46 protein-coding genes (1 of these 46 running past the window's edge) are annotated in these 48,545 nt (G+C 64.8%); 20 read left to right on the top strand and 26 right to left on the bottom strand.

Going from position 1 to position 48,545, the window contains the following annotated elements; all coding sequences use genetic code 11:
* A partial coding sequence (locus ACFSUD_RS15090) for a hypothetical protein (protein ID WP_386375328.1) occupies positions 1–198 on the bottom strand: 198 nt, incomplete at its 3' end.
* A 64-nt stretch (positions 199–262) separates the two neighbouring features.
* On the opposite strand from ACFSUD_RS15090, the gene ACFSUD_RS15085 reads away from it, so the two are divergent.
* On the top strand, positions 263–1,018 hold the full coding sequence (locus tag ACFSUD_RS15085) for an NAD kinase (RefSeq protein WP_386375327.1): 756 nt from the start codon (positions 263–265) through the stop codon (positions 1,016–1,018).
* A gap of 143 nt (positions 1,019–1,161) precedes the next feature.
* Positions 1,162–1,359, top strand: a complete 198-nt coding sequence (locus tag ACFSUD_RS15080; protein WP_386375326.1) for a CsbD family protein — start codon at positions 1,162–1,164, stop codon at positions 1,357–1,359.
* A gap of 60 nt (positions 1,360–1,419) precedes the next feature.
* On the opposite strand, the gene ACFSUD_RS15075 is transcribed toward ACFSUD_RS15080, so the two are convergent.
* Together ACFSUD_RS15075 and ACFSUD_RS15070 are read right to left on the bottom strand one after the other, a co-directional pair.
* A complete protein-coding gene (locus ACFSUD_RS15075) occupies positions 1,420–3,312 on the bottom strand; it encodes a propionyl-CoA synthetase (protein ID WP_386375325.1) in 1,893 nt (630 codons plus the stop codon).
* Between the two features lie 378 nt (positions 3,313–3,690).
* Positions 3,691–5,964 (bottom strand): NADP-dependent malic enzyme, encoded by a 2,274-nt coding sequence (locus tag ACFSUD_RS15070; RefSeq protein ID WP_386375324.1) that lies wholly within the window; start codon positions 5,962–5,964, stop codon positions 3,691–3,693.
* 195 nt (positions 5,965–6,159) lie between these two features.
* On the opposite strand from ACFSUD_RS15070, the gene ACFSUD_RS15065 reads away from it, so the two are divergent.
* The 5 genes from ACFSUD_RS15065 to ACFSUD_RS15045 all read left to right on the top strand — a co-directional run bounded on the left by ACFSUD_RS15065 (position 6,160) and on the right by ACFSUD_RS15045 (position 11,045).
* Positions 6,160–6,552, top strand: a complete 393-nt coding sequence (locus ACFSUD_RS15065; RefSeq protein ID WP_386375323.1) for a cytidine deaminase — start codon at positions 6,160–6,162, stop codon at positions 6,550–6,552.
* A 3-nt stretch (positions 6,553–6,555) separates the two neighbouring features.
* The gene (locus tag ACFSUD_RS15060; protein ID WP_386375322.1) at positions 6,556–7,860 is read left to right on the top strand and encodes a thymidine phosphorylase; all 1,305 of its coding nucleotides are present in this window, start codon (positions 6,556–6,558) and stop codon (positions 7,858–7,860) included.
* Positions 7,860–9,053, top strand: a complete 1,194-nt coding sequence (locus ACFSUD_RS15055; protein ID WP_386375321.1) for a phosphopentomutase — start codon at positions 7,860–7,862, stop codon at positions 9,051–9,053. The genes ACFSUD_RS15060 and ACFSUD_RS15055 overlap by 1 nt, the downstream gene beginning before the upstream one ends.
* Positions 9,054–9,133: 80 nt before the next feature.
* Complete coding sequence (gene upp / locus ACFSUD_RS15050) at positions 9,134–9,775, top strand: uracil phosphoribosyltransferase (protein WP_386375320.1); 642 nt, start codon at positions 9,134–9,136, stop codon at positions 9,773–9,775.
* A gap of 100 nt (positions 9,776–9,875) precedes the next feature.
* Positions 9,876–11,045: an SPOR domain-containing protein gene (locus tag ACFSUD_RS15045; RefSeq protein WP_386375319.1), complete on the top strand. Its 1,170-nt coding sequence runs from the start codon at positions 9,876–9,878 to the stop codon at positions 11,043–11,045.
* Between the two features lie 17 nt (positions 11,046–11,062).
* Here ACFSUD_RS15045 and ACFSUD_RS15040 read toward each other — a convergent pair whose 3' ends face one another.
* Positions 11,063–12,076, bottom strand: coding sequence for a hypothetical protein (locus ACFSUD_RS15040; RefSeq protein ID WP_386375318.1), 1,014 nt, complete (start codon positions 12,074–12,076; stop codon positions 11,063–11,065).
* A gap of 135 nt (positions 12,077–12,211) precedes the next feature.
* Positions 12,212–13,840 (bottom strand): AMP-binding protein, encoded by a 1,629-nt coding sequence (locus ACFSUD_RS15035; protein ID WP_386375317.1) that lies wholly within the window; start codon positions 13,838–13,840, stop codon positions 12,212–12,214.
* A 91-nt stretch (positions 13,841–13,931) separates the two neighbouring features.
* Between ACFSUD_RS15035 and ACFSUD_RS15030 the strand changes: the two genes are divergently transcribed.
* Positions 13,932–14,864, top strand: a complete 933-nt coding sequence (locus ACFSUD_RS15030) for a DMT family transporter (RefSeq protein WP_386375316.1) — start codon at positions 13,932–13,934, stop codon at positions 14,862–14,864.
* A 93-nt stretch (positions 14,865–14,957) separates the two neighbouring features.
* On the opposite strand, the gene ACFSUD_RS15025 is transcribed toward ACFSUD_RS15030, so the two are convergent.
* The 7 genes from ACFSUD_RS15025 to ACFSUD_RS14995 all read right to left on the bottom strand — a co-directional run bounded on the left by ACFSUD_RS15025 (position 14,958) and on the right by ACFSUD_RS14995 (position 22,542).
* Positions 14,958–17,159 (bottom strand): 3-hydroxyacyl-CoA dehydrogenase NAD-binding domain-containing protein, encoded by a 2,202-nt coding sequence (locus ACFSUD_RS15025; protein ID WP_386375315.1) that lies wholly within the window; start codon positions 17,157–17,159, stop codon positions 14,958–14,960.
* A gap of 20 nt (positions 17,160–17,179) precedes the next feature.
* On the bottom strand, positions 17,180–18,391 hold the full coding sequence (locus ACFSUD_RS15020) for an acetyl-CoA C-acetyltransferase (protein ID WP_386375314.1): 1,212 nt from the start codon (positions 18,389–18,391) through the stop codon (positions 17,180–17,182).
* Between the two features lie 13 nt (positions 18,392–18,404).
* The gene (locus tag ACFSUD_RS15015) at positions 18,405–19,049 is read right to left on the bottom strand and encodes a glutathione S-transferase family protein (protein WP_386375313.1); all 645 of its coding nucleotides are present in this window, start codon (positions 19,047–19,049) and stop codon (positions 18,405–18,407) included.
* 322 nt (positions 19,050–19,371) lie between these two features.
* Complete coding sequence (locus ACFSUD_RS15010) at positions 19,372–19,584, bottom strand: hypothetical protein (RefSeq protein WP_386375312.1); 213 nt, start codon at positions 19,582–19,584, stop codon at positions 19,372–19,374.
* A 49-nt stretch (positions 19,585–19,633) separates the two neighbouring features.
* Positions 19,634–21,415, bottom strand: a complete 1,782-nt coding sequence (locus ACFSUD_RS15005) for an acyl-CoA dehydrogenase C-terminal domain-containing protein (RefSeq protein ID WP_386375311.1) — start codon at positions 21,413–21,415, stop codon at positions 19,634–19,636.
* A gap of 64 nt (positions 21,416–21,479) precedes the next feature.
* On the bottom strand, positions 21,480–21,881 hold the full coding sequence (locus tag ACFSUD_RS15000) for a MerR family transcriptional regulator (protein WP_386375310.1): 402 nt from the start codon (positions 21,879–21,881) through the stop codon (positions 21,480–21,482).
* A gap of 280 nt (positions 21,882–22,161) precedes the next feature.
* A complete protein-coding gene (locus tag ACFSUD_RS14995; protein ID WP_386375309.1) occupies positions 22,162–22,542 on the bottom strand; it encodes a MerR family transcriptional regulator in 381 nt (126 codons plus the stop codon).
* Between the two features lie 119 nt (positions 22,543–22,661).
* Between ACFSUD_RS14995 and ACFSUD_RS14990 the strand changes: the two genes are divergently transcribed.
* Genes ACFSUD_RS14990 through ACFSUD_RS14980 form a run of 3 tightly spaced genes read left to right on the top strand, consistent with a single transcriptional unit; the run spans position 22,662 to position 24,963 of the window.
* Positions 22,662–23,084 carry a PaaI family thioesterase gene (locus ACFSUD_RS14990; protein WP_386375308.1) on the top strand — a complete coding sequence of 141 codons (423 nt, stop codon included), beginning with the start codon at positions 22,662–22,664 and terminating at the stop codon, positions 23,082–23,084.
* The gene (locus ACFSUD_RS14985) at positions 23,081–23,593 is read left to right on the top strand and encodes a PaaI family thioesterase (RefSeq protein ID WP_386375307.1); all 513 of its coding nucleotides are present in this window, start codon (positions 23,081–23,083) and stop codon (positions 23,591–23,593) included. The genes ACFSUD_RS14990 and ACFSUD_RS14985 overlap by 4 nt, the downstream gene beginning before the upstream one ends.
* 5 nt (positions 23,594–23,598) lie before the next feature.
* Positions 23,599–24,963: an MATE family efflux transporter gene (locus ACFSUD_RS14980; RefSeq protein ID WP_386375306.1), complete on the top strand. Its 1,365-nt coding sequence runs from the start codon at positions 23,599–23,601 to the stop codon at positions 24,961–24,963.
* Positions 24,964–24,972: 9 nt separating this feature from the next.
* On the opposite strand, the gene arsC is transcribed toward ACFSUD_RS14980, so the two are convergent.
* Genes arsC through ACFSUD_RS14965 form a run of 3 tightly spaced genes read right to left on the bottom strand, consistent with a single transcriptional unit; the run spans position 24,973 to position 26,701 of the window.
* A complete protein-coding gene (arsC, locus tag ACFSUD_RS14975) occupies positions 24,973–25,314 on the bottom strand; it encodes an arsenate reductase (glutaredoxin) (RefSeq protein WP_386375305.1) in 342 nt (113 codons plus the stop codon).
* On the bottom strand, positions 25,311–26,354 hold the full coding sequence (locus tag ACFSUD_RS14970) for a quinone-dependent dihydroorotate dehydrogenase (RefSeq protein ID WP_386375304.1): 1,044 nt from the start codon (positions 26,352–26,354) through the stop codon (positions 25,311–25,313). The genes arsC and ACFSUD_RS14970 overlap by 4 nt, the downstream gene beginning before the upstream one ends.
* Entirely contained in the window at positions 26,351–26,701 is a 351-nt protein-coding gene (locus tag ACFSUD_RS14965; protein WP_386375303.1) for a DUF952 domain-containing protein, read from the bottom strand. The genes ACFSUD_RS14970 and ACFSUD_RS14965 overlap by 4 nt, the downstream gene beginning before the upstream one ends.
* A 134-nt stretch (positions 26,702–26,835) precedes the next feature.
* On the opposite strand from ACFSUD_RS14965, the gene ACFSUD_RS14960 reads away from it, so the two are divergent.
* The 3 genes from ACFSUD_RS14960 (at position 26,836) to ACFSUD_RS14950 (ending at position 30,393) form a co-directional block, all read left to right on the top strand.
* The gene (locus tag ACFSUD_RS14960; protein WP_386375302.1) at positions 26,836–28,392 is read left to right on the top strand and encodes a bifunctional metallophosphatase/5'-nucleotidase; all 1,557 of its coding nucleotides are present in this window, start codon (positions 26,836–26,838) and stop codon (positions 28,390–28,392) included.
* A 132-nt stretch (positions 28,393–28,524) separates the two neighbouring features.
* Complete coding sequence (locus tag ACFSUD_RS14955) at positions 28,525–29,004, top strand: hypothetical protein (protein WP_386375301.1); 480 nt, start codon at positions 28,525–28,527, stop codon at positions 29,002–29,004.
* A gap of 186 nt (positions 29,005–29,190) precedes the next feature.
* Positions 29,191–30,393, top strand: a complete 1,203-nt coding sequence (locus ACFSUD_RS14950; RefSeq protein WP_386375300.1) for a GAF domain-containing sensor histidine kinase — start codon at positions 29,191–29,193, stop codon at positions 30,391–30,393.
* Positions 30,394–30,442: 49 nt separating this feature from the next.
* Here ACFSUD_RS14950 and ACFSUD_RS14945 read toward each other — a convergent pair whose 3' ends face one another.
* On the bottom strand, positions 30,443–31,702 hold the full coding sequence (locus ACFSUD_RS14945) for an MFS transporter (protein ID WP_386375299.1): 1,260 nt from the start codon (positions 31,700–31,702) through the stop codon (positions 30,443–30,445).
* Between the two features lie 216 nt (positions 31,703–31,918).
* Here ACFSUD_RS14945 and ACFSUD_RS14940 point away from each other — a divergent pair, with 216 nt between their 5' ends.
* Positions 31,919–32,590, top strand: coding sequence for an SOS response-associated peptidase (locus tag ACFSUD_RS14940; protein ID WP_386375298.1), 672 nt, complete (start codon positions 31,919–31,921; stop codon positions 32,588–32,590).
* 15 nt (positions 32,591–32,605) lie between these two features.
* Here the strand turns inward: ACFSUD_RS14940 and ACFSUD_RS14935 are convergent, their stop codons facing one another.
* The gene (locus ACFSUD_RS14935) at positions 32,606–32,962 is read right to left on the bottom strand and encodes a hypothetical protein (RefSeq protein WP_386375297.1); all 357 of its coding nucleotides are present in this window, start codon (positions 32,960–32,962) and stop codon (positions 32,606–32,608) included.
* A gap of 83 nt (positions 32,963–33,045) precedes the next feature.
* A complete protein-coding gene (locus tag ACFSUD_RS14930; RefSeq protein WP_386375296.1) occupies positions 33,046–33,954 on the bottom strand; it encodes a LysR substrate-binding domain-containing protein in 909 nt (302 codons plus the stop codon).
* Positions 33,955–34,052: 98 nt separating this feature from the next.
* On the opposite strand from ACFSUD_RS14930, the gene ACFSUD_RS14925 reads away from it, so the two are divergent.
* The 3 genes from ACFSUD_RS14925 (at position 34,053) to ACFSUD_RS14915 (ending at position 38,536) form a co-directional block, all read left to right on the top strand.
* Positions 34,053–35,276: an acyl-CoA dehydrogenase gene (locus ACFSUD_RS14925; RefSeq protein ID WP_386375295.1), complete on the top strand. Its 1,224-nt coding sequence runs from the start codon at positions 34,053–34,055 to the stop codon at positions 35,274–35,276.
* Positions 35,277–35,408: 132 nt separating this feature from the next.
* Entirely contained in the window at positions 35,409–37,610 is a 2,202-nt protein-coding gene (locus ACFSUD_RS14920) for a thiamine pyrophosphate-dependent enzyme (RefSeq protein ID WP_386375334.1), read from the top strand.
* An 80-nt stretch (positions 37,611–37,690) separates the two neighbouring features.
* Positions 37,691–38,536 carry a fumarylacetoacetate hydrolase family protein gene (locus tag ACFSUD_RS14915; protein ID WP_386375294.1) on the top strand — a complete coding sequence of 282 codons (846 nt, stop codon included), beginning with the start codon at positions 37,691–37,693 and terminating at the stop codon, positions 38,534–38,536.
* Positions 38,537–38,607: 71 nt separating this feature from the next.
* On the opposite strand, the gene ACFSUD_RS14910 is transcribed toward ACFSUD_RS14915, so the two are convergent.
* The 7 genes from ACFSUD_RS14910 to ACFSUD_RS14880 all read right to left on the bottom strand — a co-directional run bounded on the left by ACFSUD_RS14910 (position 38,608) and on the right by ACFSUD_RS14880 (position 45,929).
* A complete protein-coding gene (locus ACFSUD_RS14910) occupies positions 38,608–39,840 on the bottom strand; it encodes a mandelate racemase/muconate lactonizing enzyme family protein (RefSeq protein ID WP_386375293.1) in 1,233 nt (410 codons plus the stop codon).
* A 69-nt stretch (positions 39,841–39,909) separates the two neighbouring features.
* Positions 39,910–41,001 carry a zinc-binding dehydrogenase gene (locus ACFSUD_RS14905; RefSeq protein ID WP_386375292.1) on the bottom strand — a complete coding sequence of 364 codons (1,092 nt, stop codon included), beginning with the start codon at positions 40,999–41,001 and terminating at the stop codon, positions 39,910–39,912.
* A 92-nt stretch (positions 41,002–41,093) separates the two neighbouring features.
* Positions 41,094–42,419, bottom strand: coding sequence for a lyase family protein (locus tag ACFSUD_RS14900; protein WP_386375291.1), 1,326 nt, complete (start codon positions 42,417–42,419; stop codon positions 41,094–41,096).
* Positions 42,420–42,484: 65 nt separating this feature from the next.
* The gene (gene pcaD / locus ACFSUD_RS14895) at positions 42,485–43,273 is read right to left on the bottom strand and encodes a 3-oxoadipate enol-lactonase (RefSeq protein ID WP_386375290.1); all 789 of its coding nucleotides are present in this window, start codon (positions 43,271–43,273) and stop codon (positions 42,485–42,487) included.
* A 174-nt stretch (positions 43,274–43,447) separates the two neighbouring features.
* On the bottom strand, positions 43,448–44,407 hold the full coding sequence (locus tag ACFSUD_RS14890; RefSeq protein ID WP_386375333.1) for a threonine ammonia-lyase: 960 nt from the start codon (positions 44,405–44,407) through the stop codon (positions 43,448–43,450).
* Positions 44,408–44,415: 8 nt separating this feature from the next.
* On the bottom strand, positions 44,416–45,243 hold the full coding sequence (locus tag ACFSUD_RS14885) for an alpha/beta fold hydrolase (protein ID WP_386375289.1): 828 nt from the start codon (positions 45,241–45,243) through the stop codon (positions 44,416–44,418).
* Positions 45,243–45,929 (bottom strand): haloacid dehalogenase type II, encoded by a 687-nt coding sequence (locus ACFSUD_RS14880; RefSeq protein WP_386375288.1) that lies wholly within the window; start codon positions 45,927–45,929, stop codon positions 45,243–45,245. The genes ACFSUD_RS14885 and ACFSUD_RS14880 overlap by 1 nt, the downstream gene beginning before the upstream one ends.
* A gap of 183 nt (positions 45,930–46,112) precedes the next feature.
* Between ACFSUD_RS14880 and ACFSUD_RS14875 the strand changes: the two genes are divergently transcribed.
* Together ACFSUD_RS14875 and ACFSUD_RS14870 are read left to right on the top strand one after the other, a co-directional pair.
* Positions 46,113–46,541 carry an FKBP-type peptidyl-prolyl cis-trans isomerase gene (locus ACFSUD_RS14875; RefSeq protein ID WP_386375287.1) on the top strand — a complete coding sequence of 143 codons (429 nt, stop codon included), beginning with the start codon at positions 46,113–46,115 and terminating at the stop codon, positions 46,539–46,541.
* A gap of 171 nt (positions 46,542–46,712) precedes the next feature.
* Positions 46,713–47,831, top strand: a complete 1,119-nt coding sequence (locus ACFSUD_RS14870) for a THUMP domain-containing class I SAM-dependent RNA methyltransferase (protein WP_386375286.1) — start codon at positions 46,713–46,715, stop codon at positions 47,829–47,831.
* Between the two features lie 36 nt (positions 47,832–47,867).
* Here ACFSUD_RS14870 and ACFSUD_RS14865 read toward each other — a convergent pair whose 3' ends face one another.
* Positions 47,868–48,545 carry the 3' portion of an enoyl-ACP reductase FabI gene (locus ACFSUD_RS14865; RefSeq protein ID WP_386375285.1) on the bottom strand. The gene runs 114 nt beyond the window's last position, so the window shows 678 of its 792 coding nt (coding positions 115–792); its start codon lies beyond the right edge, outside the window — the gene reads right to left on this strand; it ends in the stop codon at positions 47,868–47,870.

Raw genomic sequence — 48,545 nt, 5'->3', positions numbered from 1 at the left:
CTGGCGGCCGAGCTCGTTGGTGACGGCGGCGGCGATATCCGGGTCGGTGGCGGCCAAGGTGGCGGTGAAGAAGTCGGACATGGAACATTCCTTGTTGAGGTCGTTTGGCCGGTTTCCTATCGGAAACGGCACGATGCGGAAAGGCTGGAATCCGACGCTGCGCATTAAAACTGCGGCAATACTGGTGGCGCGGGACATAATGTGATTGTTTCGAGGTCAAATGAGGTTCATCGGAAACCTCGACCACATTCAGGAATCCGAAATGAAGATCGCCTTTGCCGCCAGCCGCGCCACCGTGGCCCAAACTGCCCGCGCCGCTCTCGTGGGGCGCTATGGCGACGTGGCCCAAGAGGAGGCCGAGGTGATCGTCGCGCTCGGCGGTGACGGATTCATGCTCCAGACCCTGCATGAGACGCAAAGGCTGAATGCGCCAGTCTACGGGATGAACCGCGGCACCATCGGCTTCCTGATGAATGAATATTCCGAAAGCGATCTGCGTGACCGTCTGGCGGCAGCGGAGGAAGAGGTGATCAACCCGCTGGCGATGCGTGCCTCTCATTCCGACGGCAGCGTCTCGCGATTGCTGGCGATCAACGAAGTCTCGCTGCTGCGTGCCGGGCCGCAGGCGGCGAAGCTGCGTATCACGGTCGATGGCCGGTTGCGCATGGAGGAGCTGGTCTGCGATGGCGCGCTTGTGGCGACGCCTGCGGGCTCGACCGCCTATAATTATTCCGCCCATGGTCCTATTCTGCCGATCGGTGCCGATGTGCTGGCCCTGACCGCGATGTCCGCCTTCCGCCCGCGGCGCTGGCGCGGGGCACTGTTGCCGAAACGTGCCGAGGTGCAGATCGACGTGCTCGAACCGCAGAAACGTCCGGTCATGGCCGATGCCGACGGCAAGTCCAGCCGTGATGTGATCCGCGTGCTGATCCGGTCGGAGCCGGAGATCTCCCATCGCATCCTCTTCGATCCCGGGCACGGGCTTGAGGAACGGCTGATCCGCGAACAATTCAACTGAGGCGGGTTTCTGCCGAGCCGGACGTGGTTAAGCCGAAGGCAAGCTGGCGGGCGGAACATCTCGCTCATCCTGCACGTTGGGACACTGAGAGGCAGGGCGCGATACGCTGCCCGGCCTCACCACCTGCGATAGGAGGATAGACGATGAATTGGGATCGTATCGAAGGAAACTGGAAGCAATTCACCGGCAAGGTGAAAGAGCAATGGGGCGATCTGACCGATGACGAAGTCGCTCAGCTAAACGGCAACCGCGAACAGTTGGCCGGTAAGATTCAGGAACGTTACGGCTGCGAGAAAGACGAAGCCGAACGCCAGATTGACGAGTTTGCCGCACGCCAGTGAGCGTTGCGAAGGTTATGAGTGATGGGGCGGTCCTGCGGGGCCGCCCCGTTCATTTGGGCATCACCCCCGCGCAAAGCCGATCTTTTGCAATGCTGCCTTGATCTCGTCGAGGATCGCCGGGTCGTCGATGGTGGCGGGCGGTTTGAAGCTCTCGCTGTCGGCGATCTTCACCATGGTGGCGCGCAGGATCTTGCCGGAACGGGTCTTCGGCAGACGGTCCACCACCAGCGCCTGTTTGAAGGCCGCGACCGGCCCGATCTGCGCCCGCATCCGCGCCACGCATTCGTCGATGATCTCCTGATGCGGGCGATCGACCCCCTTGCTGAGACAGATGAACCCGACTGGGGCCTGACCCTTCAGCGCATCGCTGACCCCGACAACCGCACATTCGGCGACATCCGGATGGCCTGCCAGCACTTCTTCCATTGCGCCGGTGGAGAGCCGATGCCCGGCCACGTTGATCACGTCATCGGTGCGCGCCATGATATAGAGGTAACCGTCCTCGTCCATCATCCCGGCATCACCGGTCTCGTAGTACCCCGGGAAGGTTGTGAGGTAGGATTTGCGGAACCTGTCGGTCGCGTTCCAGAGGTCGGGCAGGGTGCCGGGCGGCAGCGGCAGCTTGATCGCGATGGCGCCGAGCTCGCCCGGTTTCTGCGGTTGGCCCGTCTCGTCGAGGATCTGCACGTCATAGCCCGGCATGGCCACGGTAGGAGAGCCGATCTTGACCGGCAACGGCTCGAGTCCTGCCGGGTTGCCCACGATCGTATAGCCGGTTTCGGTCTGCCACCAATGGTCATAGACCGGCTTGCCGAGCAGTTCCTGCGCCCATTCGATCGTGTCGGGGTCGGCGCGTTCACCGGCCAGGTAGAGCGCACGCAGGCAGGACAGGTCGTATTTCCGGCGATATTCGCCAGTCGGGTCCTCGCGTTTCACCGCGCGGATCGCCGTCGGGGCGGTGAAGAAGCTGCGCACGTTGTGCTCTTCGATCACCCGCCAGAACGTGCCCGCATCCGGCGCGCCGACCGGCTTGCCCTCGAAGACCACGGTCGTGTTGCCATGTACCAGCGGGCCGTAGCAGATGTAGGAATGGCCGACGACCCAGCCGACATCGGACGCCGCCCAGAACACATCGCCGGGATCGACGTCATAGATGTTCTTCATCGTCCAGTGCAGCGCCACCAGATGTCCCGCCGTGTGACGGATCACCCCTTTCGGAGCGCCTGTGGTGCCGGAGGTATAGAGGATATAAGCCGGGTGATTGCCCTCGACCGGAACACATTCCGCTGGCGTCACATCGGTCTTGGCTTCCTGCCAGTCGACATCACGGCCCGCGGTCAGCTCGCAGGGCTGCTGTTCGCGTTGCAGGATGATGCAAGTCTCGGGCTTGTGCGTCGCCTGTTCGATGGCCGCATCGAGCAGGGGCTTGTAGGGGACGACCCGGCCCGGCTCCAATCCGCAGGAAGCGGCGAGGATCGCCTTCGGTGTGCAATCATCGATCCGCACCGCGAGCTCATTGGCGGCAAACCCGCCGAAGACCACCGAGTGTACCGCGCCGATCCGCGCGCAGGCCAGCATCGCCTCCAGCGCCTCGGGAACCATCGGCATGTAGATCACCACCCGGTCGCCCTTGGCCACGCCACGCGCCTGCAGCGCTCCGGCGAGAGCGGCCACGCGGGTCTGCAGCTCAGCATAGGTAATCTTCTGCTGGCTGCCGGTGATCGGGCTGTCATGGATGATCGCCAGCTGCGCGCCCCGACCATTCTCCACATGACGGTCTACCGCGTTGTAGCACCCGTTGAGCCGCGCGTCGGCAAACCATTCATATAGATCGTCGCCGCGGTCGAAGAGCGCCTGTCGGGGCGGCTCGATCCAGTCGATCGCCTGGGCTGCGTCAAGCCAGAATGCTTCCGGATCGTCTTGCCATTGCTGATAGGTCTCGCGGTATCCCATGGTATTCCTCCCTCTTGCCCGACGTTGTTAAGACCGCCGGAGAGCAAGGGCAAGGTTGCTGCCACCGGGGCGGTCGGCCTCATGCGGGGCGGAAATCGGCAAGCTTTGGCGCGTGACGCGCAAACGCGACATTCATGGCGGAAACCGACCTTGGCGTATCGCGATTCCCGGCGCATTGTCAGTGTCAGGTGACGCATCCCGCGGCACCGTTTTGCATATGCGAGCATCGACATGGCTACTTCGCCGAAACCTCAGACCAAGAAGTCTCCGTCCAAACCCGGCGGCAAGCCGCCGCAGAAGTAACCCGTTCAGTAGCCCGCAAGGGGCCGCCCCGGATCGCCCGGGGCGGCATTGCCCGTCAGAAACCGTCGGCCGGTGTCAGCCGTATTCGGCCACCGGCGTGCCCGCGATGGCCGCCATGTTGAGCAGCCCGCGCGCCGTGATGGCCGGGGTCACCACATGGGCCCGGTTGCCCATGCCCATCAGGATCGGTCCGACCTCGAGCCCGCCGCCCTTCATCTTGAGGATGTTGCGCACACCGGAAGCGGCATCCGCATGGGCGAAGACCAGCACGTTGGCTGGACCCTCCATGCGGTTGCCGGGCAGCAGCCGGGCGCGCAGCTCGGGGTCGAGCGCCGTGTCGATGTTCATCTCGCCCTCATAGCTGAAATCCGGTTTCATTTCATCGAGAAGCGCGATGGCCGCACGCAGCCGGTTGCCGGAGCCTTCGCCCTGGTTGCCGAACTGGCTCTGCGAGCAGAGCGCCACCCTTGGCTCGATCCCGAAACGCCGCACATGCCGCGCCGCGCCGATGGCGATTTCGGCGATCTGCTGCGGATCGGGCCGCAGATGCACCTGGGTATCGGCGATGAACAGGGGGCCGTCCTCGAGGATCATCATCGAAAGGGCGCCATGCGCGCGGAAGCCGTCGCGTCCCAGCACCTGCTCGATGTAATTGAGATGCCAGCGGGTCTCGCCGAATGTCCCGCAGATCAGGCAATCCGCCTCGCCGCGATGCACCATCACCGCGCCGATCGCGGTGGTATTGGTGCGCATCACCGCGCGGGCGATGTCGGGCGACACGCCGCGCCGACACATGAGCTGGTGATAGCTCTCCCAGTAATCGCGGTAGCGCGGATCGTTTTCCGGGTTCACCAGATCGACATCCTGGCCGAGCCTGATGGTCAGCCCGGCGCGCTCGATGCGCCGCTCGATCACCTCGGGGCGGCCGATCACGATAGGCCGCTCGGTGGTCTCCTCCAGCATCGCCTGGGTGGCGCGCAGCACGCGCTCATCCTCGCCTTCGGCAAAGACGATGCGCCGCGACGCGGAACGGGCGGCCTCGAACACCGGTCGCATCAGCAGCGCGGATTTGAACACCGAACTGTCGAGCTTGCGTTTATAGGCGTCGAGATCCCCGATCGGCCGCGTCGCGACGCCGGTTTCCATCGCCGCCTTGGCCACTGCGGTCGAGACCACCCCGACGAGCCGCGGGTCGAACGGTTTGGGGATGAGATATTCCGCACCGAAAGTGAGCTGCTCGCCCTGATAGGCCGCCGCAGCCTCGGCCGAGGTCGTGGCGCGGGCCAGTGCCGCGATCCCGTTAATACAGGCGAGCTGCATCTCGTCGTTGATCTGCGTCGCACCGACATCGAGTGCGCCGCGGAAAATGAAGGGGAAGCAGAGCACGTTGTTGACCTGGTTCGGAAAATCCGACCGGCCCGTGGCGATGATCGCATCGGGGGCGACCGCGCGGGCGAGATCGGGCAGGATCTCCGGCGTCGGATTGGCGAGGGCGAAGATGATGGGACGGGGCGCCATCTGCTTGACCATGTCGGGACTCAAGACATCGGGGCCGGACAGGCCAAGGAACAGATCCGCCCCGGCGATCACCTCGCGGAGGTCGCGCAACTCGCTTTCCTGCGCGAATTCCGCCTTGCTCGGGTTCATGTCGATCTCGCGGCCCTCGTAGACCAGCCCGTGAATGTCGCAGAGCCAGATGTTCTCGCGCCGCACCCCGAGTTTCAGTAGCATGTTGAGACAGGCGATCCCGGCTGCGCCGCCGCCGGTGGATACGATCTTGATATCCTCGAACCGCTTGCCTGCCACATGCAACGCATTGGTCGCGGCCGCGCCGACCACGATCGCGGTGCCGTGCTGATCGTCGTGAAACACCGGGATGTTCATGCGCTCGCGACAGATCCGCTCGACGATGAAACAATCGGGCGCCTTGATGTCCTCGAGGTTGATGGCGCCGAAGGAGGGTTCGAGCGCACAGACGATCTCGGCGAGCTTTTCCGGATCGGACTGATCGACTTCGATGTCGAAGCAATCGATCCCGGCGAAATTCTTGAACAGGACGGCCTTGCCCTCCATCACCGGCTTGGAAGCCAGCGCGCCGATATTCCCGAGCCCCAGAACCGCTGTCCCATTGCTGATCACCGCCACCAGATTGCCCCGTGCCGTATAGCGTGCGGCGCTGGCAGGGTCGTCCCTGATCTCGATACAGGCCTCGGCAACGCCGGGTGAATAGGCCCGGCTCAGATCGCGGCCATTGGCCAGCGGTTTCGTGGCGCGGATCTCGAGTTTTCCGGGTTTCGGAAACTCGTGGTAATCAAGGGCAGCCTGCCGCGCATTGGGCGTGTCGGTCATCGTCAAGAACTCCTTCGCAGAGAATGGTTTAGTGTTAAACTATTCGCATCGCCGCGCCAACACGGCATTTCGCTGCCGCCCGCTCCTTCGCCGGACCGTGCAGCCGGAATGGACTGCCGCGACGCTACCGGGCGCGGATTACCGGTGCATTTCGGCAGTCGGCTTCGTATAGAGGAGAAAACGGGAGGCTTGATCATGGAAGAATTGCGTGCGGCGGCGGCGAAGGTGCGCGAGAACGCCTATGCGCCCTATTCGAAGTTCAAGGTCGGCGCGGCGCTGCGCGCGGGCTCTGGCGCGGTCTATGTCGGCTGCAATGTCGAGAATGTCGCCTATCCCGAGGGCACCTGTGCCGAGGCCGGTGCCATCGCCGCGATGGTGGCAGCGGGCGAGACGCGGCTGACCGGTGCCTATGTCATCGCCGGATCGCCCATGCCCGTGACCCCCTGCGGCGGTTGCCGCCAGAAGCTCGCGGAATTCGGACAGGCGGACATGCCGGTGGTGATGGCCACGACCGGCGGGGTCGAGGAGCAATGCACGCTTGCCGAGCTGCTGCCCGGTGCCTTTGGCGCCGCCCATATGGAGGGCTGAACGATGCAGGCGCGCACCATTCTCGGCAGGCTGCGCCATGGCGAGGCGCTCGATCCGGCGGAATTGGCCTTTGTCGCGCAGGGCCTGGCCGATGACACGTTCAGCGATGCGCAGGCCGGGGCCTTCGCCATGGGGATTTGCCGCAACGGGCTCGATGAGGCGGGTCGTGTGGCGCTGACCCTGGCGATGCGGGATTCCGGCCGGGTGCTCGACTGGGGGCTCGACGGGCCGGTGCTCGACAAACATTCGACCGGCGGCGTCGGTGATTGCGTCTCGCTGCTGCTGGCCCCGGCGCTGGCCGCCTGCGGTGCCTATGTGCCGATGATTTCGGGGCGCGGCCTCGGTCATACCGGGGGCACGCTCGACAAGCTCGAGGCGATCCCCGGGCTTTCGACGCAACTGAACGAGACGGCATTTCGCGATCTGGTCGCCGATACCGGCTGCGCCATCGTCAGCGCCAGCGCCGAGATCGCCCCCGCGGATCGGCGGCTCTATGCCCTGCGTGACGTCACCGCCACGGTCGACTCGATCGACCTGATCACCGCGTCGATCCTTTCCAAGAAGCTGGCGGCGGGGCTCGATGCGCTGGTGCTCGACGTCAAGGTCGGCAGCGGTGCTTTCATGAAGGACATTGCGGCGGGCCGGGCATTGGCGCAGGCGCTCTGCGTGACCGCCAACCAGGCGGGCTGCCGCTGCACCGCGTTGATCAGCGACATGAACGCCCCGTTGGTTCCGGCGCTCGGCAATGCGCTGGAAGTGCATGAGGTGATGCAGGTGCTCTGCGGCGGAACGGGCGGGGCGCTGGCCGAGATCACCGCCGAACTGGGGGGTGTCCTGCTGGCCCATGGCGGGCTGGCCGCCGATGCGGGCCAGGGCGCGGCAGCGATCCGCGGGGCAATCCGCAGCGGCGCCGCCGCCGAGCGGTTTGCCCGGATGATCGCGGCAATGGGCGGCCCTGACGATTTCCTCGAAAGCTGGTCCGAGCTGTTGCCGCAGGCCCCGGTGCGTCGCGAGGTGCGGGCCGGAGCGGCGGGCCATGTCGGCGCCATTGATGGCGAGGCGCTGGGACTTGCGGTCGTGGCGCTCGGCGGCGGGCGCGCGCAAAAGAGCGATGTCATCGATCCGGCGGTCGGGCTTTCGCAGGTCATTGGCCTCGGTGCCCGGGTCGAGAGAGACGCGGTTCTCGCGCAGGTCCATGCGCGCAATGACGCAGAGGCCGCACAGGCCGTCGCGGCGGTGCAGGCCGCCTTCACCCTCTCGGAGACGCCCCCGGCGGGGCAGGAATTGATACTCGAAAGGATAGGCTGATGGGCCGTGCGTTTCTGGCCGTGATGGATTCCGCCGGGATCGGCGGCGCGCCGGATGCGGCGCAATATTTCAACGGCGATCTGCGCGATACCGGCGCCAACACGCTCGGCCATATCATCGAGGCCTGCGCCGCCGGTGAGGCGGACGAGGGGCGCAGCGGCCCTTTGCGGATCCCCTGTCTTTCCGCCCTCGGGCTCGAGAGGGCGATCGCGCTGGCCAGCGGCCTCGAGCTGCCGATGCCGACAGAGGAGCCGAGGGGCCGGTGGGGCGCGGCCACCGAGATATCGCGCGGCAAGGATACGCCCTCGGGCCATTGGGAACTGGCCGGGCTGCCGGTGCCCTGGGACTGGCATTTTTTCCCGGAAAATGACGCGTCCTTTCCGCCCGAACTGGTCACACGGGTCGCCGAAGCTGCGGGGACCGAGGGGATCCTCGGCAATTGCCACGCCCCCGGCACCGCGATCATCGAACGGCTCGGCGCCGAGCATATGCAAAGCGGCTGGCCGATCTGCTACACTTCCGCGGATTCCGTGTTCCAGATTGCGGCCCATGAAGAAACCTTCGGGCTCGACAGGCTGCTCACGCTCTGCGAGGAAATCGCACCGAGCCTGCACGCGATGAAGGTCGGCCGGGTGATCGCGCGGCCCTTCACCGGAACGCCGGAACAGGGTTTCGAGCGGACCGGAAACCGGCGCGATTATGCGATCGCGCCGCCCCGACCGGTGTTGAGCAACTGGGTGCAGAATGCCGGGGGGAGCTGTTTCGCGCTCGGCAAGATCGGCGATATCTTCTCGATGCAAGGGTTCGACGAACTGCGCAAGGGCAAGGATGCGGAGCTGATGCGTCACCTTGGCAACCTGGTGGCGGAGGCGCCGGAAGGGTCGCTGACCTTCGCCAATTTCGTCGAGTTCGATGCGATCCACGGCCATCGGCGCGATGTTTCGGGCTATGCCCGCGCGCTTGAATGGTTCGACCGTGAGATTGCCGGGCTGATTGACAACCTGCGCGATGAGGACATGCTCGTGCTGACTGCCGATCACGGCAATGACCCGACATGGCCCGGCACCGACCACACGCGCGAACGCGTGCCGGTGCTGATCGCCGGAACCGGAGCCGGAACGCTCGGGCAGATCGGATTCTGCGATGTTGCGGGGATCGTGGCCACCCATCTCGGCGTCCCGGTACCGGGCTGAACCCGCGACCTGATCGCCGGGAACGGTTGCGGCTGGACCGGTTTCGCGGCAAAAGCAGAAGATATCAAGGAGGCTGCCCCATGTCCGAGATCATCCAACATCTTACTGTCGTCGAACATCCGCTGATCCAGCACAAGCTCACCATCATGCGCGACAAGGCGACACCGACGGCGGTGTTCCGGCAGTTGCTGCGCGAGATCAGCCAGCTGTTGGCCTATGAGGTGACCCGTGGCCTGCCAATGACCACCAAGCGTATTGAGACGCCGATGCAGGAAATGGACGCCCCGACGCTGGCCGGCAAGAAACTGGCGCTGATCTCGATCCTCCGGGCGGGCAATGGCCTGCTCGATGGCGTTCTCGAGCTGATCCCTTCGGCGCGGGTCGGCTTTGTCGGGCTTTACCGCGATGAGGAGACGCTGCAGCCGGTGCAATATTATTTCAAGGTGCCCGAGGCGATGGAAGATCGACTGGTCATCGCCGTTGACCCGATGCTCGCCACCGGCAATTCCTCCGCCGCGGCAGTGGACCTGCTGAAACAGGCCGGGGCGACCAATATCCGTTTCCTCTGCCTGCTCGCCTCGCCGGAAGGCGTCGCGCGGATGAAGGAAGCGCATCCCGACGTGCCGATCGTTACTGCCGCACTCGACGAGGCGATCGATGCGCGCGGCTATATCGTGCCCGGTCTCGGCGATGCCGGCGACCGGATGTTCGGCACCAAGTAATCGTCGGAAAATACATCGGATTTTCCTGATTTATGTGACCTTCGCTTTACTCACGCTAGATGTTGTTGCATCGTCCAGGTGATCAGATGCGGGGCAGGATATGAAGATCAGCAGGTTCATCGCGAATGCCGTTGCCGCGGCCGCCTTTAGCATCGGGCTCGGCAGCATGGCTGCGCAGGCGCAGATCACTGAGCAGCAGCCCGCCGAGTTTCCGCCACGCAGCTACACGGGCAAACAATATGTCGACAGCAAGGGCTGTGTTTTCATCAGGGCCGGGATCGACGGGGATGTAAGTTGGGTGCCGCGGGTCAACCGCCAGCGTCAGATCATCTGCGGTTACAAACCCAGCGGCCTGACCGGCGTTGTCGCCGCCCCTGCCGCGCCCGCCGCGGAAGCGGCGCCGCGCATCACGCTGAACCCGCCTGCCGAGGTCACGCCAAGCCCGCGCCCCGTCCCGGCGCCGGTCACACCCGCGCCGAAGCCGCTGAAAGCCGCCGCGGCCCAACGTCGGGTGACGAGCAAACCGGTCATCCGCAAGGCCCCGGTCGAGCGTACCTTAACAGAGGCTGTAGCAGTGCCGGTGCAGCCTGTCGCCCCGACGAGCGGTGTCGCGCAGCGGGGCAGGGGGGGCGAGGTCGCGATCACCGCCCAGACCCGCATATTGCCCAAACATGTCGCAATCCAGCGGCTTAACACCCGCAATGTCGTGGTGCCGCAAGGCTATCGCCGGGTCTGGGACGACGATCGGCTCAATCCGCGCCGTGCCGAGCAGAACCTCGCGGGGCGGGCCGACATGCTGCTGATCTGGACCCAGAGCGTGCCGCGCCGATTGATCAATCAGGCCAATGGCCGCGATGTAACCGCGACCGTGCCGCTCGTCTATCCCTATCTCGATCTGGCTACCCAGCGCCGCGAACTCGGAACCGTCGAGATCGTGCGCCGTGATGGCAAGGTGGTGAAACGGGTGATCCGCAACAAGCCGCGCGCCATCTATTCCAGCCGCTCGAAAAACCGGGTCGAGGAGACGCGTCCTGCCCCGGCAGCTCAGGATCCGCGCTTCGTGCAGGTCGGCAGCTTTCGCGACCCCGGTAATGCACGGCGCAGCGCGCGCCGGATCGCCGCCATGGGGTTGCCCGCACGGATCGGCCAGAAGAGCCGCGGCGGTCTGATGGTGGTGCAGGCCGGGCCGTTCCCCGGATCCGATGCGCTGCAGGCTGCCCTGGTGAACTTGCGCCGCGCCGGATACAAGGATGCTTTCGCGCGACCCTAAGGCGGCGCATGTGCTGTTCAACTGCCGCAGATATTCTGCAAGCGCAGCCAGTCCGCATCCGACAGCAGGGGCTGGGTCGCTCGCCCCGTCATCGGATCGCCTTTGATCAATGCCAGCGTGGTTTCGCCGCGCGCGTCCTTTGCATAGGCATAGGGCGCGCTGCGCATCTCGGCAGCCTCGAACCGGGCCAGTAGCGCCGTAGCTTCCGCCTGCGGTCGCGGGGCGGTCAGAAGGTGCTGGACATAGGCATCGAGCGCTTCCGGCGCAATGTTGCCGGTGGTCAGCAGCCTGAAATTCTCCCACAGGCCCACGGCCGCCAGCAGGTCGCGCAGGGGGTCTCCGGCGCGGCGCAGACTGTCCTCGTTGAGCAGGTAACCGGCCGCCACGTCGGGTTCCTCGTATTGTTCGAGCAGGCGTCGATCGAGAAGCAGCAGGTTGCCCGGCAGATGCAGGCTGGCGCGGGCCATGTCCGGCAGCACCGCAATCTTCCCGACCGCAAGCCGGGTGCCGAGCCGTGCAAGCGCGCGCTTGCCGTCGCGGTCACTGCAGACCGGGCCCGACACCCGTTCGATCCGCGCCAGCAACGCGTCGCCGATCGCCCCGCGGTTGGCTTTGGGCACCACGCGCAGGGTGTGATCCTGCAGCGCGCCCGGCAGCCAGAACAGGGCCAGCGCCAGCACCAGTGTCATCGAGACCGCCATGCCGACCCAACGCAGCCGCCCGGTCCGCGGGCGGCTGCGGCTGATCGCACGGCGCAGGGTCTCGATCGCGTCGATCATCTGCTCCTCGTCATCGGGCAGTTCCAACGTCTCGCTGGGGTCGCCATCCGGATGATAAAGAGCCGGGCGCTGCCCGGTATCGGCCCGCATCACCGCTGCCAGCGACCAATGGGTCAAAGCCTGATCACGCAGATCGCTGATCACCAGAGTCGCGTCGCCGATCGAGACGATTACCTCGCGGCGCTGCGCATCGGGAGACGGGCGCCAGAGACCGGTTGCTTCGATCCGCGCATATTTGGTGAGGGCCGTCATCGGGGGTTCTGCACTGCCTCTTTGTTGTTTTGCGGCAGTTTAACAGAGGGGCGATCCGGCACAATGGGTCAAGCGGTACCGGGGCACCGCGCGTCGCAGGAGGCGGGGCCCTCGCGACCCCCCGCCGAAGGGCGCTCAGAGCCTCGCCGCCTCCTTGCGCAGCTCGAACTTCTGGATCTTGCCGGTCGAGGTTTTCGGTAATTCGCCGAAGATCACCTGCTTGGGCGTCTTGAACCCGGCCAGCGTCGCACGTGCGAAGGCGATCAGCCCCGCCTCATCCTCCGTCGCGCCGGGCTTGAGCTCGACAAAGGCGCAAGGAACCTCGCCCCATTTCTCGTCGGGCTTGGCCACGACCGCGGCAAGGTTCACATCCGGATGGCCCATCAGCACGCCTTCGACCTCGACCGACGAGATATTCTCCCCGCCCGAGATGATGATGTCCTTGGCGCGGTCGGCGATCTGGATATAGCCGTCCGGATGCTGCACGGCGATGTCGCCGGAATGGAAATACCCCCCGACGAAAGCCTCCCGCGTGGCCTCCGGGTTCTTCAGATAGCCCTTCATCACCGAATTGCCCCGGATCATGATTTCGCCCTGCGATTTGCCGTCCCGCGCCACTTCTCGCATACCGTCATCCATCACGGTGATATGCTCCATCATCGGCATGGCGACACCCTGGCGCGCTTTCAGGGCGGCGCGTTCCGCGTCCTTCAGCCCCTCCCATGCCTCACCGCGCCACAGGCATTCGGTGACATGACCATAGGTCTCGGTCAGGCCGTAGACCTGCGTGACATTGAAGCCGAGAGTCTCGATCTTTGCCAGGGTGGCAGGGGCAGGGGGCGCGCCGGCGGTGAAGATCTCGACCTGCTGCGAAAATTCCCGGCGGTCACTTTCGGGCGCATTGACCAGCATGTTGAGCACGATCGGCGCACCGCCGAAATGGGTTACACCCTCGTCGGCAATGGCGTTGAAGATCGCCGGGGCCGTGATGTCGCGGCAGCCGACCAGCGTGCCGCCGAGCAGCGGCATCAGCCAGGCGTGGTTCCAGCCGTTACAGTGAAACAGCGGCACGATGCTGAGATAGACCGGATGCAGCACCATCCGCCAGGAGACCAGCGTGCCCATGCACATCAGATAGGCGCCGCGGTGGTGATAGACGACGCCCTTGGGCCGACCGGTGGTGCCGGAGGTATAATTGAGCGCGAGGCTCTCCCATTCGTCTTGCGGCAATTGCCAGGCGAAATCCGCATCGGCCCCGGCAAGGAGATCCTCATAGAGCGGATAGCGGCCACTGGCCGGGTGGCCCGCATCTGCGTCAGGCACTTCGACAATCTGCGGTGCCGTGCCCTCCATCGCCGCGCAGGCGGCCTCGGCGAGCGGAATGAATTGGCTGTCGACGAGCACCACCCTGGCGCTTCCGTGATCGAGGATGAAAGCCACGGTTCCGGCATCGAGCCGGGTGTTGATCGTGTTGAGCACCGCCCCACAGGCGGGCACGCCGAAATGCGCCTCGGCTTGGGCGGGCAGGTTGGGGATCAGCGTCGCCACCACATCGCCCGGGACAACTCCCAGGCCGACAAGCGCCGAGGCAAGCTGACTGCAGCGCGCATGATATTCGCGATAACTCTTGCGGTGCTTGCCATAGACCACGGCCAGCCGGTCCGGAAACACTTGCGCGGCTCGGGTCAGAAAGGACAGCGGCGTCAGCGCCACATGATTGGCGGCACATTTGTCGAGACCGGTTTCATCTTGCATCCATCCCATGATGTGACCCCTATGCCCTATGTCAGTCGTACGGGCTGAGTATTGCGGCGCGGCGACGGCTTGAAAAGTCGTAAAGTGCGAGGGGAAGGGCATGAGTTCAGCGGAGGCGAGACCGGGCGCGGCGGGGTTGGTGGTATTGGCCGGAATGGCGACGCTGGGGCTCACCGACAATTTCGTGCCATACCTGACCGCCGAAGGGTCGCTCTGGCAGTTCCACCTGATCCGCGGGATCATGGCGCTTGCCCTCTTGGGCGCGATTGCCGCCATGGGGTTCGGCCGTCTGCGCCCGAAACGCTGGGGTGCGGTGCTGGGGCGCAGCGCCTTCACCGCCGGGGCAATGCTGATTTACTTTGGCTGCCTCGCAATCATGCCGATCGGGGTGGTGGTCGCGGGGCTCTTCACCTCGCCGATGTTTGTGCTGCTGATCAAGGTCGTGTTTCAGGGCGGGCGGGTCGGCGCGCTGCGCTGGAGCGCGGTGCTCATCGGTTTTTTCGGCGCCGTGCTGGTGATCCGCCCCGATCCGGCGGCGCTCGATCCGGTCGCCTTCCTGCCGATCGCGGCCGGGATGCTCTACGCGATCGGCGCGGTGGCGACGCGCTCCTGGTGCGAGGGGGAGGGCACGCTGGCACTCACCGCCGGGTTCTTCATCATGCTGATGCTTTTCGGGGTGCTTGGATTGCTTATTCTGCCCGCGGGCGGTCCGGAAGGCCATGGCGGCTTCGCGCTGCGCGGCTGGGTGACACAGACGCCGGAACTGCTGTTGTGGACCGGCGTGCAGGCGGTCGGTTCGCTGATCGGCATCGGGCTGGTATTCCGCGCCTACCAGATCGGCGAGGCGGGGCATGTGGCGGTCTTTGAATATTCGCTTCTGGTCTTCGCAAGCTTCTGGGCCTGGATGCTCTGGGGTCAGCAGGTCACGGCGTCGGCATTGGTCGGCATGGCACTGATCGCATTCGCGGGCGCGGTGATCGCCCTGCGCAGCGAGACGCCGCTGCCCCTGCGCGCCACGCGCCTGCCCGAATGATCCTGTGTGCCTTGAGCGCGACGCGTAGAGGCCAATTGCCGCAAAAGAGAAGGGGCGCCGCAGCGCCCCCCGATGTTCAGCTCATCGACGATCTCAGGCCGCCGCATTCTCCGGCGCGAAACGCCCATAGAAGCTCTGGTTCTTCTCGGCCATGTCGCGCAGCAGATTCGGGCAGGCGAAACGCGGCCCGTAGGTGGTGCTGAGTTCTTCGCAGCGATCCGCCGCATAGGGCGCGCCCAGCATGTCGAGCCAGGACAACGGCCCGCCCGACCAGGGCGCGAAGCCCCAGCCCAGGATCGCGCCGACATCGCCTTCGCGGATGTCCATCAATACGCCTTCCTCCAGTGCCCGGACCGCTTCGAGCACCTGGACGAACATCAGCCGGTCCTGCACCTCGCGCAGCTCGGGCTGGGTCTCGGCCAGCGGATATTTTTCCGCCAGCCCCGGCCAATAGCCCTGGCGCTTGCCCTTTTCGTCATAATCGAAGAACCCGGCCTTGGCCTTGCGCCCCAAACGGCCCTGTTCCTCCATCCAGAAGATCAGATCATCCGCCGCGCTCTCGGGATAGGCATCGCCCATCGCGGCCTTGGTCGCGCGGGCGATCTTGGCGCCGAGGTCGATCGAGGTCTCGTCGGTGAGCTGCACCGGCCCGACCGGGAAGCCCATCAACTCGGCGGCATGGTCGATCAATGCAGGGGCGACGCCCTCGGTGATCATCCGCACGCCCTCGTTGATATAGGGGATGATGCAGCGGTTGGCGTAGAAAAACCGCGCGTCATTGACCACGATCGGCGTCTTGCGGATCTGGCGCACATAATCGAGCGCCTTGGCCACGGCCCGGTCGCCGGTTTCCTTGCCCTTGATGATCTCCACCAGCAGCATCTTCTCGACGGGCGAGAAGAAATGGATGCCGATGAACTGCTCGGCCCGTGCAGAGGCCTTCGCCAACTCGGTGATCGGCAGGGTCGAGGTATTTGAGGCAAAGATGCAATCCTGCGGGATGACCGCTTCGACCTTCTGCGTCATCTCGGCCTTCACCTTCGGGTCCTCGAACACCGCTTCGATGATCAGGTCACAGCCTTTCAGCTCCTCAAGATCCGTGGTCGCGGTGATGAGGTCGAGCGCGGCCGCCTTCCTCTCCGGAGTCGATTTCTTACGCGCGATGCCCTTGTTGAAATAGCTCTCGCTATAGGCCTTGCCGCGCTCCGCCGCCTCCTGGCTCTGGTCGATCAGCACCACTTCGATCCCGGCCTGCACCGAGACCAGCGCAATGCCCGCGCCCATCATCCCGGCACCCAAGACGCCAAGCTTCCTCACCCTTTGATCCGGCACGTCCCTTGGCCGCACCGCGCCTTTCTCCAACGCCTCCTTGTTGAGGAACAGCGAGCGGATCATGTTGCTCGAGCTCGGGTTCATCAGCACCGACGTGAACCAGCGCGCCTCGATCTTCAGCGCCGTATCGAAAGGCACCAGCGCCCCTTCATAGACCGCCGAAAGCAGCGCCTTGGCGGCCGGATAGACGCCCTTGGTCTTGCCGTTGACCATCGCGTTGGCGCCGACAAAGGTCATGAACCCCGCCGGATGATAGGGCGCGCCGCCGGGCATCTTGTAGCCCTTCTGATCCCAGGGCTTGACCAGATCGCCATCCTTGGCATTCAGCACCCAGTCGCGCGCCTCGGCCATCGGATTGTCGGAAACATCATCGATGATCCCGGCCTTCAACGCCGCATCGGGGCTGACCATCTTGCCCTCGAGCAGGAACGGCGAAGCCGCCATGGCGCCGAGCTTGCGCACCATCCGCGTGGTGCCGCCCGCACCCGGAAAAATCCCGACGAGGATTTCCGGAAGGCCGATCTTTGCCTTTGAGTTATTGGCGGCAAAGATCCGGTGCGTGGCCAGCGGCAATTCGAAACCGATGCCCGCGGCGGTGCCCGGCAACACGCTGGCAATCGGCTTGCCGCCCTTCAGGGTCTTCGGGTCCATCCCGGCGCGCTCGATCTTGCGCAGCAACGCATGCATCGCCATCGTGCCCTCGAAGAGCCCCTTGGCCGGATCATCGCCCGCGTCCTGCTTCATCTTGGCCAGCAGGTTCAGATCCATCCCCCCGGCAAAGGAGCCCTCCTTGCCCGAGGTGATCACGATGCCCTTGACGGAATCATCCGCCAGAGCGGCGTCGATATGGCTCTCCAGCTCGCGCAGCCCTTCGAAGGACATCACGTTCATGGTCTTGTCAGCCACGTCCCAGGTGATGATCGCCACGCCGTCGCTGTCGGTCTTCATGGTAAAATCGGTCATATCTATCTCCTACCCCGCGGTCAGACGCGCTCGATAATGGTGGCGGCACCCATGCCGGAGGCGATGCACAGCGTGGCGAGGCCAACTTCCTTGTCGGCCCGCTCCAGCTCGTCGAGCAGGATGCCGATGATCATCGCTCCGGTGGCGCCGAGCGGGTGACCCATGGCGATGCCGCCTCCGTTGACGTTGACGCGGCTGTCATCGATATCAAAGGCCTGCAGGAAGCGCAGCACCACGGCGGCAAAGGCCTCGTTGACCTCGAACAGGTCGATGTCGGAGATGTTCATGCCATTGTCGCGCAGGATCTTCTCGGTCACCGGCACCGGGCCGGTCAGCATGATGGTCGGATCGGTACCGATCTTGGCGGTCGCCCGGATACGGGCGCGCGGCTTCAGGCCGTGACGCTCTCCGAACTCCTTGTTCCCGATCAATACCGCCGCGGCACCATCGACGATGCCGGAAGAATTGCCGGCATGGTGGATGTGATTGATCTTCTCCAGATGCGGATATTTCATCAGGGCAATGTTGTCGAAACCGGGCATCACCTCGCCCATCGCCTGAAACGCCGGGTTGAGCCCGCCGAGGGATTGCATATCGGTCTCGGGGCGCATGTATTCGTCTCGCGCGAGGATCGGCAGACCGTTCTGATCGCGCACGGTGATGACCGACCTGTCAAAGCGCCCCTCGTCCCAGGCCCGCTTGGCACGTTGCTGGGATTGCATGGCCAGCTGATCGGCCTCGTCGCGGGTAAAGCCGAACTCGGTGGCGATGATATCGGCGGAGATGCCCTGCGGAACGAAATACTTCTCCATTGCCAGCGTCGGATCGACGGCGATCGCCGCGCCGTCGCTGCTCATCGCGACCCGGCCCATCATCTCGACCCCGCCGGCGATATAGCCATCACCGGCGCCGCCGCGGATCTGGTTGGCGGCAAGGTTGACTGCCTCCATCCCCGAAGCGCAGAACCGGTTGATCGCAAGACCGGGGATGCGCTCATCGAGACCCGAAGCCAGTACCGCCGAGCGCGCCAGACAACCGCCCTGTTCGGCCACCTGCGTGACATTGCCCCAGATCACATCCTCAACAGCATGGCCGTCGAGATTATTGCGCTCCTTTACCGCGTTGAGCATCTGCGCCGAAAGCCGCAGCGAGGTCACCTCATGCAGGGCGCCATCCTTGCGCCCCTTCCCACGCGGACTGCGCAAGGCATCGTAGATATAGGCGTCGGTCATCTCTTCTCTCCTGTTAAGTCGCGGCCCGGTCGGCAGGCGAGCCGGGCATCAATTCGTATGGGGGCTTCCAGCCCGGCACCTCGGAAAGCCTATTGAGCCAGGCGTCGACATGGGGCCAGTCGCTGCGGACAAAGCCGAAAGGTTCGGGATAATAGAGATAGCCGCAGCAGCTCAGATCAGCATTGCTGAGCGCATCCCCGACGATCCATTCACGCCCTGCCAGATGCGCATCGAGCACTGCATAAGCCGACTTGAGACGCCCCTGCATGAAGGTGATCACCTCCTGCGGGCGTTTCTCCTCGGGCAGAAAGTTCATCAGGAACCGGGTCATTCCGGCGTTGGAGCTGAGCTTGTGATTGTCCCACAAGACCCAGCGCAGCACTTCGCGCCGCTCCTCCGGCGACGCCCCGGCAAATTTGCCGGTCTTCTCGGAGATGTAATCCTGTATGACGCCGGACTGGCTGAGCCGCAGATCGCCATCCACCATCACGGGAACTTCACCCATGTTGTTGATCTGCGTGCGGTAATCCGCGCCCCGCGTTTCACCGCCGAAGAAATCCACCTTGATCGGAGTCCAGTCGAGTCCCGACAATTGCAGCGCCAGCGCGGCCTTGTAGGCATTGCCGGATTCGCCGAAACAATAGAGTTCGATCGTCATTGACCTGTCACTTTCATTTCCGCCGGACCGGGGGTTTCACACCCCCGGACCCCCGTGGAGTATTTGCCAAAGGGTGAAGCTGTAATCTGAATGGCTTTACCCGTTATTAATCCAGCCGCACCTAAGCTGTCGGCGCGGTACAGGCTGGAGAGCCGATGACCGCAAAGGGTGAAGGCGTTCCGTTCCTGATGGCAGCCGCCCGGTGTTTGGGACGTCTTCCGCATTTCACCCTTTTGCAAATACTTCCGCCGGAGGCTCCCTCGGCCCGCCAATCCTGCGCCTCTGTCAATGATCATATCCATCCCTATTCCCTCCCCGGGGATCAGCGTTTGCGGTCTTCCAGTTCGGAATTGAACAGACGCAGTCGCGCGGTCAGGTTTTCCTCGTTAATGACGCTGTTGAAATTCTCGAAGAGGAAGGACAGCGCCTCGCCTTCATCGAGCCCGGCTTCGGTGGCGAATTTCTTTAACCGGCGGTAGCCGTCCTCGGTCATGGCGACAGGGAAGCGGCGGGTCAGGCGGAAGCGTTTGGGCATGGTCTCTCCTTCGGGGACAGGGTGGAGTCTGCGTCCCCACCCGTCCGTTCTAGAAGTTTGCCGCGTCCAGGGCCATCACCGTGTCGGCGCCGCTCGAGATCCGATTGAGATGCAGCGCGGTGGCAGGCAACTGGCGCACCATGTAATAGCGCCCGGTGGCGAGTTTGCTCTGGTGGAAATCCGGGTCGCCCTTGTCGGCCGCCAAGGCCTGTTTCGATGCCAGCGCCATTCTGGCCCACATCAGCCCGAGGCAGACATGGCCGAACATATGCATGAAATCGGTCGAACCGGCGAGCGCGTTATTGGGGTTCTTCACGCCATTCTGCATGAAATACATGCCCGCCGATTGCAGATCCTTGCTGGCTGCCTTCAGCGGTTCCAGAAAGTCAGCGTCGAATTCGGGATCCTGTCCGGCATTGTCCTTGATGAAGCCCTTTACCAGATCGAAGAAGGCCATCACGTGCTTGCCGCCGTCGGCTGCCAGTTTGCGGCCCACAAGGTCGAGCGCCTGCACCCCGTTGGCGCCCTCATAGATCATCGCGATCCGGGCGTCGCGGGTGAATTGCGACATGCCCCATTCCTCGATATAGCCATGACCGCCGTAGATCTGCTGCGCCTTGACCGTCATGTCATAGCCCTGATCGGTGAGGAAACCCTTTATCACCGGGGTCAGCAGCGAGACCAGACCGTCCGCCGCGTCATCACCGCCGCGATGCGCCGCGTCGATCAGTGTTGCCCCCCAGAGGATGAAGGCCCGCGCGCCCTCGGTGAAGCTTTTCTGGTCCATCAGCGCGCGGCGGATGTCGGGATGCACGATCAGCGGATCGGCCGGGCCATCGGGGTTTTCCGCCCCGGTCACGGCGCGGCCCTGCAGGCGTTCCTTGGCGTAGTTCACCGCGTTCTGATAGGCCACATCGGCCTGCGCCAGCCCCTGCATGCCGACCCCGACACGGGCCTCGTTCATCATCGTGAACATGGCGCGCATGCCCTTGTGTTCCTGTCCCAGCAGAAAGCCGGTGGCGCCGTCATAATTCATCACGCAGGTGGAATTGCCGTGAATGCCCATCTTCTCCTCGATCGAGCCGACAGTCACGCCGTTGCGATCGCCCAGCGAGCCATCCTCCTTCACCATGAACTTCGGCACGATGAACAACGACACGCCCTTGATCCCCTCCGGCCCGCCTTCGATCCTGGCCAGCACCAGATGGATGATGTTCTCGGCCATGTCATGTTCACCCGAGGAGATGAAAATCTTCTGCCCGGTGATCCTGTAACTGCCATCTTCCTGCGGGACCGCCTTGCTGCGCATCAACCCCAGGTCGGTGCCGCAATGCGGTTCGGTCAGGTTCATGGTGCCGGTCCAGTCGCAGGACACCATCTTGGGCAGGTAGGTGTCCTTCTGCGCCTGCGTGCCATGGGCGAGGATCGCGGAGGCCGCGCCGTGGGTCAGGCCCTGATACATGGTGAAGGCCTGATTGGCGGCCGAGAACATCTCTCCCACCGCGGTGCCGATCACGTAGGGCATGTTCTGCCCGCCATATTGCTCGGGCATGTCAAGGCCGGGCCAGCCGCCTGCCTTGACATGCTCAAAGGCCGCCTTGAAGCCGCTCGGCGTATGCACCACGCCGTTTTCCAGGCGACAGCCTTCTTTGTCACCTACGACATTGAGTGGCGCGAGCACTTCGGAGGTCAGCTTGCCCGCTTCCTCCAGGATCGCAGCGGTAATATCGGCCTCGAGCTCGTCATAGCCGGGCGTCTGAGCCTCGCTGACCTTCAGCACATCGTGCAGGACGAATTGCAGATCTTCTACGGGTGCGGTGTAACTGGGCATGTCGAGGCTTTCATTAACTGGATGCTGCGGCAATTGGCGGACAAAGCGGTGGTTCTGGCGAAGCCTAGCCTGCCGCGCGGCGTGGTTGCTGGGACGAGGAGATCATCTTTTCCGCCCATTTGAGCTGACCCTTGAGGTCATCGATCGCGGTATTGAGCTCGTCCCGCTGTCGTTCCATGTCAGCGAGCCGCGCGCGGGCGATTTCATAGGTGCGGGACAATTGCGTCTGCTGTTCGTCGCTGCGGTCGTAAAGATCGAGCAGCTGGCGGATTTCTTCCAGGGAAAAGCCGAAGCGCTTGCCGCGCAGGATCAGCTTCAGCCGCGCCCGGTCGCGCCGGGTGAACAGGCGTTTCTGCCCTTCGCGCAAGGGCGAGAGCAATTCCTTGGCTTCGTAAAAACGCAAGGTGCGGGGAGTGACTTCAAAGGTGTCGCACATCTGGCGAATTGTCATGGTTTCGCTGATCATCTCATGCCTTTCGCATTGTCGGTTCCCCCGGGAAATGGGTTCTGACCTCAGCAATAGAACAGGGGTGCGAGTTGACGTAAGCGATACGTAACGTCACTTCCGAAGTTGACGCTGCGCACGATCAGGTCAAGGCGGAAAAGGTGCTGCAAACGAGGGGGATACCCTTGCGGGAGCGATTTTCGCCGCGGCGTTGTCAACTCCCTGCAAAACGCGGGGGGACAGGGGGCAGGGTGAAACACCGGACACGGAGTTTCCTCGCCGGTGGCGCGAAAGCGGCTTTTCAGTCGGCGGTCTGTCCCATCGCCTCGGCGGTCTCGTCGCGCAGCTTGCGCAATTCGGTCATTGCCTCCTCGAGCTGGCGTTTCTGTTCTGCCAGTTCGACGAGCTGTCCGTCCGCAAGCTCGATCCACGCCCGGCGCTGCGCCTGCGTGCCTTCCTTCTCGTAGATCAGCAGCCATTGCCGGATGTCTTCTAGCGCGAAGCCGAACTTGCGGCCGCGCAGGATCAGCTTCATCCGGGCCCGTTCGCGGGGCCCGTAGAAGCGGGCGCGGCCCTCCTTGTCGGGCTGCAACAGCTCGATATATTCGTAATAGCGCAGGGTGCGCGGGGTCACGTCGAAGGTGGCGCACATTTCTTTGAAGTTCAGGCGATTTTCGGACATGGGGATCTCCTCGCGCCACAGGCTATGATCAAGCGTGTATCGATGCAATGGCCACCCTTGCCCTTTGCGCAAAGGCCCGTGATAAGGAGAAAACCCGCCGATCAAGGAGCTTTCAACAGATGTCAGACAAGGTCCGCATGGCCCGGCAGTTCATCCAGGCGCTGCCCCATTCCGAGGCGCTGGGAATGACCCTGGAAGAGCTCGAAGACGGGATGGCGGTGATCTCCATGCCCTATGATGCACGTTTCGTCGGCGATCCCCAGACCGGGGTGATCCATGGCGGTGCGGTTTCGGCGCTGATGGACACGACCTGCGGCGCGGCGGTGATGAGCCATCCCACAAGCCCCAGCTCCACCGCGACGATGGATCTGCGCATCGAATATCTACGCGCCGCAACGCCGGGTCAGGCAATCAGGACCAAGGCCACCTGCTATCATGTCACCCGCTCGGTCGCCTTCGTGCGCGCCACCGCCTGTGACGACGACAGCGACAATCCGGTCGCCACCGCGACCGGCACATTCATGGTGGAGGGCCACAAATGACCGAATTCCGCAAACCCGAGCCGGTCCAGGTGGTCAAGCAGCGTCGCGACGGGGTGCTGCGCGCGCTGGTCGAAGGCGTGCCCTATATTCGGTTTCTCGGGATCCAGTTCGAACGGCGGGGCGATGAGCTGACGGCGCTCATGCCCTTTGACGAGAGCCTGATCGGCAATCCGATCCTGCCCGCCCTGCATGGCGGCGCGACGGCGGCCTTTCTGGAGATCACCGCGATCATCACGTTGAACTGGAGCTTCATCTGGGAGGACATGGAAAGCGGTGCGCTCGATATCGAAGACCTGACGCCCGACCATCTGCCACGCCTGCCCAAGACCATTGATTTCACCGTTGATTACCTGCGCTCCGGCCTGCCGCGCGATGCCTATGCCCGGGCGCGGATCAACCGTTCCGGGCGGCGCTATGCCTCCGTGCATGTGGAGGGCTGGCAGGACAACCGCAACCGCATCTTCGCCCAGGCCACCGGGCATTTCCTGATGCCGCCGCCTCAGGGCTGAGCACCATGGCCGAACCGCTTCCGGAGGCCGAGGTGAAGGCGCTGGCGCGCGGCCGGCTCGCCCCTGATCAAGTGGTCACCCACCGCCGGGTGCTCAACATCGCGCTGCCGATCGTGATCTCCAACGCCACGGTGCCGATCCTCGGGGCGGTCGATACCGGGGTAGTCGGACAGATCGGCGAAGCCGCGCCCATCGGTGCGGTCGGGCTCGGTGCCATCATCCTTTCAGCGCTCTACTGGATTTTCGGCTTCCTGCGGATGGGTACGGTCGGGCTGACCGCCCAGGCCAGCGGCACCGGTGATCAGGCCGAGGTCGCCGCACTGCTGAGCAGGGGGCTGCTGATCGGGGCCGGGGCGGGGCTGGCGCTGCTGATGTTGCAGATCCCGCTGTTCTGGGCCGCCTTCACGGTTTCGCCCGGCTCGCCAGAAGTCGAAAGACTGGCGCGGGGCTACATGACGATCCGCATCTGGTCGGCACCGGCGGCAATCTCGCTCTATGCGATCACCGGTTGGCTGATCGCGCAGGAACGCACCCGCGCGGTGCTGGTCATCCAGGTGTGGATGAACGGGCTCAACATCCTGCTCGACCTGTGGTTCGTGCTCGGCCTCGGCTGGGGCGTTGAAGGAGTGGCGATCGCGACCTTCATGGCGGAATGGAGCGGCGCGGCACTCGGGCTGTGGTTCTGCCGCGGTGTCTTTGCCATGCCGGGCTGGCGCGACCGCGCCCGGGTCTTCGACCGGCTACGCTGGCTGCATATGCTGCGGCTGAACGGCGATATCCTCATCCGTTCGATGCTGCTCGAGGCGATGTTCGTCTCCTTCCTGTTCCTCGGCGCCGGGCAGGGCGACGTGACCTTGGCGGCCAATCAGGTGCTGCTGCAATTCCTGATGATCACCGCCTTCGCGCTCGATGGTTTTGCCTTCGCCGCCGAGGCGCTGGTCGGCAGGGCGCTTGGGGCGCGGCAGCGCGAGATGCTGAGGCGCGGGGCCTTGCTGACCTCAGGCTGGGGTCTGGTGATCTGCGTATTGATGACCTTTGCTTTCGCCGCCGCGGGTGGCTCGATCATCGATCTGATGACCAGCGCCGCCGATGTGCGCAGCGAGGCGCGGCAGTATCTGCCCTACATGGTCGCGGCGCCGCTTGCGGGCTGCGCGGCCTGGATGCTCGACGGCATTTTCATCGGGGCCACCCGTTCGCGCGACATGCGCAACATGATGGCAATCTCTTTCGGGGTCTACTGCGCTTCGGCGGCACTATTGCTGCCGCTGCTGGGCAATCACGGACTCTGGCTGGCGCTGCTGATTTCCTTCGTGATCCGCGGCATCACGCTCGGCCTGCGCTATCCTGCGCTCGAGGCGACGGCGGCCTAGCACAGCCGCTTAGAACAGCGCGTTCACCGCTTCCGGCGGTCGGCCGATCACGGCGCGCCCGTCGCGAAAGGCGATGGGCCGCTCGATCAGCGACGGGTTTTCCGCCATCGCGCGAAGCAGCGCATCCTCATTGCTCGTGGCAGACAGCCCCAGCTCCCGGAACCGCGCCTCGCCCTGCCGCATCATCGCGATTACCGGCAGATCGAGCGCCTCCTGCGCCGCGCGCAGCTCCGTCAGGCTGGGTGCATCCTCCAGATAGCGCCGCAGCGTGACCTCCGCGCCCGCGGCATCAAGCAACGCGAGCGTCTGTCGCGACTTCGAACAGCGCGGATTGTGCCAAAGGGTTATCAAAGCCATTCCTCCCGGCGGCTGCCCACCGCCTGTGCGACATGGGTAAAACCGTCCCGCTCAAGCAGCCTATCGAGCCCGTACGCGATCTCTACCGCCAGCGACACGCCGCCATAGACCAGCGCCGTGTAAAGTTGCAGCGCCGAAGCTCCCGCGCAGATCTTGGCATAGGCCTGCTCGGCACTGGCAACGCCGCCAACCCCGACCAGCGGGATCTGCGTCAAGGTCGAGAGCCGCGCAAGCACCCGTGTCGATTTCTCGAACAGCGGTGCGCCCGACAGGCCCCCGGCCTCTCCGGCGTGAACGCTGCGCAGACCGTCGCGATCCAGCGTCGTGTTAGTGGCGATGATCGCGGCAACGCCCGCTTCCTCGGCCACTTCGGCAATCTCGGCCAGTTCCGCTTCGCTGAGATCCGGCGCGATCTTCAGGAACACCGGCACATCGCCGCGCACCGCCATCACCCCTTCAAGCAACCCGGCCAACGCCGCCTTGCCCTGCAGATCGCGCAGCTTCTCGGTATTGGGAGAGGAGACATTGACCGTGGCGAAATCCACATGTGTACGCGCCGCTTCCATTACGCGAGCAAAATCTGCGGCCCGGTCGGCGCTGGTCTTGTTGGCGCCAAGGTTCAGCCCCACCGGGATACCCGGCTTGCGCTGCGCCAACCGCGCGACAATCGCCTGCGCGCCCTCGTTGTTGAACCCGAACCGGTTGATCGCGGCGCGATCCTCGCTCAGCCTGAACAGCCGGGGCTTGGGGTTGCCCGGCTGCGGCAGGGGCGTCGCGGCTCCGACCTCGATAAAGCCGAACCCGGCGCGCGACAGCGGCGCGACTGCGGTGGCGTTCTTGTCAAACCCGGCGGCCAGTCCGACCGGATTGACCAGCGTCAGCCCGGCCAGAGTGGTGGCAAGGCGCGGGGATGTCACCGGCCCCGGCGTCGGTGCCAGACCGCTTTGCAGGGCGCGCAGCGCCAGACCGTGCGCGGCTTCCGGGTCGATCCGGTGCAATGCCGCGAGACCGATCCGCTCGAAAAACGCGTTCATTCTCCCGCATCTCCGAAACCGGCAGGGAACACATGGGCGCCATTCTGCAACGGCAAGGGCTGTGCCCAATGCACATCGCTCAGCCGCAACTTGCGGTAGAGATGCGGAAACAGCGCATCGTTGCGCGATGTCTCCCAGCGCAGATCCGCGCCCAGATCATCGGTCTTCACCGCCAGCAGGAAGAGATCATCCTGCCCGGCAAAATGCTTGGCCGCAGTCTCCGCAACCTGTTCGGAAGTGGAGAAATGCACGTAACCATCGGCGAGATCGACCGGCGCCCCGGCAGTCTCGCCGTGCTCGCGCAGATCGCGCCATTCATCGGCGTGGAATATCTTGTATATCAACATGCGCGTCTGATGCCCTCAGCGCACGCCCCGGTCAAGGCCCGACACCTGCCGCAGGGTCAGCCGCGCAGGGATGTTTTGACTCGATTGCACCTGCAAGCCACGATGCCGCCATCACCATCAACAGGGGAAGAACGATGAAACGATTCCTGACGAGTGTCGCGGCGCTGGCCCTGACCAGCGGCATGGCCGCCGCCGAGTATGATCTGACGATCCTGCACACCAACGACTTCCACGCCCGTTTCGAGCCGATCAGCAAATATGACGGCCCCTGCTCACCCGAGGACAACGGCGAGGGCAAATGCTTCGGCGGCTCGGCGCGGCTGGTCACGGCGATCAACGAGGCTCGCGCGCGCAGCGACAACGCGATACTTGTCGATGGTGGCGATCAGTTTCAGGGCACCCTGTTCTACACCCATTACAGGGGCGCGCTGGCCGCCGAGATGATGAACAAGATGGGCTATGACGCGATGACCGTGGGCAACCACGAATTCGATGACGGCCCGGAAGTGCTGCGCGGCTTCATCGACGCCCTGAATTTCCCGATCCTCATGTCCAATGCCGATGTCTCCGGCGAGCCGCTGCTGGCCGAGAAGATCTCCAAATCCACGGTGATCGAACGGGCAGGGGAGAAGATCGGCCTGATCGGCCTCACGCCGCAGGATACCCACGAACTTGCCAGCCCCGGTGACAAGATCACCTTCACCGATCCGGTCGCAGCAGTGCAGGGCGAGGTCGACAAGCTCACCGAGGCGGGGGTCAACAAGATCATCGTGCTCAGCCATTCCGGCTATGGCGTCGATCAGCGCGTGGCGGCCGAGACCACCGGCGTTGACGTGATCGTGGGTGGCCATTCCAACACGCTCCTGTCGAACAGGGACGAGGGAGCCGAGGGCCCCTATCCGACGATGGTCGGCGACACCGCGATCGTGCAGGCCTATGCCTATGGCAAGTTCCTCGGGGAGCTCAACGTCACCTTCGATGACGCGGGCAAGGTGATCCGGGCCGAGGGCGAACCGCTGATCCTTGATGCCGTCATGGTCGAGGACGAGGAAACCGTCGGGCGCATCGCGGATGCGGCCAAACCGCTTGACGAGATACGCAACAAAATCGTGGCCCAGACAACCGAGGCGATCAACGGCGAGCGCGACACATGCCGGGTGCAGGAATGCGCCATGGGCAACGCCATTGCCGATGCGATGCTGGCACGTGTTGCCGATCAAGGCATCGACGTCGCCTTCCAGAACAGCGGCGGCATCCGCGCCAGCATCGACGCGGGCGAGGTGACCATGGGCGAAGTGCTGACGGTGCTCCCGTTCCAGAACACGCTCTCGACCTTCGAGGTCAGCGGTGAGACCCTGCTCGCAGCGTTGGAAAACGGCGTGTCGCAGATCGAGGAGGTCGCGGGCCGATTCCCGCAGGTGGCGGGGCTGAGCTATGCTTTTGACGCCAGCCAGCCGGTCGGCAGCCGTATCAGCGAGGTGATGGTGGGCGACGCACCGCTCGACCCGAGCGCGAGCTACGGTGTGGTCTCGAACAATTACGTGCGCAATGGCGGCGATGGCTACGAGATGTTCAAATCCGCCGAAAATGCCTATGATTTCGGCCCTGACGTGGCGGATGTGCTGGCTGAATACCTGATTAAGAACGCGCCCTATCTGCCCTATACCGACGGGCGCATCACGGCGAAATAGGGGCGCGGCGCGATCTGCGTGCGCTCTGCGCCGCCCTGCAACCGTGGGGCGGGGGATTTTGGGAATGACCTGCGGAGTGTTATGCTGCGCCCGGCGCCGTCCGGCGCGCATTTCACTTACGGAGGACATATGATGAGAATGATTGCTCCTTTTTCCGTTATCATTGCCCTGACCCTGCCCGCGGCACTTGCTGCGGAAAGCTATTCGATGAATGGCACCGGCAAGGCGCAGAGCAGCGCGACCACGCATGAGGTCGCCGAGGGCCATATGCTCATCTCGGCGCAAAGCGAATATACCAGCATCGAGGCAGAGGACGAGAACAACCCGCTGAACGGCGCCACGGGTCCCTGCTTCGGGGCAATGGAAATCGTCGATGGCAGCCTCTCCGGCGGCGGCCGTTGTCTCTATACCGATCAAACCGGGGACATGGCGGTGCTCAGCTGGACGGCGGAGAGCATGACAGAGGATGGCGCCAATGCCGGGAGCTGGGAGCTGACCGGCGGCTCCGGCAAATACGAAGGCGGCTCCGGCGGCGGCAGCTATTCAGTCGCCACCGACCAGAGCAGCGGCAGCCAGACCAACACCGTCACCGGGGAAATCTCTCTTCCCTGATCCGGCGGCGGGAGCGTGCGGCAATCGCGGCGCGCTCCTTTTCACCCTTGCCGATGTGCCGGTCCGTGTCTTTTTTGCCCGGACCCGAAAGCCGCGCAATGCTGCCCAAATCCTGCCCCACTCCTTAATTACTCAAATTTCAGTAAAGTAATTGATGAAGTTCGATTGGTCCAAAGAGGCAGCAGCATGAGAACCTACCCGGTCCCCTTCAACGAAGATTCCCGCGTCACCGCGGTGCAGAATGTACCGGGGCTGACCCGCGACAACGAAACATTGTTCGACGCGATCTGTACCGCCGCGGCGCGGCTGCTCGACTGCCCGATCGCCCATATCAGCGTCGTCGAGGAAAACACCCAATGGTACAAGTCGGTGGTCGGCATAGAGCTCGAGGAGATGCCCAAGAACAATTCCTTCTGCACCCATACGATCATGACCGGGATGCCGATGGTGGTGCCCGATCTCAGCCAGGACGCGAAATTCCGCGAGCATCCGATGGTGGCCGAAGGCGGACCGCAGGCGCGTTTCTATGCCGGTGTGCCGCTGATCCTGTCCTCGGGTTTCCGTTTCGGCTCGCTCTGCGTGCTCGATTTCGTCCCTCATGAAAGGCCCACGCCGAAGGAACTGGCCACGCTCGAAGAACTCGGCCGCGCCATTGTCGCCGCCCTTGAAAAGGCGCCTTCCCAGCCCGCCGCGCCGCGCGACACCACCGCGCAGGAAACCTTCCTGACCCTGGTCGGTCACGAGCTGCGCACCCCGCTGACCATCATCCACGGTTCGGTGCGGATGCTCGAGGCCCGGCTGAAGGACGAAACCAACAAGAAGCTCGCCAACAGCGCGCTCAAGTCCAGCGACCACCTGTCCAAGCTGATCAACGCGATCCTGAAGTTCAGCGACGTGCGTACCGGTGAGCTGCATCTGAACGAAGAAGTCACCGATCTCGCGCCGCTGATCGCAGGGCTGCATCAGGATCACGCGATGGCGATCAGCGAGGCGGGAAAGACCTTCGTCGCCCCGGTCTGCAACGTGCAGCTGCCGCTGCTGGTGGACCAGGAACATATCAAGATCTGCATCACCTCGCTGCTGATGAACTCGGTCCTGCACGGCGGCCAAAGCCTCGGCGTCGCCTTTGCCTATGATGACAACGGCAATATCGAGATCCGGGTAACCGATGACGGGCAGCTCGATAATCACGTCGATCTTGCAGAGCTCTACAAACCCTTCATCGTCGGCGGAGACATGTCGCAACGCGGCTCGCGCGGCGGGCTGGGTCTCGGGCTGCCCCTGACCCGACGCCTGGTCGAGCTGCACGGCGGCGAATTCGAGGTCATCACCGGCCCCGAGGGCACTACCGCCTGCATCCGCCTGCCCAAATGGCGTCGGAGGGCCTGACACCGCGCGGTCAACACCCCCGTCTCCGCCACCGAACGGGGACGGGTAGTCAGACCGCTTTCGGCGCCAGCTCAGTCTCATCCTCGACATGCCCCAACGGCATCGTCTGCAACGTCGAGGTGCGTCCGGCAGTGGCGGGCTGGAAACTGGTCTTCTCCGCTTCGGCCACCGCCACCCGGCGCGAGATCCGCCAGATCGTGTAGAGGATCACCGACAGATGCGAAAAGGCGGTCACCAGATAAAGCGCCCTGAGCCCGACCTCCGCCATCGCATAACCCGCCAGAAGCGGCCCGATGATCGACCCGACCCCATAGGTCAACAGCAAGCCCCCTGAAATCTGGATCGAACTTCCCGGCTCGGCGTGGTCATTGGCATGGGCCACGATCAGCGGATACATCGCATAGATCGACCCCCCGAGCAGCGCTGCCAATACAAGGTTCAGCATCCGCCCCTCAGGTGCCAGCAACAGAAAGCCGAGGTCAGCCGCCAGGGCCAGAACGGCGACGCCGACCAGCACAAAGCGCCGGTCCATCTTGTCCGACATCAGCCCGACCGGGATCTGCATCAGCGCGCCTGCGAGGATCGGCACCGAGGTAAAGACCGCCACCGCCGCGAGGATCAGGCCGACCCGTTCGGCATAAACCGCCGCCAGCGTGGCGAAAGAGGCGTTCGAAACCCCGACCCAGAACACCGCGAACACCGCCACCGGCGAATTGCGCCACAAACTGCGCAGGTTCAGCTTGACCGAGGCCAGCGGCACCGGCGTGCTCGACGAACTGATCGCCGTCGGCACCAGCGCCAGGCAATAGAAGATTGCCGCCCATGCGAAAAACACAAACCCGTTCGGGTCGCCCAGCGTCAGCATCATCTGCCCCGCGGTGGTCGCCGCGAGGTTGACCATCGTATAGACCCCGAAAACCCGGCCCCGACTGGCCGGCGCGACCTGATCGCTGAGCCAGCTCTCGACAACCATTGCCGTCCCGGCAAAGCAGAAACCGCAGATGCCGCGCAGCAGGATCCAGGCCCATGGCGTGATCATGATGGCGCTGAACAGGATCGAGATCGCCGCGATCGCCGCCATCGCCCCGAACGCCCGTACATGCCCGACCCGCGCCACCAACGGCGCGGTCATGATACAGCCCGACACGTACCCGACCGCCCAGCCGGTTCCCAACAGCCCGAGAGACAGCGCCGAGAACCCTTCGGCAGAACCGCGCACCGGCAGGATCAGCGCGTTTATCCCGCCGCCAAACAGCAGAAAGGCCGAGCCGAGCAGCAGGGCGCTGATCGGCAGGAATTGACGAAGCATGGCGGATCCTCACTAACAAACCATCAAGGCTGACCACTCTGTGCCAGAAACCGGAGCCGGTGGGAACTCGGCGCTCAACGCCCTCCGCATCGGCGGCAGTTTTGCGCTGCCCTCGAACCGGAATTTCACGCATAAGGGAAAGCTGCGCAGAGAAGCTTTGCCGATCCCGTCGAGCGTCCTATCATGTGGAATGCTCAGCGCATGAAAGGGGGCAACATGTGTGGACGAATGGCAATTACCCTGCCGCCCGATGCCATGGCACAGCTCTTCGGCGCCGCTCCGGCCAATAACCTGCCGTCGGTGCCCAATTTCAATGTCTGCCCGACCTACGATGTTCATGTGATCGCCTCCAAACCGGACGGCGGACGGCAGCTGCGGGGCATGCGCTGGGGATTGATCCCACGCTGGTACAGAAAGCCTGGCGATGGACCGCTGTTGATCAATGCCCGCGCCGAAACCGTGGCGGAGAAACCGGCCTTCCGCGACGCGGTGCGTAACCGCCGGGCGCTGGTGCTGGCCAGCGGCTTTTTCGAATGGACAAAAGACGGCGAGGGCGGGCGCGACCCATGGTACATCACCCGCCGCGACGGCGCGCCGCTGGCCTTTGCCGCGCTTTGGCAGGAATGGCGCGACAGCGAAAGCAACCTGACCACCAGCTGCGCGGTCATCACCACCGCTGCCAATGCGCCGATGCAGGCGATTCATCATCGCATGCCGGTGATTGTCGAAAGCGAGGACGTCCCGCTCTGGCTCGGCGAGGAAGGTAAGGGCGCCGCGCCCCTGATGCGCGCGGCTGCGCCGGAACTGCTGCATTGGCACCGGGTCGATCGCAGGGTCAATTCCAACCGCGCCGACGGTCCGGAGCTGATCGCGCCGCTTGCCGCCTGAGGAAAGACCCGGGCTTTAGCCGTCGGTGGTCGGTGCAGGCTCGAAGGTGAAACTGCCCTCCAGCATCTCGCCGTCCTCCAGTCCCGGACCGCTGAAACCCTGCGGTATCTCTTCGGCCAGATCCAGCACGAAGCTTCCGTCGATCGGGATCGGTCCCGAGCTCCATGATTCTTCTGCCCCGGTCACCGTCTGCGCCGCATCGCTGCTGTTGATGAAGATCAGCCGGTCGCCGGGTTGCGCATAGGTCAGCGAGGGGAAATAGGCACCCTCGGTGATCAGCACCTCGTGATCCGCGGCAAATCCGGCTCCGGCGCCGAAAACTGTGGCCGTGACAGCCAGGACAGCAAGTCCCCGATGCGATGCAAACGTCATGTGAATATTCCTCCGTAGCGGGCTCAGCCGGTAATATCCGACGTTCATAATCACCGATTGCGGCGCAAGTTTGGCGCGCCGCGTCAGCTGCCCCCGCCACTCGCGGTCTGCATCGTCTGCGCCTTCAGCCAATCCCGGAACGAGGCCAGCGCTGCGGGCTCGTTCCGGTCCTCGGGCCAGACCAGGTAATAGCTGCCGATGCTCTGCGTGGTCTGCGGCGAGGCGAGGATCAGCTGCCCGTCCGACAGATAGGGTCGTGCGAAAAACGTCGGCAGCAGCGCCACACCCAGCCCGTGGATCGCGGCCTGCGCCATGGTCGAGAACTGATCGAACATCATCCCCGGCGGCGGTTCCTGATCCACCCCGAGCGCCGAAAGCCAGCGCGCCCAGCCGCGCGGCCGGGTCTCCAGATGCAACAGCGGATGGCGCAGCATCTCGGCCGGGTCCTGCAAGGGCGCCGCCAGCAGATCCGGCGCACAGACCGGCACCACCCGCTCGGGCATCAGCGGCAGGTAGCACACGCCGGGCCAATCCTCATGACCAAAATGGATTGCCGCGTCGAAAGGGCTGCCCTGGAACGGAAAGGGCTGCAGCCGGGTCGAGAGATTGACCGTGACTTCGGGATGCGCCCGGGCAAAGCCGCGCAACCGCGGCGCCAGCCAATGCATTCCGAAGGCCGGCAGGATCGCGAGATTGAGCGCGCCACCCGACCGGTCGCTGCGCGCCCCGAGGGACGCCTGAGCCAGCCGATGCAGGATGTCACGCACCCGCAGCACATATTCCTGCCCGGCCTCGGTCAACACCAATTGCCGCCCCTGTCGGTCGAGCAAGGTCACCCCGAGCTGCTCCTCCAGCGTCTTCAATTGTCGGCTGATGGCGCTCTGGGTCAGGGACAATTCCTGCGCCGCCCGGGTCGCCGAACCAAGCCGCGCCACTGCCTCGAAAGCGAGCAGGGCGGAGATCGAGGGCAGGAAGCGGCGCGGCGCGATCATATGAGTTTTTCTCATGCAGACAGAATAAAGCAGCGATAGAGTTCCGCTTCCCGATTTGCAATACTCCGCGCCAAATGCAGCCTTTGAAAGGAAATGCCATGAACGCCGAAACCCCGGTCCTGAAAGCCAAGGACGCGCCCGACCTGGGCAATTTCGACTGGAGCGACCCGTTCCGCCTGGCCGACCAGCTCAGCGAAGACGAGCGGATGATCCAGGACAGCGCCCGCGCCTATGCGCAGGAGAAGCTGCAGCCGCGGGTGATCGACGCCTATGCCAACGAAGAGACCGACGCGGGGATCTTCCGCGAAATGGGCGACATGGGCCTGCTCGGCGTCACCCTGCCGGAACAATATGGCGGGCTCGGCGGCAATTATGTCTCCTACGGCCTCGTCGCGCGCGAGGTCGAACGAGTCGACAGCGGCTATCGCTCGATGATGTCGGTGCAATCCAGCCTGGTGATCTATCCGATCTATGCCTATGGCTCCGAAGCGCAGCGTGAGAAATACCTGCCCAAACTCTGCTCGGGCGAATGGATCGGCTGTTTCGGCCTGACCGAGCCCGACGCGGGTTCCGACCCGGCGGGCATGAAAACCCGCTCGGTGAAGACGGCGAACGGCTACAAGATCACCGGCTCGAAAATGTGGATCTCCAACGCGCCGATCGCCGATGTCTTCGTGGTCTGGGCGAAATCCGACGCGCATGACGGGAAGATCCGCGGCTTCGTGCTTGAAAAGGGCATGAAAGGCCTCTCCGCCCCGAAGATCGGTAACAAGCTCTCCCTGCGCGCCTCGATCACCGGCGAGATCGTGATGGATGGCGTCGAAGTCGGCGAGGAGGCGCTGCTGCCGCATGTTCAGGGCCTCAAGGGCCCGTTCGGCTGCCTCAACCGGGCCCGCTACGGGATCAGCTGGGGTGCGCTGGGCGCCGCTGAATTCTGCTGGCATGCCGCCCGCCAATACGGGCTTGACCGCAAACAATTCAACAAGCCGCTGGCCCAGACCCAGCTGTTCCAGAAGAAGCTCGCCGACATGCAGACCGAAATCACGCTCGGCCTGCAGGCCTCGCTGCAGGTCGGTCGCCTGATGGATGCCGCCAATGCCGCGCCGGAGATGATCTCCATCGTCAAACGCAACAATTGCGGCAAGGCGCTCGACATCGCGCGCATGTCCCGCGACATGCATGGCGGCAACGGAATCTCGGGTGAATTCCAGGTGATCCGGCACATGATGAACCTCGAAACGGTGAACACCTATGAGGGCACCCATGACGTGCATGCGCTGATCCTGGGGCGCGCCCAAACCGGACTCCAGGCGTTTTTCTGATTTCGGAACGAGGGGGTTTTCCACCCCCTCGCACTCCCCCGAAGGTATTTCGGGCCAAGAGAAGACAGCTGCTTCTTCGGGTCTCAGATACCTCCGCCGGAGGCAATGATCTCTTACCAGTGGAAGGTCGATATGGACCGCGTCGCCATCGTTCATGACAATTTCCTGCGCCGGGTTGCCGCGCGGGATTTCCCCGTTTCAGGAGGGGCTGCCGCGTCGCTTGCGCCCGAGGACCTGCTCAGCCTCTACCGCGCCCAGGTTCTGAGCCGCGCGCTCGATCTGCAGAGCCGGGTGATGCAGAAACAGGGGCAGGGGTTTTACACCATCGGCTCCAGCGGCCATGAGGGCATGGCAGCCGTGGCCCACGCGCTGCGCCCCGATGACATCGCATTTCTGCATTACCGCGACGCGGCTTTCCAGATTGCCCGCGCCGATCAGCTCGGCGGGCAGGACATGCTGCGCGACATGCTGCTCAGCTTTGCCTGTTCAGCGGAGGATCCGACCAGCGGCGGGCGCCACAAGGTGCTCGGCAGCCGCGCGCTGATGATCCCGCCGCAGACCTCGACCATCGCCAGCCATCTGCCCAAGGCGCTGGGCGCGGCCCACAGCATCGGGCTGGCGCGGCGCAACCGGCCCGAGCACGCGATCCTGCCGCGCGATGCCATTGCCATGTGTTCCTTCGGCGACGCGTCGGCCAATCACTCGACCGCTCAGGGTGCGATCAACACGGCCTGCTGGACCGCGGTGCAGGGCGTGCCGCTGCCCCTGCTTTTCGTGTGCGAGGACAACGGCATCGGCATTTCCACCAAGACCCCGGTCGGCTGGATCAAGGCGTCGATGCGGCACCGTCCCGGCCTGCGGTATTTCGAGGGCGACGGGCTCGATCTGCACGCCGCGTATAGTGCCGCCAAGGCCGCGGCCGATTATGTCCGCATTCACCGCAAGCCTGCGTTTCTGCACTTGCGCACTGTCCGGCTCTATGGTCACGCCGGCGCCGATGTGGCCACGTCCTACCTGCCGCGCGCCGAGGTCGAGGCGGACGAGGCCAATGATCCGCTGCTGCATTCCGCCCGGCTGCTGGACGAGAGCGGCGCCGCTACCGCCGATGAAGCGCTGGCGATCTACGAGCAGACCCGTGAAGCGGTCGCGGCCGAGGCGGAGCGAGTCGTCAAGCGGCCGCGCCTCGCCAGTGCCGCCGATGTCATGGCGAGCCTTATCCCGCCGCCGCGCCCCTGCGCGCCCAGCAACGGCCCAAGCGCCGAAGCCCGTGCCGAGGCCTTCGGCAGCGACATGGCGCAGATCGAGGCTCCCCAGCCGATGTCCCGGCTGATCAACTGGGCGCTGCATGACTTGATGCTCACCCATCCCGAGACCCTGCTGATGGGCGAGGATGTGGGCCGCAAGGGCGGCGTCTATGGCGTCACCCAGAAACTGCACCAACGTTTCGGCCCGGCCCGGGTGATCGACACCCTGCTCGACGAGCAGAGTATTCTCGGCCTCGCCATCGGCATGGCCCATAATGGCTTCATCCCGATGCCGGAGATCCAGTTTCTCGCCTATCTGCACAATGCCGAAGACCAGCTGCGCGGCGAGGCGGCGACCCTGCCGTTCTTCTCCAACGGTCAATGGAGCAACCCGATGGTGCTGCGCATCGCCGGGCTCGGCTATCAGAAGGGTTTTGGCGGGCATTTTCACAATGACAATTCCCTCGCGGTCTTGCGCGATATTCCCGGCCTGATCATCGCCTGCCCGTCCTCGGGCGATGAAGCCGCGCTGATGCTGCGCGAGGCGCATCGTCTGGCGCGCGAGGAGCAGCGGGTCGTGGTCTTCGTCGAGCCGATCGCGCTCTACCCGATGCGCGATCTGCTCGAACCCGGCGATGGCGCCTGGATGCGAAACTACCCGGCGCCGGACAGGCGCATCGGGTTGGGAGAGGTCGGGGTGCATGGCGACGGCAATGATCTGGCGATCGTGACCTATGGCAACGGCCATTACCTCAGCCGTCAGGCCCGGCATGATCTGGCCGGGCAGGGCGTCGATGCCCGGGTGATCGACCTGCGCTGGCTCGCGCCCCTGCCGCAGGAGGCGCTGATCGCCGCCATCGGGGAGCGCCCGGTTCTGATCGTCGATGAATGCCGTCGCAGCGGCGGTCAGGCCGAGGCGCTGATGGCACTGATGGCCGAGCAGGGCGTACAGCGGTCTGCGCGCCTCACCGCCGAGGACAGCTTCATCGCCACCGGCCCGGCCTATGCCGCGACCCTGCCCTCGCGGGAGGGGGTCGTGCAAGCCGCGCGGGAGCTGCTCGACACAGGAAAGCCACAGCCTGCGCAATAGTGCCGCAGGCCGCGGTCGCGGTCTTTCCAGCGCCCGGATTTCCGTGCTGCATGGCGTCACGGAAGCAGGGGGAGGAAGCAATGAAACTGGCACGGATCGGCGCGGCGGGGCGGGAACGTCCTGCGATCATGGACGCGAACGGGCAGTGGCGCGATCTCGGCGGGCAGCTGTCCGACATCGACGGCGCTGCCCTCACCGAAGCCAGTCTCAGCCTGATTGCCGGGATCGACCCCGAAACGCTGCCGCTGCTGCCCGAGGGACAGCGCATCGGTGCCTGTGTCGGCAATGTCGGCAAGTTCCTCTGCATCGGGCTCAATTACCGCGACCATGCCGAAGAAGCCGGCATGCCGATCCCCGAACATCCGATCCTGTTCCTCAAGGCCAATTCGGCGATCTGCGGCCCGCAGGACGACCTGATCCTGCCGCGCGGTTCGGAAGCCACCGATTGGGAGGTCGAGCTTGGTGTGGTGATCGGGCGCACATGCAAATACGTTGATGAGGCCGGTGCGCTGGCGCATGTCGCGGGCTATTGCGTGATCAACGATGTCTCCGAGCGGCATTTCCAGACCGGCCTCACCGGGCAATGGACAAAGGGCAAAAGCTGCGACAGCTTCGGCCCGATCGGCCCCTGGCTGGTCACCGCCGACGAAATACCGGACCCGCAGGCGCTCGCCCTCTCCTGCAACGTCAATGGCATCACCCGGCAAGGCGGCAACACCGGCACGATGATCTTCAGCGTCGCGCAGATCATCTCCCATCTCAGCCAGTTGATGACCCTTCATCCGGGCGACGTGATCTCCACCGGCACACCCCCGGGTGTCGGCATGGGCATGAAGCCGCCCCTTTACCTCAAGCGAGGCGATGTCGTTGAGTGCGCGATCGAGGGCTTGGGCGCGCAGCGTCAGACTGTGGTTGCGGACAGATGATCCCGCCAATTGTTTAAGCCATTGTTAACGCGAAATGTTTCGCGCGTGAAACATTTCGCCGCGCGCGCCGCTCAGTCTTTCAGTGGCGGCGCACCCCCGGCAAAGCTGTTGCCTTTGACATAATCACAGGGCGCCTCCTGCATCTGCAAATGCAGCCCATCGCCCCGATAGGGATGCGCCCGCGCCAGATCCTCATCGACCTCGATACCCAGCCCCGGCGCCTCGGGCGCGGCGACAAAACCCTCCTCCACCCGAATACTGCCCCTGATCAGCCGGTCATGAAAATCGGTCTCGATCGTCTCGACCATCAGGATATTCGGCAGGGACAGCCCAAGCTGAACATTCGCCGCCCATTCCACCGGCCCGGCATAAAGATGGGGCGCCACCTGTGCGTTATAGACCTCCGCCAATGTGGCGATCTTCTTGCCCTCCCAGATCCCGCCCGCACGCCCCAGCGCCGGTTGCAGGATGCGCGCCGCCCCGGCGCGCAGCACCGGCGCAAACTCCGCCTTGGTGCTCAGACGCTCGCCAGTGGCCACCGGGATCCGCACCGCGCCCGCCACCTTTGCCATTTCCGCCATGCAATCCGGCGGCACCGGCTCTTCGAACCACAGCGGCGAGAACCGCTCCAACGCCTGCCCAAGCCGGATCGCCCCGGCGGTGCTGAACTGACCATGGGTGCCAAACAGCAGATCCGCCCTGTCGCCCACCGCGTCGCGGATCGCGGCGCAAAACGCCACCGATTGGGCAATATCCGCCATGCCCGGCATATGCCCGCCGCGGATCGTATAGGGCCCGGCCGGGTCGAACTTCACCGCCGTGAACCCGCGCGCGACACAATCAGCCGCCGCTTCGGCAGCCATCTCGGGTGAGGTCCAGAACACCTCGGTGTCATGATGCGGCAGCGGATAAAGATAAGTATAGGCGCGCAGGCCCTCGTTCATCTTCCCGCCCAGCAAGGCATGGACCGGGCGCTCCCGCGCCTTGCCGAGGATATCCCAGCAGGCAATCTCCAGCCCCGAAAACGCCCCCATGACGGTCAGATCCGGGCGTTGCGTGAAACCGGAGGAATAGGCGCGCCGGAACATCAGCTCGACGTTCTCCGGGTTTTCTCCGGCTATGTGCCGCGCAAACACGTCCTCGATCACCGCCCGCATTGCGACCGGCCCGACCGAGGCGGCATAACATTCGCCCCAGCCGGTAATCCCGCAGGCCGTGATCAGCTTCACCAGGATCCAATAGCGCCCGCCCCAGCCTGGCGCCGGGGGCGCGGTCACGATGATGTCGAGATCCTGCAGCTTCATGTTCGCCCTCTTCGTTTCTTCTGACGCGAAATACCTCGGGGGTTCCGGGGGCAGCGCCCCCAGTTCCGGTCATTCCCGATCGAACAGGATCACGTTGCGCCGTGCCGCCCCGGCCTTGGTATCGGCGATCGCGTCGTTGATCTGCGCCAGTGGCCAGCGCCCCGAGATCAGCTCATCGAGCTTCAGCCGCCCCTGCCCATATAGATCGATCATCCAGGGGATGTCGCGCTGCACCACCACCTCGCCCATCTTCGAGCCGACCATGCCCTGTGCACTGGCCGCCAGCATGACCGGCTCATAGCGCGACAGCGCGCCGGTATGTGGCATCCCGACCATGATTACCCGCCCGCCGGGCGCGAGGTAGCGTGGCGCGCTGTCATAGGCCGGGATCGCCCCGACGGTCACGATCACCGCATCGGCGCCGCGGCCGATCGCCTCGCGCACGGCGCGCCAGGGTTTCTCCGCACTGGCCAGCACCCCGTCAGTGGCGCCGAAGTCGCGCGCCACCGCCAGCTTGTCCTGTGACATGTCCACCGCCACGATCCGCCGCGCACCGGCGATCCGCGCGCCTTGTATCGCGTTGAGTCCGACACCGCCGACCCCGATCACCACCACATCCTGCCCGGCCCGCAGCTGCGCGGCATTGACCACTGCCCCGATGCCGGTGATCACCCCGCAGGCGACCAGACAGGCGGCATCCTTGGGGATGTCATCGGGGATCTTCACCACCTGGCTCTGATCCACGACGACCTTCTCGGCAAAGGCGCCGCAGGCCATCGCCTGATGCAGCTTGCCGCCCTCCCGGGTCCGGAGCGGCCCCCGGTCCCCGTCATAGGGCGTTTCGCAGGCGGTCGGGCGGCCGGCGGCACAGCTCGGGCAGGTGCCACAGGCGCGGATCAGCGTCGCCACGACGCTGTCGCCCACGCACAGACCTTGCACCGCCGGTCCGAGCGCGCTGATCCGCCCCGCCGCCTCGTGCCCATAAACCGCCGGTAGCGACCCGCCCCAGGCGCCCTCCGCATAGGAAATGTCGGAATGACAGATCGCCACCGCATCGAGCGTCACTTCGAGCTCGCGGCCCTCGGGCGCGCGTAGCGCGACCTCCTCGATCACCAGCGGAGCGCCGAATTCATGACAGACGGCGGCTTTGATCAGCGTCACGGCGGATCCTTTCTCAAAGGCAGAGGGTCAGCTTTCCGCGAGCCTGACAAGCCTTTCCGGATCGCGCAAGTGCCAAGCGTGGTGACGCATGGTCAGAGCCGTGATGCCCGCGTCACGAAGGCCCGCGCCATCGCCGGGGCCTGACCCATCTGGGTGGCCGCGTCGAACAGCGCGGCGGGCAGGGCCGGGTAATCGGCGCGGGCCAGTTTCTCTAGCGGCACCTGTTTCTCCTGCGCCTCGATGCAGAGCATCTTTGTCGCCTTCTGCGCTTCGGGCCGGGGCATCAATGCCGACAACGCGAAGCTCAGCGCTTCGGCATGGATCAGTCCGAGGTTCGATTCGAGCGCCGCATGCATCTGCACGGGACGCGGCGCGATCTCTTCGGCCAGGGTCCGCGCATGGGCCAATGCGGCGGCAAGGCTCAGGCTCAGCGACGGCAGGGCCAGCCATTCGGCGAACCACGCCGCGCCGTCGCGCTGATGCTGGTGCATCGCGGCACTCTGCAGACTCGCGCGACTGCCGCTGAAATGATGCGCCAGCGCCACCAGCACCGAGGGGCCGACGGGGTTCTGCTTCTGCGGCATTGTCGAGGAGGCGCCGGCATGTCCAAGGCTCACCTCCTCGATGCCGCTGCCGGTCAGCCCGATCAGGCTCTGTCCCATCCGCCCGAGCGTTGCCATCACCTGACCCTGCCAATCGGCAATCCGCAGTACCGGGCTGCGATCGTCATGCCAGCTGCGCTGCGGATCGTGCAGTCCCAGCGCCTCGGCCAGCCTGCGCCGCGTTTCCGCCGCCCTCGGTCCGAGCGCCGAACCGGTCCCGGCCGCCCCGGAGAGCGAGACATAAAGCGCGTGTCGGCGCAGGTCCGGCAGCGCCTGGAGCGCATCGATCAACGGCTCCCCCCAGCCCGACAGCACCGCGCCCCAAGAGGTCGGGGTGGCAAATTGCCCATAGGTGCGCCCCGGCATCGGCAGCGCCGCATGGGCCCTAGCGCCCTTGGCCAACGCCGTGATAATGGCGCGCAGGTCATTCTCGGCCAGCACCAGCGCCTGACGCAGGCGCAGCATCAGCGCGGTGTCGATGATGTCCTGACTGGTCGCCCCCCAATGCACGAATTGCGCATGTTCCGGCGCCTGCATCTCGCTGCGGAATGCGGCGACGAGCCCCGGCACGCAGACGCCGTTCTCGCCGGTGGCCCCGGCCAACGCGCCCGGATCGACCTGGATCTCGAGGCTCGCGCGATGGATCGCCGCGGCGCTGAGCTCCGGGATCACGCCCTGCGCGCCCTGCACCTTGGCCAGCGCCCCCTCGACCAGCAGCATGGCGCGGATCGCGGCGGAATCGGAAAACAGCCGCCCCGTCTCACCGGTGCTGAAGAGCTGGGCATGGAGCGGGCTGTCGAAAAGCGATGCGGACAAATGTGGGGTCTTTCCGTGTCTGTTGGACGTCAGGCGCGAGATGGCGGGGCAGGGCCCCAGAGGGGTCAGATATGTCCGACGTTCCTGAGAAACTCGGTCAGGATGCGGGCATATTCCTCGGGCTGTTCGACACAGGGCAGATGCCCGGCCTTGCGGATCAACTCGAAGCGGCTGGCCGGGATCAGCTCGATGGTTTCGCGCACAAGATCCGGCGGCGTCGAACCGTCATCGGCCCCGGCAATGCCGAGTGCGGGCAGGCGCAGGCTGGCGGTGGTGGTGTAGAAATCGCTGTGCGAGATCGCGCCGCAGACCCCGGCATAGCCGGTCGCGGGCTGGCGCACCAACATGTTGCGCCACAATTCGAGCTCGGGCGTGGCGCGGAAACCTGGCGAGAACCAGCGCTCCATCACCGCATCGGCAAGGCTCTCGATGCCTCCCGCCTGCACCGCCGCAATCCGCTCGGCCCACATCGCACGGTTGCCGATCTTGGCCGCGGTATTGGATAGCACCAGCGCGCGCACCTGATCGAGCCGCTTCACCGCAAGCCCCTGCGCGATCATACCGCCGACGCTGAGCCCGACGAAGACGCAATCGCGCACCTCGAGATGATCGAGCAGCCGCTCGGCATCGGTGATCAGCGCCCCCATGTGATAATCCCCCCCCGGACAGGAGGAGAGACCATGGCCGCGCTTGTCATACCGGACGATCCGCAGCCCCTCGGGCAGATGCGACAATACCGGGTTCCAGAGCCGCAGATCCGTGCCGAGCGAATTGGCGAAGACCAGTGTCGGCCCGCTCTCTGGCCCGTCGACTCGGTAGTGCAGGCGGACCTCGCCGGTATCGAAAAGATGCATGATCGTCTCCTTTCAGACGGACAAGGGCAGGCGGAACGTGGCGCAGGGCCCGTCGCGCAGCGCCTCGACCGATCCTATCGAGCAGAGCCGCTGCGTCCGACCGTATTCCCGACCATATCACGCGGGAACTTTCACAGAAAGCACTTCACCCCGGCGAGGCGTCCCCGTCCCGGCTCAGCGCAACCGGTCGAGCGCCCGGGCAAATATCCCCGGATCGACATTCCCGCCGGTGATCGTGACGATCACCGCATCGCCTTCGATTTCGTTGGCCCGGAACAACGCCGCCGCCAGCGCCACCGCGCCGCCGGGCTCGGCCACCAGCTTCAGCCAGTTGAAGGCATGGCCCATGGCTTGCAATACCTCGTCATCGCTGACCACGAGCCCCGCACCCGCCAGCCGTTTGAGGATCGGAAAGGTCAAGTCTCCCGGCTGCGGCGTGACGATCGCATCGCAGAGCGCATTGCCGCGCCGCGCATTGCTCTCGATCCACCCCGATTGCAGCGAGCGGGCGGTATCGTCATAGAACTCCGGTTCAGCCGTGCGCACCCGCAGCCCCGGCGCCTCGGCTTCCAGCGCCAGCGCGACCCCGCTCGACAGCCCGCCGCCGCCGCAGCAGACTATCACATCGGCTTGGGTAATGCCCAACGCGCGCGCCTGCCGGGCAATCTCCAGCCCGGTGCTGCCCTGACCGGCAATCACCTCAGGCTCATCGAAGGGTTTGATCAGGCTCAGCCCGCGGGTCTCGGCAATCTCGCGCCCGATCGCGCCGCGGTCCTCGTTCTCGCGGTCATAAAGCACCACCTCGGCGCCGAAGGCACGGGTGTTGGCAATCTTCAGGCGCGGCGTGTCCTGCGGCATCACGATCACCGCCTCGATTCCGTGCATTTTTGCCGCCAGCGCCACACCTTGCGCATGATTGCCGCTGGAATAGGCAATTACCCCGCGCGCGCGGATCTGCGGCTCCAGCGCCGAAATGGCCGCATAACCGCCGCGAAACTTGAATGATCCGGTATGCTGCAGGCATTCCGGCTTTACCCAGACCTGCCGCCCGGCGATCTCGTCCAGAAACGGCGAGGACAGCAGCGGTGTGAGGCGCGCATGGCCCTCAAGCCGCGCCGCCGCCGCGCGGATCATTTCGATATTCACGACGTCATCAACTCCACCCACTCCCGCAGCGCCGCAACGGCCTCGGGTTCATCCAGAAACGGCACGTGCCCGCGCCCCGGCACCTGCGCGACGATCATATCGGGGCGGCGGCGCTGCATCTCGGCCAGCGTCTCCGCACTCAGCAGGTCAGAATTGGCGCCTCGGATACAGGCCAGCGGCAGGCCCGCCAGCGCCTCGAAATACGGCCACAGATCCGGCGCCGCCTGTGCCCCGGCCGCCTCGACCGCATCGCGCAGATGCGGATCATAGGTGATGCGCAGCCCGTCATCGTCCTGCCGGAAATGCTTGACCGCCTCTTCGTGCCAGCGGCTTTCGGGGACCTCCTCGAATTCGGGAAACACTCGCGCGAGCGCGGCTGCGGCGGCGGCATGGGTCTTGGCCGCCGGGTTGCGTCCGAGATAGCCCATGATGAACTCGAGCCCGCGGGGTTCGATCACCGGGCCGATGTCATTGAACGCCACGCCAAGCAGCCGTCCGGGCGCCGCTTTGGCCAGCCCCATCGCATTTAGCCCGCCGCGCGAAGTGCCAAGGATCGCGACCCTGTCGAGTGACAAATGGTCCAGCAGCTCCAGCACATCGCGGCATTCCACCGGCAGGATGTAATTGCGCCAGTCAGGGTCGAAGTCCGAGCCTCCGCGTCCGCGATAATCTAGCTTGATCAGCCGGTTGCCCGCCAGATGCGGGGTCACATAGTCAAAATCCGCCCCATTGCGCGTCAGACCGGCAAGGCAGAGGATCGGCAGGCCCGCGCCCTCATCGGTAAAATTCAGCGACAATCCGTCAGAAGACTTGAACCGCGCCATCAGAGTCCCGCCAGTCCGGGAATGCCGGTGAGATCGCTCAGCACATGCGCCGGGCGCCAGGGCAGCCGGTCCACCGGCTCGCCCGCGCGGTTGACCCAGGCGGTGGTAAAACCATAGCCGCTGGCGGCGGCGGCGTCCCAGCCGTTGGAGGACACGAAAAGCACCTCGTCATGGCCACAGCCAAATCGGGCGCCGACGAGGTCATAGACCTTGGCATCGGGCTTGAACACGCCGACCGACTGCACCGACAGCACATCATCCAGCAGCGCCCCGATCTGCGCCGAATCAACCGCCCCGCGCAGCATCTCAGGAGAACCGTTCGACAGGATCGCAGTGTTCAACCCGGCCTCTTTCAGAGCTCCAAGCATTCGCGGCACCTCCGGATAGGCCTGCAACTCCCAATAGAGCGCCAGCAGCCGTTCGCGAAGGGCAGGGGCGCCGTCATGGCCGGTCTTCTCCAGCGCCCAGTCGAGCCCGTCCTGTGTCACCTGCCAGAAATCGTCATGCGCGCCGGTCACCGCGCGCAGCCAGGAATATTGCAATTGTTTCAGTCGCCAATGCTCCGCGATCTGCGGCCAATCATCCTTGATGGCGCTGAAATCCGGCTCGCTCGCGGCCTGCCGCGCGGCGGCGGCAACATCGAACAGGGTGCCATAGGCATCGAATACACAGGTTGTAACGGGCATGAAGGCTCCTCGCTGATCGCCTCCAGTCTGACATGGCGACGGGCGGCCGGAAAGACCGGAAATACCGCTCTGCAGGAGGCCGGGGTTTACACTTGCCGACACATTCGGCAGGTTACGCGCGAGCTGGAGCACCCGCGCAGATACGCGGCCTCCGCAATTTCCCCTACATCTCTGGAGTTCTCGATGGCCGAAGTCAAATCAGGCGATACCGTACACATTCATTATACCGGCACCTTAACCGATGGCAGCACCTTCGATTCCTCGCAAGGACGCGACCCGCTGGAATTCGTCGTCGGTTCGGGCCAGATCATCCCCGGTCTCGACACCGCGCTGCCGGGCATGAATGTCGGCGACAAGAAAACCGTCAACATCGACAGCGCCGAGGCCTATGGTCCGGTCAACCCGGAAATGCGCCAGGCCGTGCCGCGCGAAGGCATCCCGGCGGAGATCCCGCTGGAAATCGGCACCCAGCTGCAGATGCAGACCCCGGATGGCCAGGCGCTGCCGGTCACCGTTGTCGAGGTCGATGACGCCACCGTCACGCTCGACGCCAATCACCCGCTGGCGGGCAAGGATCTGCAGTTCGACATCGAACTGGTCAAGATCGCCTGAAGCGGCACGGGCGGCGACTCCCGCCCGGCTTCTTCTGACCGGAAATACCTCACGGGGGTCCGGGGGTGTGAAACCCCCGTGCCCTGCTCACCTGCCGCGAAAGCGCCGGTCTTGGGCCGCAACGCCAAGTTTCCCCTCGAAGCCATGCCGCAGACGCCCTATGCAGACGGCATGAACAACACATCCGAATTCGAGATCTTTCTGGTCTGCCCGCCCGGCCTTGAGCCGCTGCTTGCCGACGAGGCGCGGGAGAAGGGCTTTGCCGCGGTGCTGCCGCAGCCCGGCGGCGTCACGCTGCAGGGCGGCTGGCGGGAGGTCTGGCGTGCCAATCTCGAGCTGCGCGGTGCCACTCGGGTGCTGGCGCGGATCGGCTCCTTCATGGCCTTCCACCTCGCGCAGCTCGACAAGCGGGCCCGCAAGTTCCCCTGGGATCGGGTGCTGCGCCGCGATGTGCCGCTGCGGGTGCAGGTCACCTGCAAGAAATCGAAGATCTACCATGCCGGTGCCGCCAGCCAGCGCATCGAGACGGCGCTGCGCGAGACGCTCGGCGCGACGATTTCGCCCGAGGCCGAGCTGACGCTGAAAGTGCGAATCGACGACAATCAGGTGATGTTCAGCCTCGATACCTCCGGCGAGCCGCTGCACCGGCGCGGTCACAAGGAAGCCGTGGGCAAGGCGCCGATGCGCGAGAGCCTCGCGGCGCTGTTTCTGCGCCAATGTGGCTATGACGGGGCTGAAAGCGTGGTCGACCCGATGTGCGGCTCCGGCACTTTCCCCATCGAAGCGGCAGAGATCGCCGCCGGGCTGAACCCCGGCCGCTCGCGCAGCTTCGCTTTCGAGCAACTGGCCAGTTTCGACGCGAAAGCCTGGGAGGCGATGCTGAAGAGCCCTGCCGGAATGCCCGCGCCGGAGCAGTGTTTTTTCGGGTCGGACCGCGACGCCGGGGCCATCCGGATGAGCCGGGCCAATGCCGAACGCGCCGGGCTCGCGCACTATTGCCGGTTCGAAAATCACGCCGCCGACGAGCTGCAGCGTCCCGAGGGCGCGCCCGGTCTGGTGATCGTGAACCCGCCCTATGGCGGGCGGATCGGCAACAAGAAGCTGCTCTATCCGCTCTATGGCACGCTCGGTCAGACGTTGAAGGAGCGGTTCCGGGGCTGGCGTGTCGGCATCATCACCAGCGAGCCGCCGCTGGCCAAGGCCACGGGTCTGCCCTTCAAGGCGCAGGGCGCGCCGGTGGCGCATGGGGGGCTGAAGGTCTGGCTCTGGCAGACCGACCCGTTGCGGTGACGCAGGGTGGGTTGCACCCACCTTACGCAACTTTGCTCAGAGATGCTCGGCCTGTGGCATGCCCAGCACATGGAAACCGCCATCGACGCGGATCACTTCGCCCGTGGTGCAGGCACCTGCATCCGAGATAAGGTAGACCGCCGTGCCACCGACCGCCTCGAGCGTCGCGTTGGCACGCAGCGGGGCGTTCTGGTCGGTGTGCTTGTAGGTCTTGCGCGCCCCGCCGATCGCCGCCCCGGCAAGCGTCTTCATCGGGCCGGGAGAGATCGCGTTGACGCGGATGCCCTCGGGGCCGAGGTCATTGGCGAGGTAACGCGTGGCGCTTTCCAGCGCCGCCTTGGCGACCCCCATGACGTTGTAATTCGGCACCACGCGGTTGGAGCCCTGATAGCTCAGGGTGAGCAGCGTGCCGCCGTTCTCCACCATCAGCGGATGCGCGCGGCGTGCCACTTCGATGAAGGAATAGGCGGAAATGTCCATCGTGCGTTTGAAATTCTCACGCGAGGTATTGAGCAATCGCCCCGTGAGCTCGTTCTTGTCCGAATAGGCGATGGCATGGACCACGAAGTCGATGCTGGGCCAGCGCGCGCCGAGCTGCTCGAAGGCGGCGTCGAGCGAGGTATCGTCGGTGACGTCGACATCGACCATGAAATCGCTGCCGACGCTTTCGGCCAGCGGCTTCACCCGGTTGCCGAAGGCCTCGCCCTGATAGGT

Origin of the sequence: Sulfitobacter aestuarii (genome assembly GCF_042685005.1) — a bacterium.
Classification (GTDB): Bacteria; Pseudomonadota; Alphaproteobacteria; order Rhodobacterales; family Rhodobacteraceae; genus Sulfitobacter; species Sulfitobacter aestuarii.
The sequence above is the reverse complement of the archived record's forward strand: the minus strand, read 5'-3'. Positions and strand labels throughout refer to the sequence as shown.

Coding starts and splice junctions, on each gene's coding strand:
- ACFSUD_RS14955 (WP_386375301.1), top strand. CDS start 28,525: ATGAGAATGATTGCTCCTTTTTCCGTTATCATTGCCCTGACCCTGCCC.
- ACFSUD_RS14890 (WP_386375333.1), bottom strand. CDS start 44,407: ATGATCCGCGCGGCGGCGGCGCGGCTTGAGGGCCATGCGCGCCTCACA.
- ACFSUD_RS14880 (WP_386375288.1), bottom strand. CDS start 45,929: ATGCCCGTTACAACCTGTGTATTCGATGCCTATGGCACCCTGTTCGAT.
- ACFSUD_RS14925 (WP_386375295.1), top strand. CDS start 34,053: ATGAACGCCGAAACCCCGGTCCTGAAAGCCAAGGACGCGCCCGACCTG.
- ACFSUD_RS14995 (WP_386375309.1), bottom strand. CDS start 22,542: ATGTCCGAAAATCGCCTGAACTTCAAAGAAATGTGCGCCACCTTCGAC.
- ACFSUD_RS14945 (WP_386375299.1), bottom strand. CDS start 31,702: ATGCTTCGTCAATTCCTGCCGATCAGCGCCCTGCTGCTCGGCTCGGCC.
- ACFSUD_RS14915 (WP_386375294.1), top strand. CDS start 37,691: ATGAAACTGGCACGGATCGGCGCGGCGGGGCGGGAACGTCCTGCGATC.
- ACFSUD_RS14910 (WP_386375293.1), bottom strand. CDS start 39,840: ATGAAGCTGCAGGATCTCGACATCATCGTGACCGCGCCCCCGGCGCCA.
- ACFSUD_RS14985 (WP_386375307.1), top strand. CDS start 23,081: ATGACCGAATTCCGCAAACCCGAGCCGGTCCAGGTGGTCAAGCAGCGT.
- ACFSUD_RS14990 (WP_386375308.1), top strand. CDS start 22,662: ATGTCAGACAAGGTCCGCATGGCCCGGCAGTTCATCCAGGCGCTGCCC.
- ACFSUD_RS14885 (WP_386375289.1), bottom strand. CDS start 45,243: ATGGCGCGGTTCAAGTCTTCTGACGGATTGTCGCTGAATTTTACCGAT.
- ACFSUD_RS15065 (WP_386375323.1), top strand. CDS start 6,160: ATGGAAGAATTGCGTGCGGCGGCGGCGAAGGTGCGCGAGAACGCCTAT.
- ACFSUD_RS15040 (WP_386375318.1), bottom strand. CDS start 12,076: ATGACGGCCCTCACCAAATATGCGCGGATCGAAGCAACCGGTCTCTGG.
- pcaD (WP_386375290.1), bottom strand. CDS start 43,273: ATGCATCTTTTCGATACCGGCGAGGTCCGCCTGCACTACCGAGTCGAC.
- ACFSUD_RS15005 (WP_386375311.1), bottom strand. CDS start 21,415: ATGCCCAGTTACACCGCACCCGTAGAAGATCTGCAATTCGTCCTGCAC.
- ACFSUD_RS15010 (WP_386375312.1), bottom strand. CDS start 19,584: ATGCCCAAACGCTTCCGCCTGACCCGCCGCTTCCCTGTCGCCATGACC.
- ACFSUD_RS15030 (WP_386375316.1), top strand. CDS start 13,932: ATGAGTTCAGCGGAGGCGAGACCGGGCGCGGCGGGGTTGGTGGTATTG.
- ACFSUD_RS14940 (WP_386375298.1), top strand. CDS start 31,919: ATGTGTGGACGAATGGCAATTACCCTGCCGCCCGATGCCATGGCACAG.
- ACFSUD_RS15015 (WP_386375313.1), bottom strand. CDS start 19,049: ATGACGATCGAACTCTATTGTTTCGGCGAATCCGGCAATGCCTACAAG.
- ACFSUD_RS15060 (WP_386375322.1), top strand. CDS start 6,556: ATGCAGGCGCGCACCATTCTCGGCAGGCTGCGCCATGGCGAGGCGCTC.
- ACFSUD_RS14965 (WP_386375303.1), bottom strand. CDS start 26,701: ATGTTGATATACAAGATATTCCACGCCGATGAATGGCGCGATCTGCGC.
- ACFSUD_RS14920 (WP_386375334.1), top strand. CDS start 35,409: ATGGACCGCGTCGCCATCGTTCATGACAATTTCCTGCGCCGGGTTGCC.
- ACFSUD_RS14870 (WP_386375286.1), top strand. CDS start 46,713: ATGAACAACACATCCGAATTCGAGATCTTTCTGGTCTGCCCGCCCGGC.
- ACFSUD_RS15000 (WP_386375310.1), bottom strand. CDS start 21,881: ATGATCAGCGAAACCATGACAATTCGCCAGATGTGCGACACCTTTGAA.
- ACFSUD_RS15085 (WP_386375327.1), top strand. CDS start 263: ATGAAGATCGCCTTTGCCGCCAGCCGCGCCACCGTGGCCCAAACTGCC.
- ACFSUD_RS14970 (WP_386375304.1), bottom strand. CDS start 26,354: ATGAACGCGTTTTTCGAGCGGATCGGTCTCGCGGCATTGCACCGGATC.
- ACFSUD_RS14960 (WP_386375302.1), top strand. CDS start 26,836: ATGAAACGATTCCTGACGAGTGTCGCGGCGCTGGCCCTGACCAGCGGC.
- ACFSUD_RS15055 (WP_386375321.1), top strand. CDS start 7,860: ATGGGCCGTGCGTTTCTGGCCGTGATGGATTCCGCCGGGATCGGCGGC.
- ACFSUD_RS15025 (WP_386375315.1), bottom strand. CDS start 17,159: ATGACCGATTTTACCATGAAGACCGACAGCGACGGCGTGGCGATCATC.
- ACFSUD_RS15020 (WP_386375314.1), bottom strand. CDS start 18,391: ATGACCGACGCCTATATCTACGATGCCTTGCGCAGTCCGCGTGGGAAG.
- ACFSUD_RS15035 (WP_386375317.1), bottom strand. CDS start 13,840: ATGGGATGGATGCAAGATGAAACCGGTCTCGACAAATGTGCCGCCAAT.
- ACFSUD_RS14930 (WP_386375296.1), bottom strand. CDS start 33,954: ATGATCGCGCCGCGCCGCTTCCTGCCCTCGATCTCCGCCCTGCTCGCT.
- ACFSUD_RS15070 (WP_386375324.1), bottom strand. CDS start 5,964: ATGACCGACACGCCCAATGCGCGGCAGGCTGCCCTTGATTACCACGAG.
- ACFSUD_RS14935 (WP_386375297.1), bottom strand. CDS start 32,962: ATGACGTTTGCATCGCATCGGGGACTTGCTGTCCTGGCTGTCACGGCC.
- upp (WP_386375320.1), top strand. CDS start 9,134: ATGTCCGAGATCATCCAACATCTTACTGTCGTCGAACATCCGCTGATC.
- ACFSUD_RS14980 (WP_386375306.1), top strand. CDS start 23,599: ATGGCCGAACCGCTTCCGGAGGCCGAGGTGAAGGCGCTGGCGCGCGGC.
- ACFSUD_RS14875 (WP_386375287.1), top strand. CDS start 46,113: ATGGCCGAAGTCAAATCAGGCGATACCGTACACATTCATTATACCGGC.
- ACFSUD_RS15045 (WP_386375319.1), top strand. CDS start 9,876: ATGAAGATCAGCAGGTTCATCGCGAATGCCGTTGCCGCGGCCGCCTTT.
- ACFSUD_RS15080 (WP_386375326.1), top strand. CDS start 1,162: ATGAATTGGGATCGTATCGAAGGAAACTGGAAGCAATTCACCGGCAAG.
- ACFSUD_RS15075 (WP_386375325.1), bottom strand. CDS start 3,312: ATGGGATACCGCGAGACCTATCAGCAATGGCAAGACGATCCGGAAGCA.
- ACFSUD_RS14950 (WP_386375300.1), top strand. CDS start 29,191: ATGAGAACCTACCCGGTCCCCTTCAACGAAGATTCCCGCGTCACCGCG.